The organism is Methylobacterium sp. AC315, assembly GCF_979253755.1.
In genome coordinates, this window is the sequence record NZ_CEEDEA010000004.1 from 442,032 (window position 1) to 498,371 (window position 56,340).

A 56,340-nucleotide genomic window follows, 5' to 3' on the forward strand; every position below is an offset into this window, starting at 1 on the left:
GACCGGGGCGCGTGCGGTCGCCGACGTGTTGCAGGCGGCCCCCGCGGCCTGGAAGGCTTGGCTCGAATCGGGTTCGCGCGAGGATCTGTGCCGCCGGATCGGTGTCCTGCGCACCCCGGCGCTGATCCTGGCCGGATCCGAAGATGCCGATCTCGGCGCCGATGCGCAGCGGGCGCTGATGGCGCCGCATCTCGCCCACCATCGCGTCGTCACCGTGGACGGCGTCGGCCATCTTCTGCCGCTGGAGCGTCCCGGGGAGATGGCGGATCGCCTGCGCGATCACTGGCGCGACCGCCCGAACGCCGAGGCGACGCGGGCTGCTCCGGTACCGTCGGCCTACGCAGCGCTGATCGCGTCCGAGCGGGTCAACAGCCGCCTGCGCGGCGCCCTGGAAACACGTGGGGAGCGCGACGACCCCGCCTATGCCCCTCAGGCCCTCGACCCGGTGGAACTCGCGATCCTGCGCGCCGCCTGCGGTCGTGTGTTGCCGGAGATCACCGTCGACCTCGCCGCCCGGCTCGATGCGCGTCTGGCGTCCGGGGCGGGCGACGGCTGGCGGTTCGTGGCCCTGCCGCCGGATCCGGAGGCGTATCGCGCCGCTCTGCGCACCCTCGACGCCGCCTCGCGCGCCGCCCACGGCCGTCCGTTCGTCGCCCTGGAGGCGCGAGACCAGGACGCGTTGCTGACGTTGGCCGAGCGCGCCGATCTGGCGGTGCCGGACTCCCTCGGCGGCCGGCTGGACGGCGACCGGATGCGTTTCTGGTTCGAGGACCTGCGCGCCGACGCGGTGCGCCTGTGGCTCGCCCATCCGGCGGCCCTGGCCCGTGTCGGCTTTTCGGGAATCGGTGCCGGCGGCGACCGGCCGGGCCCGATCGCAGACGGGTTGCCGGGCTTCCACGAGGTCGGGCTCGATCGGGCGGAATCCTGGGAAATCCGGCCCGCGCAAGGGGAGATGGTCCGATGAACCTCGACGGGATGCGGACCTACCGCACGGATGAGACCGTCGATGCGGTCATCGTCGGGACCGGTGCGGGCGGCGCGCCGCTCCTCGCCCGGCTGGCTGCGGCAGGCCTCAAGGTCGTGGCCCTGGAGGCCGGACCCAACTTCACCCCCGAGCAGTTCGCCTTCGACGAGACGCTGGCCGACGAGATCTACTGGACCGAGGAGCGTCTCAGCGGCGGTTCCACGCCGGAGGCGTTCGGGGCCAACAACAGCGGCACCGGCGTTGGCGGCTCGACGCTCCATTGGGGCGCCTTCGTGCCCCGGGCCGATGCCCGCGACCTCCGGCTTCACACCGAGAGCGGCGAGGGCGTCGACTGGCCGCTCGACTACGACGAGCTGGTGCCGTTCTACGAACGGGTCGAGCGCTTCATCGGCGTCTCGGGGCCGCAATCGTATCCCTGGGATCCCGACCGGCGCTATCCGCTGCCCCCGGTGCCGCGCAACGGCCCGGCACAGATCATGGCCGGAGCCTGCGATACGCTGGGGATCCGCTGGGCCGACGCGCCCGCGGCGGTGGTCTCGCGCGATTTCGAATCCGAGGGCGGACCCCGGCGCAACGCCTGCATCAATTGCGGCTTCTGCCACCAGGGCTGCCGCAACGGCGCCAAGACCAGCATGGACGTCACCTACCTGCCCCTGGCCGTCACGCACGGGGCGGAGATCAGGGCGGGCGCCTTCGTGCATGGACTCGAGCGCGGCGTCGATGGCCGGGTCACCGCAGTGGTCTACACACAGGACGGTCAGGAACGGCGCCAAAGCTGCGGGGCGGTGTTCCTCTGTGCCGGTGCCGTCGAGACGCCGCGGCTGCTGCTGCATCTCGGGCTTGCCAACTCCAGCGATCAGGTCGGCCGCAACTACATGGGCCACGTCGCCACCCAGGTCTGGGGCACCTTCGCCAACGAGGTGCGGATGAACCGCGGCTACCCCTCGTCGCTGATCACGGAGGACTTCATCCGGGCCGGTGCCGACTTCGCCGGCGGCTACCTGATCCAGAGCCTCGGTGTGGTGCCGCTGACCTTCGGCAACGCGGTGGCGCGCGGCCGCGGATTGTGGGGCAAGCCGCTGCTCGATTACCTCGACCGCTACAATCACCTTGCCGGCATCGGCATCAACGGCGAGACGCTGCCCTGCGACGCGAACGTGCTCACCCTGTCCGACGAGACCGACGCGCGCGGGATGCGCAAGGCGCAGATCAGCTTCGGCTACAGTCGCAACGAGGAACGCCTCAACGCGCACGCCACCAAGGTGATGCGCGACCTCTGGGCGGCGGCGGGCGCCGAGGACATCTGGGTGATGGAGCGCGTCGCCCACACGATCGGCACCTGCCGGATGGGGCGCGACGGGTCGAGCGCCGTGGTCGATCCGGTCGGCCGCAGCTTTGACATCGACAACCTCTGGATCTGCGACGGCTCGACCTTCCCGAGTTCCCTCGCCGCGAACCCGGCCTTGACCATCATGGCGCTGAGCTTGCGCACCGCGGAGGCGTTCTTGGCCGCCGGACGCTGAGATCAACCGGCCTCGCCGCGCAGCTCCGCCAGCCCGCGGCGCTGCCGGCCGTCGGCGTCGAAGTTCGCCGGGTCGAGCCACGCCGCGAAGCCGGCGCGGATGCGCGGCCACTCGGCATCGGTGATCGAGAACCACGCCGTGTCGCGGGAGCGGCCCTTCACGACGACCGCGTTGCGGAAGAGGCCCTCGAAGGTGAAGCCCAGGCGGAGCGCAGCCGCCCGGGACGGGACGTTGAGGCTGTCGCATTTCCACTCGTATCGGCGGTAGCCGAGGTCGTCGAAGGCCCGGGCCATCATCAGCGCCATCGCCTCGGTGGACGCGGGAGAACGCTGAAGGCTCGGGCCGAAATGCAGATGGCCGACCTCGATGACGCCGTTGCCCGGATCGATCCGCAGGTAGGCGGTGATCCCCAGCGGCGCTCCGGTCGCCCGGTCGAGGACGGCGTGGAACAGCGGGTCCTCGCTCGCCGCTCTCGCATCGAGCCGTGCGCGAAACGCCACTTCACTCTCGGGCATCTCGTCGGGCAGGTAGGTCCAACCGCGGACGTCCGGGGCCGCGCTGTAGGCGGCGAACAACCCCGCGGCATGCGCTTCGGCATCCAGCGGCACGACACGGCAAGTCCGGCCCTCCATGGGCGTCCGCGGCGGGCGCGGACGCGGGGTCCAGTCCGGAAGGTCGGGGCCGATCGGCTGGTCGAAGGCGTTGAGGCGGTGGTCGGTCATGATCCGCTCCGCTCGGCGACGATCTCCGCCAGGGCGGCCTCGCCATCCGCGCGCATCCCGGCGATCACCCCGGCCCGATCGGCCTCCGGTCTGTTCTGGCTCATCTTCCACTTCCCCTCGATGCGGGCGATCGGGATCTCGATGCCGACGATGGCCCTCATCTGGGCCGCTACGAACGGCGCGGGCGCGTCGTCCACCGCCCAGGGTGCGGCGCGCGGCGTCTCGCGCAGGGCGGTGAGGTCGGCGATCTGGCGCCGGAGCCAGTCCGCATCCTCAATCACCCGCGCCCGCCCCCAGACGTGGACCGTGGCGTAATTCCAGGTCGGCACCACCCGCCCGTGTTCCCGCTTGCTCGCGTACCAGGCCGGGGTGACGTAGCCCTGTGGTCCCTGGAACACGACGAGGCAGTCCTGCGCCTCGGCGAGCGCCTGCCATTGCGGGTTGGCGCGGGCGAGATGGGCGCGCAAGGTGCCGTGCGTGCCCGTCTCGTCCAGCAGGAATGGGATCGGGTTGGCGATCAGGCCGTCCGCGCCGCCGGTGATCAGAAGGCCCAACGGATAGGTCCGGATCAGCCCGTGCTGCGCCGTGCGCGTGTCATCCCGGAAGTGTGGCGGCTGGTACATCGAGCCCGGTCCTTGTTGCGGCCTCCTGCTTGACCGTACGGCGGACCAGGCGAAAGGTCCGGTTTCCGAAATACGACTGGACCGCTTGTCGCCATGGCCCGGGACCCGCTGCCGCTGCCCGTCAGCCTCGATCCAGCGTCGCCGACACCCCTGCACGTCCAGCTGCGCGAGGGGTTGCGCGGGGCGATCCTCGACCGCCGCCTGCCGCGTGGAACCCGGCTGCCCGCGTCGCGCATGATGGCCGCCGATCTCGGCTGCGCCCGCGGCACCGTGGTCCTCGCTCTGGAGCAGCTGATCGCCGAGGGTTACCTCACAGCGCGGACCGGGTCGGCCACCCGGGTCGCCGCGACCCTCCCGGACGACACCCTGCCGCGGCCGGATGGGACAGCACGGCCGGCTCTTGCGGCCGCTCCGAACCTGTCGCGGCGGGGCGGCCGTCTGATCGCGGCGCCGGCCCGCCGGTTCATGGCCGGTCCCGGCGTGCCCGACGCCTTCGCGCTGGGCCGGCCCGCGCTGGATGCGTTCCCGTACGCGGTCTGGGCGCGGCTGCTCCAGGCCGAGTGGCGTCACGGACCGGCCGAGCGGCCCGATCCCCGCGGCTCACCGGCGCTCCGGGCTTCCATCGCGGCCTATCTGGCGCAGGCGCGGGGCGTGGCCTGCGAGGCCCACGACGTGATCGTCACGGCAGGCATCCGCCAGAGCCTGCGCCTGCTGGCCGAGCTGCTGCTCGATCCCGGGGAGCGGGCCCTCGTGGAAGAGCCGGGCTTCCCCGGTATCGCCCTGGCCCTCGCGAGCGGCGGCCTGGTTCCGGTGCCGATCCCGGTCGGACCGGGTGGGCTATCGGTGAGCGCCGCCGGGCCGCACCTGCAGGGTGCACGCCTCGCCGTGGTGACGCCGGCGCAGCATTACCCGCTGGGCCACGCCATGAGCTTGGAGAACCGCCTCGACCTCCTGGCCTGGGCAGAATCCGTATCGGGCTGGATCGTCGAGGACGATTACGACGGCGCCTACCGGTATGCGGGGCGGCCGTTGGCGCCGCTGCGGGCGCTCGATCGTGGCGGACGGGTGATCTACGTCGGCAGCTTTTCCAAGCTGCTGCTGCCCGCGCTCGGCCTCAGCTACCTGGTCCTGCCGCGGGGGCTCGTGGCGCCGGTGAATCAGGCGCTCGCCGAGACCGGCCCGGCACCCCCGGGTATCGGCCAATGGGCGCTGGCGCGCTTCATCGAGGAAGGGCATCTCGCCGGCCACCTGCGGCGGACTCGGCGGCTCTATGCCCTGCGCCAGGAAGCCCTGGTCGAGGCGGCCCACCGCCATGCCGCCGACGTGGTCTCGGTCGTCGCCATGGAGGGCGGGATGCACCTCATCGCGCGGCCCGGTCCGGGCTGGCCGGCGGCACTCGGCGATGCCGAAGCCGCCGCGCGGCTCGACGGAGCCGGGATCTCGACGGTCGCGCTCTCGGCCTACCATGTCGGCAAGTCCGAGACCGGGCTGCTGCTCGGATACGCGGCTGTGCCGGAACGGGCGATCGAGCCGGCGTTGCGGCGCTTGGCCGAGACCTTGCGGGCCGCCCGGTGAGACGGGCGCGTGGCCCGTCCCGTCACTCGCCCCGCGGCGTCAGCGTCACGGTGATCGGGCCGCGGCCGGCGCGCAGCTCCAGGCTCCGGAGGGTCTTGGGTCGGACGGTCGCGCCGCTCGTTGGGCTGACGCGTTGCACGCGCTCGCCGTCGAGCCGCAGGCTGAACGCGCCGTCCGCGGTCAGGCGCAGCAGCGGGACGGCCCGGAACGACTTCAGCGCCACACTGGTCCAGGCCGAGCCGACCTCGATCCGTGTCGGAGCCGGGACGACGTCGCGGCGCGCCAGCGCGAGGGCCGCGAGACCGATGATCGCCGCGAGTGCCAGGACGACCTGGCGGAGGCGGACGAGTCTCCCGGGCCGACGCGGGGCCCGGCGTACCGTCCAGACCGGTTTCGAAGGCGCCGGGTCCGGCTTGGCCGGCGGCTGAGACGATTCCTCCGGCGGCGCAGGTTCCGGGGGGATCTTCGCCAGCGGCGCCTCGTGCACCGCTGGCGGCGGCGGTGGCGGCGGTGGCGAAGGGGGGATCGGCGATTGGGCCTTCGGGCGGCGCTGCTCGGCGCCGCAGAACGGGCAGAACCGCACCGGAACGTACAGGCCCCGGTCGCAAGCGGAGCAGCGCGCGGGCGCAGTCGGAAGGTCGGCGGTCACGGCGGGGCGCGGGTCAGTGCACGAGCGCGCCCGTTTCCATGAACCGGGCTAGGCGCTCCACCAGCGGCGCCACCATCACCCGGTCGAGCTGCCGGAGCAGCCCGTGGCGCGCATGCGCGACGTTCGTCTCGGCTTGCTCGCGTGCCCGGCGATGCCAGGCGGCGCGGTCGCGCGTGCACGCGTCCCAGGCCGCCGTGATCGACTGGAACACCTGGGGCAGCCGCTCGATCGGGTCGGCGATCACGTCGTAATGGTGGTCGATCAGGCCGCCGAAGGTCTGGAAGCCGAGTTCCGACAGGAGCGCGACGGCCCGCGGTGCGCCCACCGTCACGAACGGCACGCCCATCGCGGCGGCCTTCAGCGATTTCTCCGTGATGCGCTCGACGCCCAGCTCGAAGAAATCCGTTTCGGAGATGATTGTGAGGTCGCTGGCGGCGTAGGCCCGGGTATCGAGGGTCAGGACCATGTCGCCACCGGGGGCCGGGGTGTCGATCCGCCGGGCCTGCCGGGGGATCCAGGTGCCGACATCGGCCAGCAGCGGCCCGAAGGCCGCGGCGATCTCCAGCGGCGCGTGGAAGACGTCGATGCCGCCCGCCTTCGGGTTGTCGGCGCCGATCCCGTGGAACGAGATCAGGCCGTCGCGGTCCAGGCCGTTGAGCTGGAACCAGCGGTAGAGCAGCACCCGGTGCCAGCGCAGGGCCGCGTTCTGGCACAGGAACCGGGCGGGGCCGGTGTCCTGGGTGAGCGGTGCGTAGCCGGCCCGGTCGAGCGGATGCTGCGGGAAGAGTCTCGGGCCTGCCTCCGCGTCTAGCCAGAGCGCGACCTGGAGCGGGAAGAAATCGAAGGTCCAGAACCGCAGGCCCTCGCCGTAGAGCCGCTCGTAATCCAGCCGCAGCAGCCGGTTCTGGGTGACCAGGGTGACCCGCTCCCGGGGGATCCCGAGGCGCTCGAGGTTGCGGTGGAGCGCCTCGAAGGTGGGCGCGTGCAGCCCCGGCCCCTCGTTCGACAGGTCGAGGAGCAGGGCCGCCCGGCCGGACCGCAGGTTCTCGGCATCGCCCGGCTCCAGCAGATCGAGCCGCCCGTTCAGGTCCGGGAAGCCGAGGCGGACGAAATCGAGCACCGGCAGGCAGAGCACGTGGTTGGCCGCGCCCGGATGGGCCGTGACGCTGATCCGCTTCCCCAGCCAGCCCAAAGCCGCCGGCAGGAAATGGCCGGCCTCCCCGCGGGGGACCAGGACGATCTCGGAGGGGGATGGGCTCATCGCGATGCTCGGGCGGCCGGTCGCACGGTGATCCGCCGCCTGAAAGCCGCGCGATGCCGGATAAAGGCTTCGCGCGGATGCGTCGATCCCCGGGGGTCAGGCCGGGACCAGCTCGGCCGCACGCACGGGCGTCGGTCCCGCCCGGTAGGCCGCCGCGGCCTCGTCGGTCCGCCAGCAGGCCACCTTGTGACCGGGGGCGATCTCGGCGACCGGGGGCATCTCCCGGCGGCACTGCTCCGCGGCTAGGAAGCAGCGCGGCGCGAACGGGCAGCCCGGCGGCCGGTTGGCGAGGTCCGGCGGGCTCCCCGGGATGGTCTGCAGCCGGGAGCCCTTCGCCAGCGCACCCTCCGCCCGGCTGCGCAGCAGGCCGATCGTGTAGGGATGATGCGGATCGAGCACGACCTGATGCGCGGTCCCGGTCTCGACGATCTTGCCCGCGTACATCACGGCGATCCGGTCGGCGACCTCGACGGCCGCGCCGAGATCGTGGGTCACGATGATGATCGACAGGCCGAGGTCACGCTGCAATTCGCGCAGGAGCAGCAGCACCTGGATCTGCACGGTGGCGTCGAGCGCGGTGGTCGGCTCGTCGGCCAGCAGCACCTGCGGCCGGCACGCGAGCGCGAGCGCGATCATGGCGCGCTGGCGCATGCCGCCCGACATCTCGTGCGGGTAGTTGTCCAGCCGCCGCTCCGGGCTCGGGATCCGCACGCGCTCGAACAGGGCGAGCGCGCGCTTGCGGGCATCGTCCTTCGTGATCGTCTCGTGGCGCCGGATCGCCTCGGTGATCTGCCGGCCCACCGTGTAGACCGGGTCGAAGGCGAGCAGCGGCTCCTGGAAGATCATCGAGACGTCGCCGCCGCGGAAGTCGGCGAGCTGGCGCTTGCTGAGCGCCTGCACGTCCCGGCCGGCTGCCAGGATCTTGCCCTCGATCCGGCTGCGCCCCTCGTGGAACAGGCGCAGGATCGCCCGCAGGGTCACGCTCTTGCCCGAGCCGGACTCGCCGATCAGCGCCATCGCCTGACCGCGCTCCACGGTGAGGTCGACGCCGTCCACGACCTGCACCTTGCCGAAGGCGACGCGCAGGTTCTCGAGGGTGACGGCGGGTTCGGGGTTCGACATCGGGGCGCTCATGCCGCCAGCGCCCGGGCCGGGGCGGCGGAATGGCCGGAGCCGGGCTGGCGGGCGAGACACGAGACCCGATGCAGCGGGCCGACCTTATCGAGGGGCGGCTCCTTCTCGCTGCAGATCGGCTCGGCCAAACTGCAACGGGGGTGGAACCGGCAGCCGAGGGGCGGATCGATCGGGTTCGGCGGATCGCCCTGCAGGAGTGCCGTCTGCGTGCGGTTGTCCGGGTCCAGCGACGGCATCGAGGCCAGCAGCGCCTCGGTGTAGGGGTGGGCCGGGGCGTCGAGCACCGTGTCGGACGGGCCGATCTCGGAGACCCGGCCGAGATACATCACCATCACCCGATCGGAGATGAAGCGGACGACGTTCAGGTCGTGGCTGATGAAGATGTAGGTGAGGCCGAACTCGGATTTCAGGTCGAGGAGGAGGTTCAGCACCTGCGCCTCCACGGACTTGTCGAGCGCGGAGACCGCCTCGTCCAGCAGAACCAGCCGCGGCTCCAGGGCGAGCGAGCGTGCGATGTTGACCCGCTGCCGCTGGCCGCCCGAGATCTCGTGCGGATAGCGGCCGGCAAAGCGCTTCGGCTCGAGGCCGACCCGGGCCAGCAGGGCCCGGGCGCGCTCCACCGCCTCGCGACCGGGCACGCCGTTGACCTTCGGGCCGAAGGCGATCGACTGCTCGACCGTCATGCGCGGGTTGAGCGAGGCGTAGCTGTCCTGGAACACCATCTGGACCTGGCGGCGGTAGGAGCGCCACGGCATCGCCCGCTCGCCGACCGCCTGGCCGTCATACAGGAGGCTGCCGGAATCGCGCTCGATCAAGCCCATCAGCAGCTTGGCGGTGGTGGACTTGCCGCAGCCGGACTCCCCGACGATCCCTAAGGTCTCGCCCTTCAGGACGTCGAAGTCGACGCCGTCGACGGCCCGCACGACCTGCTTCTTTCCGCCGGCCTTGCGGACCGGGAAGTGCTTGTACAGGCCCGAGACCGACAGGAGCGGCTGGGCGGGTCCGCCGCGGTCGCGGGCGAACGGATCGGGGGCATCCGGGATGACGCTCACGGGCGAATCTCCGTCATTGGCGGATTTCCATGGCGGCGCGCAGGCCGTCCGAGAACAGGTTGAAGGCGATCGAGACGACGAAGATGCACACGCCCGGCAGGGCCGCGACGACCGGGTTGGCGTAGATCGCGGTGCGCAGGGTGTTGAGCATCAGGCCCCATTCCGGCTCCGGCGGGCGCACGCCGAGACCCAGGAACGACAGGCCCGAGGCCAGGATCATCGAGACCGAGATCAGGCTGGTGGCGTAGACGAAGATCGGCCCGACCACGTTGCCGAGCACCTGCACCCGCATGATCGTCAGCGCCGAGGCCCCCGAGAGCTTCGCCGCGTCGATGTAGTCGCGCTTGCGGATGCCCGTCGTGACACTCTCGGCGACCCGGGCGATCTGGGGCACGAACACACAGGTCAGCGACACGATCGAGTTGAAGATGCCGGCCCCGAGCGCCCCGGACAGCGCGATCGCCAGCAGGACGGACGGGAACGCGAAGAACACGTCGATGGTGCGCATCAGGATCGTGTTGGTCCAGCCGCCGACATAGCCGGCCAGGATGCCGATGCTCGAGCCGATCACGAAGGCGATCAGCACCGGGGTGACGCCGATGAACAGCGACAGCCGCGAGCCCAGCATCAGCCGGCTGATCATGTCGCGCCCGAGTTCGTCCGAGCCGAGCCAGTAGGTGGCGTCGCCGACATGCTTCAGGCGGCGCAGCATGGAGCCCTTGTACGGGTCCATCGGGGTGATCCAGGGCGCCAGGACGGCGATGGCCACCACCAGGAGGATCAAGGCGCCCGCCCCCATGGCCACGGGATCGCGCACCAGTCGGTGGCCGACATGGCCCCAGAAGCCGCGGGACGGAACGAACGCGGCCTCCGGGGCGGCCTCGCCGGCGGAGAGCACGCCGCCGTCGAGGGCCATCGAGGCGGCGGTGATCGGTGCGGTCATGATCGGCCTCCGGGTCAGGCGCGTTCGATGCGCGGGTCGAGGGCGGTCTGCATCACGTCGACCAGCAGGTTGAGGACGACGAAGAACATCGCCAGCACCAGGATCGAGCCCTGGAGCAGGGGCAGGTCGCGCTGGAAGATCGCGGCGTTGAGAAGGAAGCCGGTGCCGGGCCACGCGAACACGGTCTCGACCAGGATCGAGCCGCCGAGCAGGTAGCCGAGCTGCAGGCCCATGATCGCCAGCGCGGTCGGGGCGGCGTTGCGCACGACGTGTTTGAACACGCCGAACTCATCCATGCCCTTGGCGCGCAGGGCCTCGACGAAGTCCTGGGACAGGATGTCGGCCACCAGCGCGCGCACGGTGCGGGCGATGATGCCGGTGGGGATCACCGACATCGTCACCGCCGGGAGGATCAGGTAGCGCAGGTGGTCGAAATCGGGCCGCCAGTTGCCCGAGCCGTCCGGTCCGGCGCCGGTGGGCGGCAGCCAGCCAAGGGTCGCCGAGAACACGATCACCAGGACCATGCCGAGCCAGTAATGCGGCACGCTCACGCCGAAGACCGAGAGCGCGGACGCCGCCCGGTCGGCCAGCGAGTTGCGGTGGTAGCCGGCGACGAAGCCGAACAGCGTGCCGAACGTGAAGCCCAGCAGGGTCGCCACGGAGGCGAGGATCAGCGAGTTGATCACCGCCCGGGTGACTTCGCCCAGCACCGGCCGACCGGTGGCGATGGACGTGCCGAGATCACCGTGCAGCACGTGCCACAGCCAGATCAGGTACTGCATCGGCAGCGGCTTATCGAACCCGTAGGCGGCCCGCATGCTGTCGATGGTCTCCTGGGTGGCATCCGCCGGCAGGACCGCGCTCAGGGCGTCGCCGGGCGCCAGATGGACCAGCAGGAAGCAGACCAGGCTGACCCCGAACGCCACGGGCGTCACGTAGACCAGACGTTTGAGAATGTAGATCAGCATCGGATGCCTTGCCGTGGCCGATGAAAGTCCCCTCCCCCTGTGCGGGGGAGGATGGCTCCTGCGTCAGCAGGGGGCGGGAAAGGGCAGCGACGCATCCGGAGAAGTCATGCCGGGAGCCGAAACCCGCACCGTCGCGCTGCCCCGTTCGCGCTTCGCTCCGCTCGGCCCCCTCCCCCGTAGAGGGAGGGAGCCGGGTGTCACCGCCCCGCCGTCGCGATGGTGATCTTGGAAAAATCCTGGAACCAGTTCTGGGCCTGGACGAAGCCCTTCACCTTCGGGCTCATCGCCCGCGGGTTCACGTCGTGCGTGATCATGACGAACAGCGCGTCGTCCACGTACTTCTCGTGGACCTTCTCCAGGACCTGGGTCTGTGCGGCCTTGTCGAAGGTGGTCCGCACCTGGTCGAACAGCTTGTCCATCGCCGGATCGCTGTAATACCCCCAGTTGGTACCGTTCGGCGGGGCGAAGTTGCTCTGGAGGTGGCGGATGAACCCGGTGAACGGGTCCTGGATGAAGTACGAATAGTTGATCGCCGACACGCCGCGGGAGATGTCGGCCTTGGCGCCAGCCCGCCAGATATTGATCAGCGTGTTCCACTCGACCACCTCGTAGTCGACCTGGATGCCTACCTCGGAGAGGTTCTGCTGGACGAACTCGTTCATCGGCAGCGGCTGCATCTGGCCCGAGCCCGAGGCCGAAATTGCGACCTTCAGCTTCAGGGGCTTGGCCGGGCTGTAGCCGGCCTCGGCCATCAGCTTCTTGGCGGCCTCCGGATCGTACTTAACGTCGAAGGTCGGGTGGCCGAACCACTGGTGGCCGGGCGGCATGAAGCCCTTGGCCGGGATCGCGAGGCCGCCGAGCAGCTCCTTCAGGCCGTCGCGGTCGATGGCGAGGTTGGCCGCCTTGCGGACCCGGATGTCGTTCCAGGGCGAGCCCTCGACCCGGGACAGGTGCCAGGTCCAGTTGTGCGGATAGGCGTTGGTGACGATGGTGAAGCCGGCACCCTTGAGCGAGGCCACGGCGTCCGGCGCGGGCGCCTCGATCCAGTCGACCTGGCCGGAGCGGAGCGCCGCGACCCGGGCGTTGGCCTCCGGCAGCGGAACCAGCACGAGCTTGTCGAGCTTCGGGACCCTGTCCTTGTCCCAGTATTCCTTGAACGGCACCATCTCGGCGCGCTCGCGGGGGGCGAACAGCGTGAGCTTCCACGGACCGGTCCCGGAGGGCTGCTTGGCGAAGGCGTCCCAGGACTTGCCGACCTTCTCCCACTGTGCCGGGGAGGACATCATGATCCAGGCGATCTGGTAGGGCAGCGTCGCGTCCGGGGCCTTGGTGACGATCTCGACCGTCAGCGGGTCCACCACCTTGTAGGAGGCGACCGCCGGAATTCGGGTCTTGCCCTGCGCGGATTGGCGCGGATCGTATTGCGGCGCGTCGGCCTTCAGGAGCTTGTCGAGGTTCCACACCACGGCGTCGGCGTTGAAGTCGGAGCCGTCGTGGAATTTCACCCCCGGCCGCAGCTTGAAGGTCCACTTGGTCTTGTCGGTGGCGTCGACCGCCCAGCTGGTCGCGAGGCCTGGCACAAGGTCGGAGGCGAGTTCGGCGCTCGACAGATCCCAGTTAATCAGGCCGTCATAGACCGTGTAGCCCAGGAACCGCATGCCCTCGCCGCCATTGTCGGTCTGGCCGGTGGTCAGCGGGATGTCCGATGCGGTCATCCCGATCCGCAGCGTTCCCTGTGCGAGGGCGGCGGTGCTGGCGGTGAGTGCCAGGGCGCCGGCGAGCGCCGCACGGGCGCCGAAGGTTTTCAGACGAGACAGCATGTCGGATCGGACACTCACGTTGGTCCGGGAGGGCGGGCCCGGAATACGTCCGACCGTATGCAAGCCCGCGGCCACTCGCCCCCGGACCCTGCGCCGGCTCGTCGATCCTATGGGGTTTCGATGAGGCTCACGTGGGCGGCGACCACCCGCCATCCCTCCGGAAACCGCACCCAGGTCTGGCTCTGGCGGCCGGTCCTCCCGGGGGCGTTGTCCCGGGTGAACAGGGTCATGGCGGTGGCGAAGTCGCGGCCGTAGGTCGTGATCACCGTCTCGGCGAGCACCCGCTCGAGGCCCGATGGCGAGCGTGCCCGCCGGAACGCCCGGATCGCGTCCATCCCGTAGAGGTTCTCCCCGGCGCCGTAGCGGATCGTGCGAGGATCGTCCCGGAAGAGCGCCTCCAGGGTGGCGACGTCGTTGGTGGTCAGCGCCGTCTCGTAGATCCGGAACGCGGCCTCGACTTCGGCTTTCACGGCGGGATCGTCGATAATCATCAGGCGATCTCCGCCACCGGGGCCGTGCAGATCCCATCCCGTTCGAGCTGGCGCGCGACCCGGAGGGCCAAGTCCTCGCGCCAGGGGGCTGCGATCACCTGGACCCCGAGCGGCAGCCCGGCATCGATCCTGACCGGAACGGCCACCACGGGCAGGCCGATGAAAGAGATCGGCTGCGTGAACACGCCGATGTTGGCCCGGATCGGCAGGGTCACGCCGTCGAGCACGAAGTGGGTCAGGCCGCCCTTCGGAGCCCGGCAGGGGGTGGCCGGCGCCAGGATCACGTCGACGCCGCCGAACAGGTCCAGCACGGCATCGCGGTACCAGCGGCGGAAGCGCTGCGCCCGCTCGACGAAGGGCGCCGGGATCATCGCACCCGCGATCAGGCGGTCGCGCACGGCCGGGTCGAAATCCTGCGGCCGGGTGCGCAGGCGGTCGAGGTGGAGGGTTGCGCCCTCGGCCGCCGTGATCAGGTAGGCCGCCGCCCGGGCGCGCTGGGCCTCCGGGAGCTCGACCGTGCGGCTCGCCCCCAGGGCCTCCGCGACGCGGGCGACGGCCGCGAACGCCTCCGGATGCCCGTTGCGGGCGAAGTAGCCGCCGGCCACCGCGATGCGCAGGCCGCCGATGCCGGTTTCCAGGCCGGGATACGCAGGCTCGGGCGCCCGGGTCGTGGCCACCGGATCGTCCGGGTCGGGCCCCTGCATCGCGTCGTAGGCCAGGGCGAGGTCCGCGACGCTCCGGGCCATCGGGCCGAGATGGTCGAGGCTGCCCACGAACGGGAAGCTGCCGGCCCGGCTGATCCGCCCGTAGGTCGGCTTCATCCCGAAGCAGCCGCAGAACGCGGCGGGCACCCGGATCGAGCCGTTGGTGTCCGAGCCCAGCGTCAGCGGCACCAGCCCGGCCGCCACGGCCGCGCCCGACCCACCGGAGGAACCGCCGGTCATGTGGTCGAGGGCGTGGGGATTGTGGGCGTCGCCGTCGTGGACGTTCTCGCCGGTGAAGTCGTAGGCGTATTCGCCCATGTTGAGCGCGCCGACCAGGATCGCCCCGGCCGCCTCCAGGCGCCGCACCACCGCGCCGTCGCGCGCGGCCGGCGGGCGATCCCGGTTGATCTTCGAGCCGGCGCGGGTCGGTAGACCGGTGACGTCGATCAGGTTCTTCACCGCGAAGGGCACGCCGGCGAGCGGACCCGCAGGCTCGCCGCGCGCAAGGGCGGCATCGAGCGCCTCGGCCCGTGCCAGCGCCCGCTCGGGCAGCACATCCGTGAAGGCCCCGACGCGCCCATCGATCCCGGCAATCCGCTCCAATGTGGCCGCCACAGTGGCGCGGGCGGTCGAACGGCCCTGCGTGATCGCGGCGGCGATGGTCGCGGCATCGGACGGCGTCGGCGCGCTCATGCCTCGAACCTCGGCGCAGCCTCAACCTCGTCGGGGAGCGGAAAGCCCGCCACCAGTTCGGCGGCGGAGGCCAGGACGCGCAGGTTCAACGTGATCGGCAGCACCCAGGCCGGATCGATCGCGAGGCCGAGAAGCGGCGCAGCCACCGCAGCGTATGTGTCCGGGTCGAACGGAGGGAGTGTCTCAGGCATCGCGTTCCTCACACCGGTATTCAGGCGCCGGCTTCCCGGCGGTGCAGGCATCGTGCCGGGTCGCCGGCCAAGCCCCGATCTGCGCGCGATGCACAATTATCGGGCATCTGTCGTCGTTACCCCGGAGTGGTTCCAGGACTCGACGATCGGTGCATAATTTCTGGGCAGGTTAGCGAAGCGAGATCGTCATGGGCGCGATCGTGGCGAAGCTGCAATCGGCTTCGGTACCGTCCTCGTGGACCAGCATGGCGAAACGGCCGGGCTCGTCGAGTGTCATCATGTGTGCGTGCCAGGTTCCCGCGCGGTAATTGATCCCGACATGGCCCGGCACACGGAAGCCGAGGATCCCGGATTCGTCGGGGCGGCCGTCGCGATCGGGGGCCACGATGACGGCGTAGGAGTCCACCGAGAGCGGCAGGAAGGCCTGGTTGGAATGCAGATGCCGCTCGAGGCGACGCAGCGGCATCAGGCCGGATATCGGCTCGCTCCGCACCAGCGCGAGGTTGGCGCGCGCCGCTTGCCGGGTGTTCTGCATCTGCCCGGCCTGGTCCTGCCGGGGCGGGGTGGCGGGGTCATCCAGGATCTCGCCGTAGGGCGCGAACGCCCCGGCCGTGATGTCGGACAGGATCAGGGTACGCATCGCGACTCCTCGTGCCCACGCGTCCGCGTGTCCGTCCCCGGACGCGGCGCCGCCGGACGCAACCATCCGAGCGGGCCAAAACCCAGGATGCGCCACGGGGAAGCCTGTGGCGAGTCGCGGTAGGCCCCGCCTTCCGGGAGACGGGAGGCGCTGCCCCGCCGGTCTGCGGCAATCGTGCCGGGCCCCCGGTCTTGCCGGATCGGCGGGCGCGACCTACCTCGTTCGCATTAGATTGAGCCTCTGGCTCGTCCCACCCGGCGACCGACGAAACTCCGCTCGCGATCGTTGGGTCGGTTTGAGGCTTTTGGGCATCGCCCGGACAAACTTTTACTAAGTTCACTTGGATTGTCGTCTAGCCGGCGACCTCAGCACGCAGACGCGATTGCGTCCTCGGGGGAGCACGGTCTAAGGGCTGTCCCGCTTTTTCAGACATGGTCCGACCCGAGCGCTCCTGCGTGAGCCGAGCGCTCGGGTCGGACCATCGGCAGCGCCGATGGATCGGTGCGGTTCCGGGGCCCGGGGACGGTTCTGGAACCCGTAGTCTCAGTACGTGGCCGGTTCAGCCGGTCGTCCCCGCGAAACGCGTGACGTACCCAACCGAGAAAGGTCAGATGAGCGCATTCGACTACCGGAATTTCGACGACCGTCGCCAGCATTCGCAGAGCGCCAAGGCCGCACTGCTGGCCAAGTTCAAGGCCCGTCCGCCGGCCGACGACCCCGAGGTCATCGCCAAGGCGAAGGCCCGGGCCGAGATCGCCCAGGCTCGTGAGGAGCGCGCGCGCGAGCGCGAGACCGCCCGGATCGCCGCCGAGCGGAAGGCTGCCGAAGAGAAGCGTCTGCGCGAGGAGGCCGAGCTCTCTGCCCGGCTCGCCCGCGAAGCCGCCGAACTCGCTGCCGCGCAAGAGCGCAAGTCTGCCGAACTCGCATTGAAGAAGGCGCAGCGCGACGCCCGCTACGCCGCCCGCAAGGCCAAAGCCAAGCGCTGACCCGCGTCGCCGAGCGCGGCACGCACCCGTATTAAAGCGCTCGAACGCCGTCCGCCCCCAGGCGGGCGGCGTTGCCGTATCCGGGAATGAGATCTGCCGGACCGCTCGCCCCGGCTGCGCAACGCGCGCGGAGCCCGACCGGGCGTCGGTTCAGCCGTCGGCCCGGTGGCGCGATCGCTGGTACGGCCGGCGTCGGTCGGATGCCCGGCAACCTTCACGCGCCGATCCGTGTTGAAAGCCGCCGTCGTCACGCGCGTGCGCGAGATGACCGGATGCCCCTGAGCATGACGCGAATGGCGAGGAAGCGATGCGGTCTCGAACCCTGTTGGCGGCGCTGCCGTTCGTCCTCTTGGGATCGGATTATGCCGCCGCGCAGGATCCATCCACGGTCACGGCCTGCGATACGCTGATCGCCACACGCCGGATCGATGCCGCCAGCGGGCCGGCCCGTGAGGCGCCGGAGCCGGGATGCCGCCGGATCCCACGCGGGGAAATCGGCCCTGTGGAGCAGCGGGCGCTGATCGGTGGCGCACCCTACGAGTGCATGACGATTACGGGATCCAGCCGCTGCCTGTGGGTCGTGCCCTGACACGTCGGGCGCAGACTGCGCCCGACGCACAGGCGGTGCTGCCTGACGGCCATCTCGCCGGAACCAGCAGTCTGACGAAGCTTCACGGGAGGACGATCCGCACTATCTCGGCGTTTCTGTCCAGCGAGGAACACGCTCCGGTATGTTGAGTATTCAAGCCAGGATGCGGATTCCCGTATGGGTTTCGGCTGTGGTTCTGACGACGATCCTCGGTGGTGAGGCAGCCCGGGCCGAGCCGCCGATCCGCAGCCCGGAAGACGCGGCCTGCCGCAACGAGGCGCGTGCGAAGGTTTTCTCCGCACCCAATCCCCAGGGACTGGAGTTGGAGGATATCGGCCGGCAGATCTACTTTGCCTGCATGGCCCGCACGACCCAGGCTGCCGTCCAGCCGCCGAAGCGCACGGGCAAACGCAAGCATCATCACAGGCGGCGCTGACGCGCCGCCGGGGACGCGCCGGGTTCAGGCGTCGAGCGGTGCTCCGATCCGCGCCCGGAGTTCATGACGCAGGGCTTCGTCGCCGCCTTCCGCGTTGAGTGCCGACATCAGGCGCAGCAGATGGCTGAGCGGGGTCGACCGACAGGCGATCGCCTCGGCGATCTGCTCCGGCAGGGGCTTGGCCACCGGCACGAAGCGCGGTGCGGGGCTTGACTGGTGAGTCTGGGGCATGCGCGGGGCTCGTGCGTGGAGACGTTCCAGATGGCGGCCGGGTGGCTACGCCTTCCCGCCCCACCGCGCCAGCCCCATTCGCACTTTTACGTAGCCGGCATCACGCTCCGTTACTGCACTGCAACACCGGATGCGGGAAACCGTGGAGGGCTTGGGCCGCCCCGACGATTTCCCTTGCTTCCGTCGCAGTTCATCCCATCGCGAGCGGGGAGGAATCGAAACCGTCGAGGAGATCCTGCGGGTCGCGATAGATCGCGATACAGCCCGCAGCCGACAGGTCGGCCTCCGGAAAACCACCGCACAGCAGGCCTACGGTGCGTAGGCCGGCCTTCGACGCCGCCTCCGCGTCATAGGGTGTGTCGCCGATCACGATCATCTCGTCTTTGCCGAGACCGTCGAGCTTCTTCACCGCGGCCTCGAAGATATCGGGATGCGGCTTCGAGCGATCCGCGTCGTCGGAGCTGGTGGCGACGTCGACGAGGTCGGCGATGCCGAGGATCTCCTGATAGCGCTCGACTTCGGGCCCCTTGCCCGAAGAGGCCAGCGCGATCTTCAGACCGGCCTCACGAAGCCGCTCGAACAGCGGCCGGACTGCCGGAAACGGCCGGACCTCCGGAAGATACTTTTTCTTGAAGAGATCCGACCGGAAGCCCTCAATCTCCTCGCCCTCGCGCGCGATCCGCTCGGCCGGCAGGAATTCCGGCATGAGCTCGTCGCCGCCCTTGCCGATCTGACTGCGAACCTTCGCCTCGTCGGTCTCGACGCCGAAATGGGCGAACGCCTCGACCCAGGCGCGGGCATGCAGGTCGACGCTGTCGAGCAGGGTCCCGTCGATATCGAAGATCACGGCGCGCATCGCGGCCCCTCCTTACGGCGCACGGCGTATGCGTCAGGCCGGACAACGATGCCGGAGCCGGCCTGTTCCGGAGGGCGGAAACGGCAGGAGCCCGCCCCTCGGTGGAGGGGCGGGCTCCTGAAAAGCCGGAGCGCACGGGTGGTGTGCGACACGTGGTTCGATGGCGCCGCAACGCGCCGTCGGCTCAGTGCATCGAGGCCGGAGCGCGGGCCGGCTTGGCCTTCGCGGCGAGTCCGGCGGTCACGGCAGCCTTCGAAGCCTTGGCGGTCTTCGCGGCGACCGGCTTGGCCAGGGCGACCTTGGGCGTCGCGGTCTTGGCGGCGGCCTTCGCCGGAGCCTTCGGAGCGGCGGCCTTGGCGGCGGCAGGTTTAGCGGACGCGGCCTTCGGCGCGGCGACCTTGGCGGTCTGGGCCTTCACGGCGACCGGGGCGGCCGCGCGGGCCTTGCCGTCCGCCAGCACCACGCCGGCGCGCAGCTCGGCTTCGGCGCGCATCCAATGGGCGACGGCATGACCGTGAATCCGGCCTTCCCTCTCCCAGATGTAATAGGCGCATTCGCGCACGTGCTGCTCGCTGATCTGCATGCGTTCGATCTCCTGTCCGTCCCGGGATCGACGATGCGAGCGTGTGGTTAAAGCGCGGTTAACCCTGCCGGGTGGGCGGTCGGCTGCCCGAGATCCGTTTTCGATCGCGAACTCGGCGACGACGATCGGCTCGCGGCGGCGCTTGCTCCGAACCGGTGACCCCTTCCGCGGCGCGCGCTAGCCTGGGATGCCCAGAACCCGCCGCGCCTCGGTCAGCAGCACGGCGTGCCGGGCCGCCCCGGGGCCGTCGGTCGGCGCCTCGCGCCCGGCCCGCGCGATGATCTCCTGGAAGCGGCGTCGGTCGAGGGCACGGCTGCCGATGCTGTCGAGCACGGCGCCCAGCACCGTGCGGACGGCCTCGGTGCGCTCGTCCGCCTCGGCCGCGGAGGCTGCGCCGGCCTGACCCTCGGCGCGCTCGGTCTCAAGGTCGCTCGACCGGGTGCGGGCGTTCTCAAGCTCGGCCGTGAGGCGTTGCGCCTCCTGCCAGGCCAGGTCGTGCTGGTGCGTCCGCAGGGCGAGCAGAACCTTGAGCGAGGCTGCATCCTCGCGCGCGGCCTCCAGCTTGGCCTGCGCCGCACGCAGGTCGTTCAGCAACTCCTGCGCGAGCATCGCATCCCCCGTTACATCCACCGCCGGCTCCGTCAGCATCCCGTTCGCGCCTGTCCTGAAGGGGCGTCGCGCGAATGTCCACTCTCCAGGCGCCCGGGCCCGGTTGAGAAAATCCACCCGCCGGTCCACATGGAAGGCGGTGCCTCACGGTGCCTGTCCCGGCCGGCCTTGAACCGGCGCAGCGGAGTTCGCCGACAATGTTCATCCAGACCGAAGCCACGCCGAACCCGGCGACCCTCAAGTTCCTCCCCGGCCGCGTCGTCCTGCCCGAATCCACGTTCGAGGCCCGGGACGCCGAGACCGCCGGCCGTTCGCCCCTCGCCTCCGCGCTGTTCGACGTTCCCGGCGTCGCGGGCGTCTACTTCGGCCACGACTTCGTCTCCGTCACCAAGGCGGAGGACGGCTCGGAATGGGCCCAGGTGAAGCCCGCCGTGCTCGGCGCGATCATGGAGCACTTCCAGTCCGGCGTCCCCGTGATGGCCGAAGGCGGCCTCGACAACCAGGACGGCGAGGAAGAGTTCTACGACGCCGCCGACCACGATACGGTCGTGACGATCAAGGATTTGCTCGAGACGCGTGTCCGCCCGGCGGTGGCCGGCGACGGCGGCGACATCACCTTCCGCGGCTACAAGGAGGGTGTCGTCTACCTGGAGATGAAGGGCGCCTGCTCGGGCTGCCCCTCCTCCACCGCCACCCTGCGCCACGGCGTGCAAAACCTGTTCCGGCACTTCCTGCCGGAGATCCGCGAGGTTCAGGCGATCTGATCTCACGCCGACGTTCACGCCGCGACCAGCGCCGGCGGCCGCGAGCCGCCGGCGTTTTCTTTGGCATCCCTCGGTCTGGCCGGCCCGCGTCGGTGTCAGAGCCGTCGGCTCGTCCAAGCGTATCCTACGCCGATCGACAGATCGTAACGTGCTGGATGTCGGTACGGTAAATCGTTTGATGATAATACTGGCGGCATCTTTCTGGCTTGATGCCCCGCATAGATTCAATATCTATATTCCATAACCCGCTTTGTGGTTTAATGTTTAATCGAAGACGATCTGTGCAATTGTTATGAGCGTCGCTTCAGATCTCTATCGAAGATCTTGACGCAAGGTTTCATCCTATCTCTCGTGTCCCACGGTTTTCCGGGGATTCGCATGAACCTTCTCAGCCGCACGAACATCGCCACCAAGCTGCTCGCAATCAATCTGATCATCGCGGTGATCGTGGGCGGCTGCATCTGGTTCGCAGAGTCCCGGATGACGATGATCGACGAGGTCTACACGAGCCTGATTGCCCGGGAGGCGAAGGCGGTGTCGAACGTGCGGCGGACCAATCGCCTGCACAACACCATGAACTACCTCCTGTACCGGACGATCGCCGAGACCGATCCCGAGCAGATCCGCCAGGCGGGCACGCAGTTCGAGAGCATCATCGGGCAGGCCGACAAGACCTTGTCCGTTCTCGCGCAGCAGGTGCCGGCCTTCAACGACTTGATCCAGGCCCAGCGTGATCGCACCGCGCGGTTCGTGGCCGAGGCGTCGGAGGCGCGGCGCCTCGCCATCTCGGGCGAGGTCAGCGCCGCGCTGAAGCAGGCCCACGAGAAGAGCGAGCCGATCTTCGTGTCCCTCGGGGTCGAAGGGACCAAGCTCGGCGACGCGATCGAGGACTACATGCGCAAGCGCTCCCGCGACCTTACCGACGAGACCAACGCCACGCGCTGGAAACTGATCGGCTTCGGCGCGCTCGGCATGCTGGTCGGCATCCTCTGCTCCCTGCTGGTCTCGACGATCGGCATCACGCGGCCCCTCGGTCGCCTGGTCGCGGTGCTCCAGCGCATGGCGAAGGGCGAGATCGAGGCGGAGATCGTGGAAGCCCGCCGGGGTGACGAGATCGGTACGGTCGGACGGGCCGTCGAGGCTATCAAGGCCATGGTCGTGCAGAAGGCCGCCGCGGAGGCCGAGTTCAAGCGGACGGCGGACGCAGCCACGGCCGCGGAGCGGCGGCGCGCGATGGTCGATCTGGCCGACCATTTCGAGGAGGCGGTCGGCGGTATCGTCGGCCAGGTCTCGTCCTCGGCCACGGAGCTTCAGGCCACCGCGCAGACCATGACCTCCACCGCAACCCGGACTGCCGGCCAGACCACCCATGTGGCGTCCGCGGCCGAGGAGGCTGCCGCCAACGTCAACACCGTGGCTGCGGCCGCCGAGGAACTCGGCGTCTCGATCTCCGAGATCGGCCGGCAGGTCGAAGGGTCGGCCGATCTGGCCCAGCGCGCGGTGGGTGAGGCCGACCAGACCGGTGCGCTGATGCAGGACCTGAGCGGTGCCGTCGCGCGGATCGGCGACGTGGTCGGGCTGATCGCGTCGATCGCCAGCCAGACCAACCTGCTGGCGCTCAACGCCACCATCGAGGCGGCCCGCGCCGGCGAGGCGGGACGCGGCTTCGCGGTGGTCGCTGCCGAGGTGAAGGAACTGGCCGAGCAGACCGCCAAGGCCACCGACGAGATCGCCGCACAGATCGACCGGGTCCAGGGAGCCACCGGCCAGGCGGCCTCGGCGATCGGCTCGATCACGGGCCTGATCCGGGAGATCAGCGGCGTGGCGACGAGCATCGCCGCCGCGGTGGAGGAGCAGGGCGCCGCGACCCAAGAGATCGTGCGCAACGTCGCCCAGGCCGCCACCGGCACCGGCGCGGTCACGCACAACATCGTCGATGTGGCACGGGCCTCGGAGGCGACCGGGTCGGCGGCCAACCTGGTGCTGGCCTCCGCCTCGGTGCTGACCGGGCAGTCCGAGCAGCTCAACGTCGAGGTGCGAAGCTTCCTCTCCGCCGTCCGCGCCGGATGAGGTTCTCACCGGGGGGCCGACCGGCGCAAGCCGGCAACACTCCACCGTCAACGCGGTTCTGGCCGGCGACCCGCGCTGACGAGCCGGTGGTTTTGTTCTAACGCTGAAGCTTCGTCCCGAAAGGTGGTTGCCGGCTTTCGGGACACGACGATGCACACCAGAATGCTAGGACCTCGTCGAGGATATCGGTATCCTGGACGAGGTCCTGGGGTGTTCGCGCTCTTCGGGACCGAATGGGCGCGGTCGTCGGTCCGATCCGGCATTCGGGAGTGGGCGTGCGTATCCTAGCCATCGACACAGCGCTGGACCTGTGCGCCGCCTGCGTCGCCTCGGACGATGCCGACGCGCCGCTCTCGGCCGAGTCGCTGCCCATGCTGCGCGGCCACGCGGAAGCCCTGCTGCCGCTGGTCGAGCGGGTGATCGCCCGCGTCGAGGGCGGCTTCGAGGCGATCGACCGGATCGCCGTCACGGTTGGGCCCGGCAGCTACACCGGTCTGCGGGTCGGCCTCTCGGCGGCCCGGGCGATCGGGCTCGCCACCGGCAAGCCCGTGGTCGGCGTCGGCACGCTCTCGGCCCTGCTGGCGCCGCTGCTGGCGGAGTCCGTCGAGGGCACGATCGCCGCTGTGGTCGATGCCCGGCACGGTGCCGTCTACGTCCAAGCCCTCGGTCCGAACGACGGGCTGGCCCCGGCCCATCTGTCGGTGGAGGTGGCCGCGGAACGGCTGGGCGCCGGCCCCGTGGTGCTCACCGGCTCCGGGGCGCCCCTGGTGGCGGCGGCCCTGGCCGCCCGCGGCGTGAGCGCGCGGGTCGCCGGTCTCGGTGCCCCCGACATCACCGCCGTGGCGTCGCTCGGTCTCGTGGCCGACCCGGCCCAGGCCCTGCCGCGGCCGCTCTACCTCCGCGGGGCCGATGCGCGGCCTCAGGATCACGCGAGGATCGCGCGGCAATGACGCGTCCCATCCCGTTCTGGCCGCTCGACTGGTGGGCCGCGTGGTGGGATGCCCTCACGCCGCAGCCCTACGTCACTCCGCTGGCCGACGCCGCGCAGGCCCCAACCCTGGCCCGGCTCCACGCCACGGCGTTCGCCCGGCCCTGGGAGGCCCACGAATTCGAGCGCATGCTGTGCGAGCGCTCCACGCAGGCGCATGCCCTGTGGCGGACCGGGACGCTCCAGGGGTTCGTCCTGTCGCGCCGCGCGGCCGACGAGGCCGAGATCCTCACCGTCGTGCTGTCCCCGACGCTGCGCGGCGGCGGCCATAGCCGCCGGCTCCTGCGCGATCACCTGTCGAGCCTGGCGCATTCCGGGGTCGCCCGGGTGCATCTGGAGGTCGACGAGGGCAACGTGCCGGCGCTCAAGCTCTACGCCCGCCACGGGTTCCGGAAGGTCGGCGAGCGCACCGGCTACTACCTCAAGGCCGACGGCAGCCGGGCGACCGCGCTGACCATGAGCGCCGACCTGTGACGGCGTGAGCCGCGCCGGCCTCACCATACGGGTCGCGGTCCTCGCCCTCGCCTTCCTGGTGCTGGGCCCGCCGCACTGGGTCGCGATGCGGCTGCTCGGCCGACGCTCGACCGTGGCGCCGCTGCTGTTCCACCGCACCTTCCTGTGGCTGTTCTCCGTCCGGGTGACGCAGTCGGGGACGCCACCGGATTCCGGCGAGGCCGCCCTGGTCCTGGCCAACCACGTGTCGTGGCTCGATATCGTGGTGATCGGGTCGCTGCGCCCACTCTCGTTCGTCGCGAAGTCTGAGATCGCCGGCTGGCCGGTGATCAGCCTGCTCGCGGCCCTGCAGCGCACGATCTACATCGACCGGCAGCGGCGGGGCGCGACCGCCACGGTGAGCGCCACGATGGGCCACCGCTTGGCCGGGGGCGAGCTGGTCGTGCTGTTCGCCGAGGGCACCACCGGCGACGGCAACCGGCTCCTGCCGTTCCGCTCCGCGCTGGTCGGGGCGGCGCGGGCGGCCCTGCGGGGGGAGGCCGGACGCGGCCGCGTGCGCCTCCAGCCGATGGCCATCGCCTATCCCCGACGCAACGGCCTCCCGGTGGTGCGCTCCGAACGTTCCGAGATCGCTTGGTACGGCGACATGGAGCTGGCGCCGCATCTCGCGGCCTTCGTCAACGGCGGGCCGATCGACGTCCATGTGGCCTGGGGCCAGCCGATCGCCTTCGAGGCGACGACCGATCGCAAGGCCGCGACCGCGGCCGCGGAGGCCGAGGTCCGGGCCGCGCTTCAGGGGATCGCCACCGGTCGGGGCGAAATCAGGCCGGCGCCCGGGCCTCGGCCGGCCTCGCCGGGGCTCGACCTCGGCGGCCCCGAGATCGCGGCGGTGTAAGGTCTTTCGGAACCCCGGACCGGGCCATCACGATGCGGTTTCCCGTGATCGCACGGGCGGCGAAGCAGCCCGCGGAGGCGCCACGTCCCTCCGTCGCCTACAGGTCCTGAGTTGCTCCGCCGCGCGCGATCACCGCTTGGATAGATCCGACCCGCGAACGCCATATCCCGGTAGAACCACCCAATGAATACATGATGCATATCTGTTGAGGGTCTGGTGAGCCTCTGATAGGTGGGCCGAAACCCCTGAAGTTGGGGTATCGGAGGACGCCCCTTGCAACCCTGGAACCAAGTCTACGATCCGTTCGGGAGCCCCTGGCTCTCGACGCTGGCGGCCTCCGTGCCGGTCATCGCCCTCCTCGCCATGATCGCCAGCGGGCGCGTGAAGGCCCACATCGCGGCAGTCATCGCCCTGGGCCTCGCCCTGCTGGTCGCAATCGTGGGCTTCGGCATGCCGGCCGGGCTCGCGTCCCGGGCCGCGATCCTCGGCATGGTCACGGGCTTCTTCCCGATCGGGTGGATCATCCTCAACGTCATCTTCCTCTACCGGCTGACGGTGGAGAAGGGCTGGTTCTCGGTGCTGCAGCAATCGGTGGCCGGCATCACGGCCGACCGGCGGTTGCAGCTGCTCCTGGTGGCCTTCGCGTTCGGCGCCTTCTTCGAGGGCGCGGGCGGCTTCGGCACGCCGGTGGCGGTTACCGGGGCGATCCTGATCGGCCTGGGCTTCTCGCCGCTGGCGGCTTCGGGCCTGTCGCTGATCGCCAACACGGCGCCCGTGGCCTTCGGGGCGCTCGGCGCGCCGATCCAGGGCCTGGCCTCGGTCACCGGCTACCCTCCCGAGATCCTCGGCGCCATGATCGGGCGGCAGCTTCCGCTGTTCTCGCTGATCGTGCCGTTCTGGCTGATCTTGGTGTTCGCGGGCTTCCGCGGCATGGTCCGGGTCTGGCCGCCGATCCTGGTCTGCGCCGGATCGTTCGCGACCGCGCAGTTCCTGATCTCGAACTACGTCAATCCGTGGATCGTCGACATCGGCGCCTCGATCGCCTCGATGCTCGCCCTCGTGCTCTTCCTCAAGGTCTGGCAGCCGCGGGAGATCTGGACCTCCCCGGCCCTGCGCGGTCACGACCCGTCCCTGGCGCTGGCCACCCCGCGTCCGTCGCCGCTGGGCGCCGGCGTTCCGGGCACGCCTCCGGTCCACACCGGCACGCGCACGGCCTCGCAGCGCGAGATCCTGCTGGCCTGGCTGCCGTGGATCATTCTCTCGGTGGTGGTGGCGATCTGGGGCACGGGCTGGTTCAAGGGCATCGTGAACCCGCTCTTCACCTGGAAATACGAGGTGCCCGGCCTGCACAACGCGATCATGAAGGTGCCGCCGGTGGTGTCCAAGCCGGTGCCCGAGGGCGCGGTCTTCCTGTTCACCTACATGTCCTACACCGGGACCGGGGTGCTGATCGCGGCGCTCATCTCCGGTCTGATCATGCGGTTCTCGCCGGTCCGCCTGGTCACGGCCTATGTCGAGACCATCTGGGCGCTGCGGTTCTCGCTGATCACCATCGCGGCGATGCTGGCGCTGGGCGTGCTCACCCGCTACGCCGGCGTCGACGCCACGCTAGGGCTCGCCTTCGCGGGCACCGGCATCCTGTACCCGTTCTTCGGCACCCTGCTCGGCTGGCTGGGCGTCGCGCTGACCGGGTCGGACACGGCCTCGAACGTCCTGTTCGGCGGATTGCAGCGGATCACCGCCGAGCAACTCGGCCTCTCGGGCGTGCTGATGGCGGCGGCGAACTCGTCGGGCGGCGTGATGGGCAAGATGATCGACGCCCAGTCGATCGTCGTCGCCTCCACGGCCACCGGCTATTTCGGCCAGGAGGGCAAGATCCTGCGCTTCGTGTTCTGGCACTCGATCGCGCTCGCCTGCCTGGTCGGCCTGTTCGTGATGCTCCAGGCCTACGTGCCGTTCTTCCAGCAGATGGTCATCGACGTCCCGGCCGCGGCCGCAGCCCACTGACAACGAGGCGGCGGGCACGCCCCGCCGCCTCCCCTGCCCTACGCGCCAGAACCTGGATCTTGAAAGGTCCGTGACCTTTTGCGGGTCCAGGGCACGGCCCTGGTGCCTCGAGGACCTTGGGCCCGAACCCCGCCAAAGGGCGCGCCTTTCGGCAACCCCGTCCTGCCGTGGGTGTCGCGACGGCCCGTGCGATCCGTGCTACAGGCTCCCGCCCGCCGGTCCGCGCAGGATCGGCCCGGGACGATGGACGAGCGGACGGTTTTTGGGGCGGCACGCGTTGAAGAAGGCCTTCGTCAAATCCTACGGTTGCCAGATGAACGCCTACGACGCGGCCCGCATGGCCGACGTGCTGGGCGCTGAAGGATATGCGCCGACCGATTCGGTGGAGGAGGCCGACGTCGTCGTCCTCAACACCTGCCACATCCGCGAGAAGGCTGCCGAGAAGGTCTATTCCGAACTCGGCCGCCTGCGCGTCCTGAAGGGCGAGCGGCAGGCCCGCGGCCTCGATACCCGCATCGTCGTCGCCGGCTGCGTCGCCCAGGCCGAGGGCGCCGAGATCCAGACGCGCCAGCCCGCGGTGGACGTGGTGGTCGGCCCGCAGAGCTACCATCGCCTGCCGGACCTCCTGGCCCGCTCCCGCGAGCGCCGGGTGGTCGACACCGAATTCCCGGTCGAGCACAAGTTCGCGCACTTGCCCCGGCGCCGCAGCTCCGCGCCGACGGCCTTCCTCACCGTGCAGGAAGGCTGCGACAAGTTCTGCGCCTTCTGCGTGGTGCCCTACACCCGCGGCGCCGAGGTCTCGCGTCCCGTCGCTGCGGTGCTGGCCGAAGCGGAGACTTTGGCGCAGGGGGGCGCCCGCGAGGTCACGCTGATCGGCCAGAACGTCAACGGCTATCACGGCCTGGGCCCGGACGGTGCCCCGGTCGGGCTCGCCGACCTCATCCGGGCCGTCGCAAAGATCCCGGGCCTCGCCCGGGTCCGCTACACGACGAGCCACCCGAACGATTTCGACGACGCGCTCGTGCGGGCCCATGGCGAGGTGCCGGCGCTGATGCCGTACCTGCACCTCCCGGTTCAGTCGGGCTCGGACCGGATCCTTGCGGCCATGAACCGCAAGCACACCGGCGACCAGTACCGGCGCCTGATCGGCCGGGTGCGCGCCGCCCGGCCGGACGTCGCCCTGTCTTCCGATTTCATCGTCGGCTTCCCGGGCGAGACCGACGCCGACTTCGCCGACACCCTGCGGTTGGTGCGCGAGATCGGGTTCGAGAGCGCGTTCTCGTTCAAGTACAGCCCCCGCCCCGGCACGCCGGCCGCCGAGCGCGACGATGGGGTGCCCGAACCCGTGATGGCGGCGCGGCTCGCCGAGCTTCAGGCGCTCCTCGACGAGCAGCGCTACGCCTACCAACGGGCGGCGGTCGGACAGGTGTTCGACGTCCTGGTCGAGAAGGCCGGCCGGCTTCCGGGGCAGCTCGCGGGCAAGACGCCGCACCTGCTGGCTGTGCAGTTCGACGCCCCGCTCCACCATATCGGGTCGATCGTGCCGGTCCGGATCGTCCGGGCCGGGACGAACAGCCTGTTCGGGCAACTGGCTTCCGAGGCTGTGGCGGCGTGAGGATCGAAGCGATGGGGATGGCGGTGAGGATCACAGGTTGAGCGCGTCGGACGGGTCTGGCGTGCGCGGCCCCCTGCGGGGTCGCGGGCCGGCGGCGCGGCCGGCCGAATCGGAGGAAGCGGTGGAGGTGCCGCTGACCTTCGACGACAACCGCCTCGCGAGCCTCGTCTTCGGTCAATACGATCAGAACGTCGCCCATATCGAGCGCCGGCTCGACGTCACCGCCACGGCGCTCGGCAACCACCTCGTCATCAAGGGGTCGCCCGACGCCGCCGAGAAGGCGCGGCGGGTGTTCCTCAAGCTCTACGCCCGGGTGCGGACCGGCGGCAGCACCCTGACGCTGGGCGATGTCGACGGTGCGATCCGCGAGGCCACCGCGCAGGCGAGCCTGTTCCCCGCCGAGGCGATCGCCGCCGAGGCCGACACGCCGCATTTCGAGCAGATCGCCACCCGCCGCCGCGGCGCGGTACGGGCGCGCAACCAGGCGCAGGACCAGTACATCAAGCTGCTGCGGACCAACGAGCTGGTCTTCGCGGAAGGTCCGGCCGGAACCGGCAAGACCTGGCTCGCCGTCGGCCACGCCGTGTCGCTGCTCGAGCAGGGCCACGCCGAGCGGCTGATCCTGTCGCGCCCGGCGGTCGAGGCCGGCGAGCGCCTGGGCTTCCTGCCCGGCGACATGCGCGACAAGGTCGATCCGTACCTGCGCCCGATCTACGACGCCCTCTACGACTTCATGGAGGCGCGCCACGTGGACCGCGGCCTCCAAACCGGCATCATCGAGATTGCACCGCTGGCCTTCATGCGCGGGCGGACGCTCACCAACGCCGTGGTGCTCCTCGACGAGGCGCAGAACACCACCTCCATGCAGATGAAGATGTTCCTGACCCGCCTCGGCGAGGGCTCGCGCATGATCATCACCGGCGACCCCAGCCAGGTCGACCTGCCGCCGGGCCAGAAGTCCGGGCTCGTGGAGGCGGTGAACGTGCTCGACGGCGTGGAGGGCATCGGCCGGGTGACCTTCAAGGACGTGGACGTGGTCCGCCACGACCTCGTGCGCCGGATCGTCACCGCCTACGAGCGCGCCACCTACGGCGACGGCGATGCCGACCGCAATCCCAACCCCCGGCGCCGGCCCCTGGCGTGAGTACGCCGCACGACATCGACGTCGCGATCGAGGACGATCGCTGGGAAGCCGCGATCCCGGAGCTCGAATCGCTCGTCACCCGCGCCGTCGAGGCGGGGCTGGCGGCTGCGCCCGCGCCGCCGGACGGACCCGTGGAAGTCAGCGTCATGCTGACCGACGACGTCACCGTCCAGGAGCTCAACCGCACCTGGCGCGGAAAGGACAAGCCCACCAACGTGCTGTCCTTCCCGGCGGCTCCGCAGCCCCGGCATGCGGGCGCAGCGCTGCCGCTCGGCGACGTGGTCCTTGCCTACGAGACCCTTGTGCGCGAGAGTGCCGAGCAGTCGAAGCCGCTCCAGAATCACCTCGCGCACCTCCTCGTCCATGGCACCCTGCATTGTCTCGGTCAGGACCACGAGAACGGCGAGGCCGAGGCCGAGGCCATGGAGGCGCTCGAAGTCGCGGCCCTCGCGACGTTGGGCATCCCAGATCCCTATGCCTGAGCGGCCGATTCCCCACCGCCCCCAGATCCGAGAGACATGAGCAACGATCGAAGTCGCGGCGCGGCCCTGGCCGCGCCCAGTTCCACCGAGGGCGAATCCCAGACCCGGGAGCCTTGGTACGACCGCCTGCTTCAGGCGCTCCACCTCAAGCCGCGCGATTCGCTGCGTGAGGGCCTTGAGGAGGCGCTCGCCGAGCCCGATGCCGGCGAGAGCGGTCTCACCCCCCTCGAGCGGGTGATGCTCAAGAACGTGCTCGGCCTGCACAAGGTGCGGGTCGACGACGTGATGGTCCCCCGGGCCGACATCGTCGCGGTCTCGAACGACACCAACATCGGCGATCTGCTCAAGCTGTTCCGCAACGCCGGCCATTCCCGCCTGCCAGTCTACGGCGAGACGCTGGACGACCCCCGCGGCATGGTTCACATCCGCGACCTCGTCGATCACATCGCCGCCAAGGCCGAGCCGACCCGGCGCAGCGTCGCCGCGGCTGCGGCCCGGCCTCCCCTGGCCGCCGAGGGCGAGGTCGTGGCCGATCCGACTGTTGTGGTCCCGCGGCCGGCCCGACGGCCGCCGGTTCGGCTGCCCCGGGCGCTGGATCTCGGCAAGGTCGATCTCAGCACGACGCTGGCTGCCGCCCGCATCCAGCGGCCCGTTCTGTTCGTGCCGCCCTCCATGCCGGCCATCGACCTGCTGGTGCGGATGCAGGCGACACGCACCCACATGGCGCTCGTCATCGACGAGTATGGCGGCACCGACGGGCTGATCTCCATCGAGGATCTGATCGAGGTCGTGGTCGGCGATATCGAGGACGAGCACGACGTCGCCGAGGCCAAGCAGGTCCAGCGGGTCGACGGCGAGGACGACGTGTTCGTGGCCGACGCCCGCACGCCCCTGGCCGAGGTCTCCGAGGCCACCGGGGTCGACCTCGTCGCAGCGGTCGGAGACATGGCCGAGGAGATCGACACCCTGGGCGGCATGATCGTCACCCTGGCCGGCCGGGTCCCGTCCCGTGGCGAGCTGATCGTCGGTCCGGGCGACCTCGAATTCGAGGTGCTCGACGCCGACCCCCGGCGCCTGAAGCGCCTGCGCTTCCACAAGGGTCCGGCGCGGATCAGCACCGTGGTGCCGCTCGCCCTGCCGCCACCGACCCCGACGCCGGCTCCCGAGACGCCGCATCCATGAGGATCTTCGCGTGACGGGTGCTGCGTGGCGGTCCTGACCGCGCGGCATGCCCGGGACTCGGCCGCTCCGAGGGGTCCCATGGGCCGTCCGTCCCCGGGCTTCCTGCTGGCGATCACCCGGCTGACCGGTTGGCGGCGGCTCGGGCTGGCCTGGCTCGCCGGTGCGGTGGGCGCCCTGGCGATGCCGCCCTATGGGTTCCTGCCAGCCCTGGCCGTGTCCCTCTCGGTGGCGGTCTGGCTCATCGACGGTGCGGCTGCGGAGCGGACTGCGCTGCGGCGACTCTGGCCCTGCTTCCTGATCGGCTGGGCCTGGGGCTTCGGCTACCTCACCGCCGGCCTGTGGTGGCTCGGCCAGGCCTTCCTGGTGGAAGCCGACGAGTTCCTGTGGGCGATGCCGCTCGGCGTCATCGGCCTACCCTTCGCTCTGGGCCTGTTCTACGGCGCCGGGTTCGGCACCGCCGGCCTGCTCTGGGCTCGCGGCCCGGCCCGGATCGCCGCCCTGGCGTTCGGGGTCGGCGCGGCCGAGTGGCTGCGCGGCCACCTGTTCACGGGTTTCCCCTGGAACACCCTCGGGATGGCGCTCGCCCAGAACGTCTGGACGCTGCAATGGGGCGCCGCGATCGGCCTCTATGGCCTGACCATCCTGGCGGTCCTGATCTGCGCCGCGCCCGCGACCCTGGCCACGGGCTCGCACCCGCGCAGCCGGTTCGGCCCGAGCGCGGCCGCCGCGATCGTCCTCGTCGGGATGGCGCTCTACGGGGCCGTGCAACTCGGCCCGCCCGACCCGGTGGTGACGGGCGTCCGCCTGCGCCTCGTCCAGCCGAACCTGCCGCAGGACGCCAAGTTCAGGCCCGAGAACCGTGCCGACATCGTCGACCGCTACATCGAGCTGAGTCAGCGCCCGACCGAGGGGGGCGAGCCCGAGCCGACCCATATCGTCTGGCCGGAATCGGCCTTCCCGTTCCTGATCCAGCGCGATCCCGACGCCCTGGCGAAGGTCGCGGCCGGCCTCAAGCCCGGGCAGCACCTGATCACCGGGGCGGCCCGGGCGGAGGAACCGCTACCCGGCGAACGCCTGCGCTACTTCAACGCCGTGATGGTGATCGGGCCGGACGGCAAGATGTCCGACAGCTACGACAAGGTCCATCTCGTCCCGTTCGGCGAGTACCTGCCGGCGCCCCTCGATGCGGCGCTCCGGGCGTTGGGACTGCGCCAGTTCGTGGCGATTCCCGGGGGCTTCTCCGCCGGCACCCTCGCGGCCCAGCGGATCCTGACGGTGCCGGGCCTGCCCCCGGTGGCGGCGACGATCTGCTACGAGGCGATCTTCCCGCACGCGATCCTGCCGGCGACGGCCGCCTCGGTACCGCGTCCGCCCGGGCTGATCCTGAACGTCACGAACGATGCTTGGTTCGGCGATACGCCCGGGCCCCGCCAGCATCTGGCCCAGGCTCGGCTGCGTGCCGTGGAGGAAGGACTGCCGCTGGTGCGCGATGCCAACACCGGAATCTCCGCTGTGATCGACCCGCACGGCCGCGTCGTCGCGCAGACGACACTCGACACGGAAACCTGGCTCGATGCCGATCTGCCCGCCCGCATCGTGGGCGGTACCCTGTATGGCCGGTTCGGGGACGCCGCCTTCGCGTTGATGCTCGCCGCCTGCCTGAGTGGCGCCCTCACCGCCCGGCTGCGGGCATGAGCCCCGAGCGCACGGCTCCGGGCCGGATCCTCCTCGGCCTCGCGCTGATGCTGGTGGCGTTCAACCTGCGCCCGGCGCTCAGCACGATCGGGCCGCTGCTGGCGACGATCCGGGAGAGCACCGGGCTCAGCGCCGGCGGCGCGGCAATCCTCACCACCCTGCCGGTCCTGTGCCTCGGCATCGCCTGCGCGCTGGCGGCGCCGCTGATCCGCCGGATCGGGCCCGACCTCGCCGTGCTGGTAGGCGCCACGATCCTGGCCGCGGGCCTGACGCTTCGGGGCCTCGGCGGCCTCGTGCCGTTGTTCGCCGGGACGGCGCTCGCCGCCATCGGGATCGGCCTCGACAACGTGCTGCTGCCGGCCCTGGTCAAGCGCGACTTCTCCGGCAGCGGCGGGCTGATGACCGGCCTCTACACCATGACCCTGTGCCTCGGCGCTGCGGCCGGCGCGGGCGCGGCGGTCCCCGTGGAGCACGCCCTCGGCGGCGGCTGGCCCTCGGCGCTCGCGGTCTGGGCGCTGCCGGCCCTGGTGGCGGCCTTCCTGTGGATTCCCTTCGCCCGCCGCACGGCCTCGACCCGGGCGCCCTCTGCCGGGCGGCTTCTGCGCGACCCGCTGGCCTGGTGGGTCACGGGCTTCATGGGCCTGCAATCCTCCCTGGCCTACACGCTGTTCGGCTGGCTGCCGCTGCTGCTCCAGGCGCGCGGCCTCTCAGCCCTGGATGCCGGCCTCTACGCATCGCTGATGACCTTGGTTCAGGCGCCCGGTGCGCTGATCACCGCCATGCTGGCAGCCCGCGCGCGGGACCAGCGCGCCTGGATCGTCGCGATCCCGGGGCTCACCGCGGCGGCGTTCCTAGCGCTGGCCTTCGGACCCGAGACCCTGCGGATCCCGGCGGCCTGCGTCCTCGGCTTCGGCATCGGCGGCTGCTTCGGCCTGGGGCTGACCCTGATCGTCCTGCGCTCCGCCGATGCCGCCAGCGCGGCCGGCCTCTCCGCCATGGCGCAGGGCATCGGCTATACCGGCGCCTGCCTCGGGCCCCTCGCGTTCGGGCTCGCCCACGAGGCGACCGGCGGTTGGGGTCTCGCCGGAGGGCTGTTCGTCACGATCGCGGTCGCCGCGATTCTGGTCGGCCAGGCCGCCGGCCGCGATCGCAAGGTCAGCGCCGCCGCGCCGGAGGCCGCACGCACGCCACTCCAACCGGTGACCGTGCTCAACAGCTCGGATCCCGCGCGCAGCGCCTGAGCGCATCCGCCGGAACCTCCTTGACGGACGGGTCCGTCGCCGCTCGATTACGCAGAGTATTGCGACTCGGGCGCCCGTCCTTTCGGCCGGCGTCACGCGCTGGGTGGACGGCATGCCAGGTATCGAACGCTCCGGGATTCGGCTGGCTGCTGCCGCCATGACGGTGCTCGCCGTGTTGGCGACAGCTGCGGAGGCGCGCGGGTTCGGTGGCGGCTACCGGGGTGGCGCGATCGGGCCGCGGACCGGAGCGTTGGGGCGACCACTCGGACCGGTGCGGCCGGGCCCCGGATTCGGCGGGCGCGGCCCCGGCTCGGCTATCCGGCATCCCGGATTTCGCCGGCACTGGCGCGGCGGCTACGGGGGCGCTTACGGTTACGGACTCGGCGGCCTGGGGCTGGGCCTGGGCCTCGGCTTCGGGCTCGGTGGCCTGTGGGGCGGCTACGGCGACCCGCTCTTCGACGGCGGCTATGTCGACACGCCTCCGATCTATGCGCCCCCGGCCTACGCGGCTCCGGTCGACGAGGCGCCCGCCGATGTCCCGCCCGTCGTCGAGGCGGACGACCCGGCCGACCTCTCCGCGGCCGTCGCGGCCTGTGCCCGCCGCTTCACGACCTACGATCCGATCACGCAGACCTATATCGGCAAGGGCTACGTCCGGCGCGCCTGCCCTTGAGCGCGGATCGCGCTTTGGGTCGAGGCCAAGAGAAAGGCCCCGCGGGTTCTCGCCCGCGGGGCCTTCATTCGCTCAGGGTCGGCTCGATGCGACCTGCAAAACTACTCGGCGGCGACCCGGTGGGCCTGCGAGCCGTCCGTGTAGGTCTCGGACTGCAGGCGCTTGCCCGGGGCGGCGCGACCCGGCAGCGGCGGCAGGGCCTTGGCCTTCTCCAGATCGATGCCCGCACCCTCGGCGACGCGGCGGCCGTAATCTTCGTCGGCGTGCCAGAAGTGCCAGACCATCCGCAACTGGATGGCTTCCGGGCACTGCTTCATGTCGCCCACGAGATTGGCGATCAGGTCCTCACGCTCCCAGTCCTGGAACGAGCGGTACCGGACTCCGGCCTGGGTGTAGTCGTCCTCGGTGCGCGAGGTCTGATAGCGGCCGAGCTTGCCGTCCACCGGCTGGTGATAGTCCTTGGCCGGCTTCGGGGCCTCGCGCAGGCCCTCGGAGAGCGTCGAGGGCTCGTAGTTGATGTGCTTGTTCGGTCCGGTCCCGTCGACCCCATAGGTCATCTGGCCGTCCCGCTGGTTCGAGTAGACCTTCACGCCCGGCTGCGGCGCGTTGATCGGCAGCTGGAGGTAGTTGGCGCCGACGCGGTAGCGCTGCGTGTCCGAGTAGGACAGCGTCCGGCCCTGCAGCATCTTGTCGTCCGAGAAGTCGATGCCGTCGACCAGGACGCCGGTGCCGAACGCCGACTGCTCGACCTCGGCGAAGAAGTTGTCCGGCACCCGATCCAGCACCATGCGGCCCACCGGCAGCAGCGGGAACTGGTCCACCGGCCACAGCTTCGTGTCGTCCAGCGGATCGAACGACAGGTGGTCGTTCGGGCCGTCCGGCATGATCTGCACGCAGAACTCCCACTCCGGGAAGTTGCCAGCCTTGATGTTGTCGTAGAGGTCGCGGGTCGCGTGGCCGACGTCCTTGCCCTGGATCTCCGCGGCCTGCGCGGAGGTCAGGTTGCGCACGCCCTGCTTCGGCTCCCAATGGAACTTGCAGAGCACGGCCTCACCCTGGTCGTTGACCAGCTTGTAGGTGTTGACGCCGGAGCCCTCCATCTCGCGATAGTTGGCCGGGATGCCCCAGGGCGACTTGAGGTGCGTCACCATGTGGATCGCTTCGGGGTGCTGGGCCACGAAGTCGAAGAAGCGCCACGCTTCCTGGCGGTTGGTCACCGGGTCCGGCTTGAAGGCGTGGATCATGTCGGGGAACTTGATCGCGTCCCGGATGAAGAACACCTTCAGGTTGTTGCCGACCAGGTCCCAATTGCCGTCGACGGTCTTGAACTTCACCGCGAAACCGCGCGGGTCGCGCTCGGTCTCCGGGCTCTCCTTGGCGCCGGCCACCGTCGAGAAGCGCACGAACATCGGCGTCTTCACGCCGGTCTCGTTCAGCACGCGGGCGCGGGTGTACTTGGAGGCCGGCTCGTTGCCGATCTTGCCGTAGGCCTCGAAGTAGCCGTGGGCGCCGGCGCCGCGGGCATGGACCACGCGCTCCGGGATCCGCTCACGGTCGAAATGCGTGATCTTCTCGATGAACTGGTAGTTCTCGAGCGTCGCCGGGCCGCGCTCGCCGACCGTCCGGGTGCTCTGGTTGTCGCGGACCGGATGGCCCTGGCGTGTAGTCAGGATCGGGCGTTGATCGCTCATGCGTCTCATCTCTCCGTGATGCCTGTCATCGGCATATGGGGCCGCCGCAGCAGACTGGAACCGTTCCGACGAGGTTATGGACCTCCGATGTGGCGTTGGCTAATGCATCGTCCCAAACGCCGTGATAGACGCCGCCTATGAACCTGTCGGGCCTGTCGCTGCGCGATCTGGAATATGTGGTGGCCATCGCCGACGAGGGCCATTTCGGCCGGGCGGCTGAGCGCTGCAACGTCAGCCAGCCGACCTTGAGCGTCCAGGTCCGCAAGCTCGAGGCCTCCCTGGGCGTGACCCTGTTCGAGCGCTCGAACCGCCGTGTCCTCCTCACGGAGGCCGGACAGGGGATTGTCCGGCAATCGCGCGTCGTCCTGGCCGAGGCCCAGAGGCTCCTGGCGCTGGCGACCGAGGGGCGCGGCTCGCCGCTCACCGGGCGGCTGGTGCTGGCGGCGATCCAGACGCTGGGACCCTACTTCTTCCCGCTCGTGCTGCGGCCGCTGCGCCAGCAATACCCGCTGCTGACACTGTCGCTGTCGGAATCCCGCACCGCCGAGATCGTCGAGGGCCTGCGCGACGGGCGCATCGACGCCGCCCTGGTCTCCCTGCCCCTGCCTCCGGTCGGGCTGGCGGTGGCGCCGCTCTTCGTCGAGCCGTTCTGGCTGGCCTGCCCGGCCGAGCATGCACTGGCCCGCGGCGGCGCCCTGTCGGCCACGGAGATCGCCGGGCCGGACCTGCTGCTGCTCGACGAGGGCAACTGCCTGCGCGACCAGGCGATCGCGGCCTGCGGCGCCGGTTCCTCCATGGGGCGCCACGCCACCAGCCTGGAGACCCTCCGCTCGATGGTGGCGGCGGGGACCGGGTACACCCTGCTGCCGGCGCTGGCCGTGCCCGCCGGCCCCGATCCGACCGGCTTGACCGTCACGCGCGCCTTCGACGTCGACGGGCCCGGCCGCACCATCGCGTTGGCTTGGCGGGCGAGCGATCCCCGCGCGCCTGGGCTGGCAAACCTGGCGGCGTTCTTCCGCGCGCATGCGCCGGCCGGCACGGCTGCGTGCCGGGATGGGGCGGCATAGGTTTCGAGGATCTGGGTTCTGAGGCACGGCCGTTCGTTGACCCGCCCCGTCATCCCGGGGCGCCGTAGGCGAGCCCGGGATCCAGATCCGCCGACGGCGCATGGTCTTGTCGCAACTCAGTTTTTCGATGCCACACTCCCGAAATGCCGGGGTGATTCATATCGCAGAGGGCTGCTCCGCCGGACCGTATCGCCAGCGCGCGGAGGAACGTCCAATCCGCACCGGCTCCACACACGATCCGCAATGTGATGTGTGAAGACCCGCCGGATCGGACAGAATGCTTCGGCCGGCGCGAGACGGCGACCCCCTGGAGCACGTGCATGCGGCGCAGACTGATCGCGACCCTCTTCGCCCTCCTCGCCCCCGCGGCGGCCCGCGCCGAGCCGCACGACAGCTTCGCCCGCATCGACGCCATCGACCGCGCCTCCCTGGTAATGACTGTAGAGGCCGGCATCGTGCCGCGCGATCTCGGCGCGCGGATCGCCCGCGCGCTCGATCAGGTCGCGGCGGATGCCGCCAGGCCGGGGGCCGAGCGGCCCGACGACTACCTGCGGATCGAGCCGCTGATCACCGCCATCGCCGGACCGGACGCCACCCGGATGCATTCCGGCCGCAGCCGTCAGGACATCATCCCGACCGTGCTGAAGCTCGACCAGCGCGACCGGCTGCTCGACCTCGCCGAAGCCCTGGACAAGACCCGCGCCGCCCTCCTGGATGTCGCCGGGCGGGAAGCCGATACGATCGTCCCGGCCTACACCAACGGCGTGCAGGCCCAGCCGACGACGCTGGGTCATTACCTGCTCGGCTATGCGGGAGCGCTGGCCCGCGACGGCGATCGCCTGCGCGAGACCTGGGCGCGCGTGAACCTCTCGCCATTGGGGGCCGCGGCGCTCGGCACGTCGAGTTTCCCGGTCGATCGCGTTCGCCTCGCCGGGCTGCTGGGCTTCGATGCGGCGGTGGAGAACAGCTACGATGCCGGACAGCTGGCGCCCATGGATCTCGGCCTGGAGCTGACCGGCCTGTCGGCCAACCTCGCCACCACGGCCGGCAGCTTCGCGCAGGACCTCTACGCCCAGTACCACCAAACACGGCCGTGGATCCTGCTGCGTGAGGGTGCGCTGACGGGGCCGAGCAGCATCATGCCGCAGAAGCGCAACCCAGTGGCGCTGTACAGCCTGCGCATGAAGGCAAGCGACGTGGTCGGCGCCGCGCAGGCCTTCGTCATCATGGCCCACAACGTCGATTCCGGCATGCCGGACTACAAGCGCAACCAGGCCGAGCCCCCAGGTCGGACCGTCTCCGAGGCGGCCGAGACCTGCCGGCGCTGGACCCGGGTCCTCGATGGGCTGGTAATCGACCGGGAACGGGCCGCCGACGAGGTCGCGGCCGATTATTCCACCACCACGGAGCTTGCCGACACGCTCCAGCGCGAGGCCGACGTGCCGTTCCGGCTCGGGCACCATTTCGCCTCCGAACTGGTGAGCTACGGCCGCAGCCACGACCTGCGCCCAGCCGACCTGCCGTTCACCGAGGTGAAGCGGATCTACGCGGAGGCCGCGGCCGGCTCGGGCCTTAAGCCCGACCTGCCCCTGGACGAGGCCCGGTTCCGGGCCGCCCTGTCGGCCCGCGGCATGATCGACGCCGCGAAGGGGATCGGCGGACCGCAAGCCCCGGAGGTTCGACGCATGCTGGCGGCCGCCCGGACGCGGCTCGATGCCGACCGGACCTGGCTGGCGGATCGGCGCACCGCGCTCAAGGAGGCGCGCACCCGGCTCGACGCGGCCTTCGCGGATCTCAGCCGGGGGCCGTAGGATCGGCCCCGACGATCGCCGGTCCGGGCCGCCCATCCCGAGGAGCCTGCCGCGCGATCCCCGACGATTCCGGGGGCCTCCGCTTCGCTCCGGTGCCTCAGGATGTGGGCGGGGGCGGAAGAGGCCCCGGGGCGAGCCTGCGCTCGCGAGATGCCTCCGCTTCAGAAAAACGCGCCACCACGATCCCTGTGAAGACCGTAGCTCGCCAGCCCCGACATCGGCATTGCAAAAATCTTTGCCGTGACAGGGCCCATATTGCAGTGTAGCGGGCCTCCGCCCTGCAATCCGTACGGGTGAACCCGCCCCCGGTCGCCTTGCCCTCCTCCCGCAGCCTCGGCCTTTGGGCCGCCCTCGCCGTCGCGTCGGCGGCCGTCTCGCTCGGCCTGCTGCACGCGGGGTTCCCCGCCGCGCTCCTGCTCGGGCCGATGATCGCGGCGATCGCCTTCGGGGTCGGTGGCTCCCGCCTGCACGTGCCGCGCTTCGCCTTCAACGCCGCGCAGGCGATGATCGGCTGTCTGGTGGCCCATGCCGTGACCGGGCAGATCGCCCAGACCTTGTTCGAGGACGGGCCGCTGATCGTCGCCGTGGTGCTGGTGACGGTGGCGGCGAGCGGCCTCGTCGGCTGGATCCTCACGCGGTTGCGGGTGCTGCCCGGGACCACGGCGGCCTGGGGTTCCTCCCCCGGCGGCGCCTCCGCCATGGTGGCGATGGCCGAGGATTTCGGCGCCGATCCGCGGCTCGTGGCCTTCATGCAGTATGTACGGGTCGCCGCCGTGGTGTTCTCGGCCTCGCTGGCCGCCCGGTTCCTGATGGAGGCGCCGGTCCCGGGCGCCGCCGCCGGGGCGGCCGAGGTGACCGGAGCGCTCTCGCTGCTGGCGACGCTGGCGGTCGCGGTGGTCGGGGCCGGCGTCGCCCTGTCCCTCCGGGTCCCGGCCGGCGCGCAGATCGGCCCGATGGTGCTCGGCAGCCTGCTCCATGCCAGCGGCCTGGTGCGGATGTCCCTGCCGGCACCGATCCTCGAACTCGCCTATGCCTGCATCGGCATCTATGTCGGCCTGCGCTTTACCCGCGAAACCCTGCGGCTGACCTTTTCCGCCCTGCCCGGCATCCTGGCCGCGACCTTCTCGGTGATCGCCCTGTGCGGCGCCTGGGGCTGGGGCCTGACCTTCCTGTTGCCGATCGACCTGCTCACCGCCGTGTTGGCCACCAGCCCGGGCGGGCTCGATTCCGTGGCGATCATCGCGGTCGGCTCGAAGGCGGACGTGTCCTTCGTGCTGGCCGTGCAGACGCTGCGCCTGTTCGTGGTGCTGCTGACCGGGCCGCTTCTGGCCAAGTGGATCAGCCGGTCGGTGCCGGAGGGCGCCGCCCGATGAACGCCCTCGTCCTCGCCTTCCTCAATTCCTGGCGCGGCCTGCGCCACGGCGCCCGCACCGAGCGCGCGGTGCGGCAGGAGCTGGTGCTGCTGGCGCTCGGCGTGCCGGTGGCCCTGCTGCTGGGCGCGACCCTCTGGGTCCGGGTCGCCCTGATGGTGAGCCTGCTGCTGATGCTGGCCGCCGAATTTCTCAACACCGCCGTGGAGAAGCTCTGCGACCACGTCCACCCCGGCCACCACCCGATGATCGGCACCGTGAAGGATCTGGCCTCGGCCGGGACCTTCATGGCCCAGATGGCGGCGCTGCTGGTGTGGGTGGCGGCGCTCGTGGAGCGGGTGGGGTGACCTGACCGGGATGTCCCGCGCGCAGCTGCTGCGTGCGAACTGGTAAGACCGTCAGATCTTTGACCGGCTGGGTGTTGGTGGTGTCTGGTTCCGCCACCTTCGGCCGCGACCAAGCCGAGCGGTCTTACGCTGGGCTGACGGCGCTGTTCGCCAAGAACCCCGCTGCTGGCCTTCTTCCGGGATGACCTCGTGCCTCCGGTGCGGCTGTATCCGTACCGCGCGCATGTCGTCGGGTATGTCGAGCACGCGGCCGGCATCTTGATCGTCCGCGTCCTTTACGGCCACCAGGACTGGGCCCGGCCTCTGACCTGAGCGAGCCTCCGCTCGCATCTCGCCGCGCGAGGGTCTATCTCGGCCCATCCGCGCCGCGCGCCGAAGTCCCAAAAACATGACCGACTACATCCGCAAGATCCTGACCGCCCGCGTCTACGACGTGGCGATCGAGAGCCCGCTCGATCCGATGCCCCGGATGACGAAGCGGCTCGGCCGGCCCGTGCTGCTCAAGCGCGAGGACCTGCAGCCGGTCTTCTCGTTCAAGCTGCGCGGCGCCTACAACAAGATGTCGGGCCTGAGCCCGGACCAGATCGCCCGGGGCGTGGTCTGCGCCTCCGCGGGCAACCATGCGCAGGGCGTGGCGCTGGCGTCGGCCAAGCTCGGGGCCCGGGCGGTGATCGTGATGCCGCGCACCACCCCGTCGATCAAGGTCGATGCCTGCCGGGCCCGCGGCGCCGAGGTGGTGCTGCACGGTGACGCGTTCGACGAGGCCCTGGCCCACGCCAAGATCCTGGAGGCCGAGCAGGGGCTGACCTTCCTGCACCCGTTCGACGATCCCGAGGTCATCGCCGGCCAGGGGACCATCGGCAAGGAGATCCTGGAGCAGCATACCGGGCCGATCGAGGCGATCTTCGTGCCGGTGGGCGGCGGCGGGCTGGCCGCCGGGATCGCGACCTTCGTGAAGTACCTGCGGCCCGGCACCAAGGTGATCGGCGTCGAGCCCGAGGATGCCGCCTGCATGGCGGCTGCGCTCGCCGCCGGCACCCGGGTCAGCCTGCCCTCGGTCGGGCTGTTCGCCGACGGCGTCGCCGTGCGCCAAGCCGGCGAGGAGACCTTCCGGCTCTGCCGGGAGCATCTCGACGAAGTCATCACGGTGGACACCGACGCCATGTGCGCGGCGGTGAAGGACATCTTCGACGACACCCGGGCGGTGTCGGAGCCGTCCGGGGCGCTGAGCCTCGCCGGGGCCAAGCTCTACGCCGAGCGCGAGGGCGGCGACGGCACCCTGATCGCGATCTCGTCGGGGGCGAACCTCAACTTCGACCGCCTGCGCCATATCGCCGAGCGGGCGGAGATCGGCGAGCAGCGCGAGGTCCTGCTCGGCGTCTCCATCCCGGAGCAGCCCGGCGCCTACCGGGCGTTCATCAGGGCGCTCGGGCCGCGGGCGATCACCGAGTTCAACTACCGCCACGCCCCGGGCTCCGAGGCGCAGATCTTCGTGGGCATCAACATCGCCGGTGGCAAGCGCGAGAAGCAGGGGCTGATCGGCGACCTGCGCGAGGCCGGCTACCGCGTGCTCGACATGAGCGACAACGAGATGGCGAAGGTCCATGTCCGCTACATGGTCGGCGGCCGGGCCGTTGGGGTCGCGCATGAGCGGCTGTTCCGCTTCCAGTTCCCGGAGCGGCCGGGCGCGCTGATGAAGTTCCTGGACGCGCTGGGGCCCGGCTTCGACATCACCCTGTTTCACTACCGCAACCACGGCGCCGATTACGGCCGGGTCCTCGCCGGCATCGCGGTGCCGCCGGCCGAGCGCACACGGTTCGATGCGGCGATCGAGGCGTTGGGCTACCCGGCCACCGACGAGACCGAGAATCCGGCCTATCGCCTCTTCCTGGACGGCGAGGCGGCCTGAGACGTCAGCTGTCGACGGTATCGACCGAGACCACCTCGGCGGTCTCGCGCAGCTTGGCGGCGATCGCTTCGAAGCTCGTGCGCGACAGCCGGACGAAGGTGACGGTGACCTCGTCGAGGTTCGGGTCTGAAGCCGGCCGGGTGCTGAACTGGCGCACCCGCGAGGCGCGCTCGCCGGTCACCGCATGGAGGGTGTCGATCGACATCCCGCCCTTGCGGACGGTCATGCGCAGGGTCTGGGACCGCATCCGCTCGCGCCAGCGTTCCTCGAACGGCTTGATCCCCGCCAGGATGCCGACCACCAGGACCGTCGTCGCCAAAGCCGGCACATAAAGCCCGCTGCCGATCGCGAGCCCGATCGCCGCCACGCCCCACAGGCTTGCCGCCGTGGTGAGCCCCTTCACGACCTCGCCGCGCAGCAGGATCGTGCCCGCGCCGAGGAACCCGATTCCCGAGACGACCTGCGCGGCGATGCGCGAGGGATCGAGCACGACGTTCTTGGTGCCGAGCACGTCGCTGAAGCCGAAGGCCGAGACGATCATGATCAGGCAGGAGCCGACGCAGACGAGCATGTGCGTCCGCAGGCCCGCCGCCCAGAGCAGCCGCTCGCGCTCCAGCCCGATGACGCTGCCGGCCAGCGCCGCCAAGGCGAGCCGCATCACCATCTCCGCGTTGCTGATCAGGATCGCCTCCATCGCTGCGCGTCAGACGGATCGTTTCTGGCGGGACCGGGAAGGCGGATCAAGGCGGATCCGGGATTCGATCGCCGTTCCGCTCGGCGTGCCTCACGGGGCCACAGGCGAACCCGGAATGCCGAGGCGGTCCGTCCCGACGACAGCGAGGCTGCCGACCGCAAGTCCGTTCAGGCGGCGACGCGCGTTCAGGCCGCCCCCAGCGCCGCCTTCTCCACCTCGTAGGCCGCCCGCACGGCGACCGGACCGTAGGCCCGCTCGAGCCGCCGGACCGTGAAATGCGCCCGGGCGGTCGATTGGAAATGGCTCATGAAGGCGGTGTTCACCGCAGCCCCCCCGAAGGCGCCCAGCACGGGGACGGCCTGCGCGGCGACCTTCTGCGAGACGACCAAGCCGAATCGGGCCGCGATCTGCGCCGTGAACCGGATCAGGGCCGGAGCCGACTGGTCGAGCAGGGTCTTGCTGCCGGCGTAGCGTGCGGCCTCCGCCAGGGTCTTGGCCAGGGCCGCCCGGACCGCGAAATAGCCGCTCTCGGTCAATGCCGAGCCGGCCTCCGTCTCGGCCGCGGTGCGTCCGCCCAGGGCGAAGACCTGAACGCAGGCCAAGGCACCCTCTGGCGTTTCTAGGTCCTCGCCTTCGTCGCGGGCGATTTCGGCGATCGAGCGGAGCATCAGCGTGGTCGAAACCGGCAGCTCGACGGCCAGCGTCGCCAGCCCGAACGCGCCGCCCAGCGCCCCGGACAGCGCCGCGAACGCCTTGTGCTTGGTGTCGCCCGAGCCGAGCAGACGGGTCAGCCGGCTGTCCGCCTTGGCGGCGACTGCCTCGATCTCGGTACCCGCGGTGGGAACGACGTCCCTGCGCGGCAGCGTCGCCAGGGCGACCCGCAGCGCGCCGCGCATCGCCGCCTCGGTGGAGCGGCCGACGGCCTCCGTCACCGGGGCGGGCAGCGAGCGGCCGATGATGTCGAGCGGGGCGCCGGCCGCCGACGACAGGCGGGCGGCCAGGCTCGGCCGCTCCAGCACCGCCACGGCCCGGCGCAGGGCGGCGAGGTCCGCCTCGCTCAAGGCGATTTCGGGGATCGGCGCCGGCATCGTCGCGTCGGCGCGAGTGAGATCGCTCGTGCTCATCCGTGAATTCCTGGATCTGATCGCATCACGCGGTGCCGGAAGCCCGCGCCGTGGAAGGAAGCTCGGGCGCCGGGATGCGGTTCCCCGCCTCGTCCGCCGCCCGCGCCGCAGCCTCGTCCTGACGCTGCCCGCGCCGCCCGACCGCGAGGCAGAGGATCAGCACCGGGATCCCGACCAGGGAGGTCATCACGAAGAAGGCCGGATAGCCGATCGCCGCCACGACGAAGCCGGACGACCCCGCGACCAGCTTGCCCGGCAGGGCGTAGAGCGAGGAGAACAGTGCGTACTGCGTCGCCGCGTAGGCCGGGCTGGTGAGGCTCGACATGTAGGCGATCAGCACGATGCCGGCGAAGGAGCCGCAGAAGTTCTCGATCGAGATCGCCACCGTCAGGCGCCAGATCTCGGGAGCGCCGGCCGACAGCCAGGCGAAGGACAGGTGCGAGGAGGCGGCCAGGAAGGCGCCGAGCAGCAACGTCGGGAACAGGCCGAGCCGCGCCAGGGCCCAACCGCCCGCGAAGCCCCCCGCGATGCCGACCCAGATGCCGTACAGCTTGGTGACGGTTGCGATCTCTTTGAGGTCGAAGCCCAGCGTCCGATAGAGCGGGCTCGCCATCACGCCCGAGAGGAAATCCGGCAGACGGTAGAGCGCCACCAGCAGCAGGATGCCCCAGAGCGCGCCGCCGAAGCGGCCGTGCAGCTCGGTCAGCGGCTCCAGCACGGCCCGGCGCATGGACCAGAACCGGGAATGCCCGGCCGCGTCGGCCTGCACCCGCGCGGGTGCGTCGAAGGCCGGCGCCAGCAGCGCGGCGATCATCCCGACCAGCATCAGGGCCGCCATGATCAGGTAGGCCAGCGTCCAGCCCCCGGACGAGGCGATGAACAGGGCCCCGGCGCCGGCCGCGATCAGCCCGAGCCGGTAGCCGAGGTTCGAGGTCGCCGCCAGGATGCCCTGGAAGTCGCTGCCGGCGGCGTCGATGCGCCAGCCGTCCACGACCACATCCTGGCTCGCCGCGCAGAAGGCCACCAGGAAGGCCCCGAAGCCGAGCAGCGCCAGGTTGGTCTTCGGGTCCGAGAAGGCCATCAGGATCAGGCACAGGGCGACGGCGGCCTGCGTGGTCACCATCCAGGCCCGCCGCCGGCCGAGCAGCCTGCTCAGCACCGGCACGTTCAGCCGGTCGATCGCCGGGGCCCACAGGAACTTCAGCGAGTACGGCAGCGCGACGTAGCTGAACAGGCCGATCGCCCGCACGTCGATATCCGAGAAGGCGAGCCGGAGCGTGAAGGTCCCGAGCACCAGCAGGAGCGGCAGCCCGGAGGAGAATCCGAGCGCCAGCATCAGCAGGATTCGGCGATCCTCGACGATGTCGCGCAGGTGAAAGCGGCGCGCAGCCTGTGGCGGGTTGGCCATGGCATGGAACTCCTGAGCCTTAATGGCCTTGATCCCGCGAAATCGTGGCAGCCTTGCGCCGTTCGGGTCTTGGCTGAATCGGGGGGCCGTGCGCCTAAATCATGGTCGATGCCTGCTTAACGTGGTCTCCACGTCCTGCATGCGCGGGGCGTGATCGGCGTTGCCGTATCCTAAAGCCGGGTCGATCGAGTGTGGAATGATGCGTTGAGTGCCCGCCCCGAGCCCAGTCCGCCAAACGCGATGCTGGTCGATGCCTTTGCCCGTTCGCCGTCCCCGATGGTGATCACCGACGCGCGTGCGCCCGACAACCCGATCTCCTGGGTCAACGACGCGTTCCTGGCATTGAGCGGCTTCGCCGTCCATGAACTGGTCGGACGCAACTGCCGCATGCTCCAGGGGCCTGGAACCGACAAGGCCGAGGTGGCCCGGATCCGGGCCGCCGTCCAAGCCGGTGATTCGATCAGCTCCGAGCTGCTGAACTATCGCAAGGACGGCTCTCCCTACTGGAGCGCCATGACGATCACGCCGGTCCACGACGCGGCCGGCCTCGCGTATTTCTACGCGGCGCAATCCGACATGACCCACACCCGCGAACGCGAGTTCACCATGCGGGTGAACAACGACGAGTTGGAGCGCCTGGTCGCGGCCCGCACCCATGACCTCAGTGCGGCTCTGGAGCAGAAGACCGCTCTGCTTCACGAGGTCGACCACCGGGTGAAGAACAATCTTCAGGTCATCTCCTCACTGATGCTGCTGAAGGCCCGGCGCACGCCGGAGGGCGAGGCCCGGGACGCGCTCCAGGGCATGGCCGAGCGGATCGGAGCGCTCTCGACCGCGCACCGGATGCTCTATTCCGAGGGTGACTGCACCCACTTCAACCTCGGCGATTTCGCGGCCGAGTTCCTATCCGACGTGAATGCCGGCCTCGATCACGAGACGCGACGCGTCGAGGCGGAGGTCGAGCCGATCTCGGTGGCGGCCGCCATGGCGGCACCGCTCGCCCTGCTCATCCACGAGCTGACCGCGAACGCCCTGCGTCACGCCTTCCCGGATGCGCGCGAGGGCCGCGTCTCGATCACTGCCCGTCGCACCGAGTCCGGGATGCGCCTGACGATCCGCGACGACGGCGTCGGCATCGCGGCGGCGGCCCCGAACCCCGCCGGTTTCGGTCGTAATCTCGTAGAGATGGTGGTGCGCCAGCTGCGAGGCACCATCGCCTGGGTCGATGCCGGACCCGGCACCCATGTCCAGATCGATATCCCGCTCCTGGCGCCGGCTTGAGTCTTCGGCCCAAAGGCCTCAAGCTCAGTGCCCCTGAACACCATCCCGAAGGCCGGATGCTGGCTCTCGGACCGCGTCGATGCTCGATGAAGAACCTGGAGCCTCCCCGGATCCGCGATCCGCTGGTGGGCCCTGCAACGGGATGGGGACAGCGCATGAGGGGCGGGAATGCCGGCACGGACGCTGCGCTCCGCATCCTCGTGGTCGAGGATGAGGTGCTGATCGCCCTCGAACTCGAATGCCTGCTCGACGATCTCGGGCACGTCACCGTCGGCATCGCGGGGAGTTCGACCGAGGCGATCGCGCTGGGGCGCTCCGCCACTCCGGACGTCGCCTTCGTGGACATCCACCTGGTCGACGGCCCCACCGGCGTCGAGGTCGCCCGGGCGCTCTCGGCGGATCCGCGGATCACCGTGGTGTTCATGACCGCCAACGCGAAGCGCATCCCGGACGACTTCGCGGGTGCCATCGGGGTGATCGCCAAGCCCTATAGCGAGCGCGTCGTCGCCAGCATCCTGGACTGGGTCGGCGACCGCCGGGCCGGCCGTGCGCCGGAGCATGGCGCGCCGGACGGCTTTCATTTTGCTCCGGCGCCGTAAATCTGCAGACCCAACGCTCCTATGAAATCCCCTCATGTCGAGGCGACGGAGCGAGGCTGCTGCGCAGCACCCCTGGATGAGGGGGTGCGGGAACCAAGATCAATCCGCGATCACCGCTTCTCCGCCCGCTCGCGTTTGAGCCGATAGAGCGCGTCCAGCGCCTCCCGGGGCGTCAGCGCGTCCGGATCGATGGTGTCGAGCAGCGTGCCGATCGGATCCTCGGCCGGCGGTTCCGGCGGCGGTGGCGGGGCGAGGGCTGCGAACAGCGGCAGGTCGTCGATCCTGGCCCGGGCCGGACGCCCGCGCTCCGCCTTCTCCAGGCTCTTCAGGATCGCCCCGGCGCGGGTGACCACGCTGGCCGGCAGCCCGGCCAGACGCGCCACCTGGAGGCCGTAACTGCGCTCGGCGATGCCCGGCACCACCTCATGCAGGAAGACCACGCCGTCGCGGTGCTCGGCCACCTTCAGGGTCGCGTTGTCGAGCCGCGCCAGCCGGTCGCCGAGCGCCGTCAACTCGTGGAAGTGCGTGGCGAACAGTGCCCGGCAGGCATTGGCCTCGTGGAGGTGCTCGAGGCACGCCCAGGCGATCGACAGCCCGTCGAAGGTCGCGGTGCCGCGCCCGATCTCGTCCAGGATCACCAGGGAGCGCCGGCTCGCCTGATTGAGGATCGCGGCGGTCTCGACCATCTCGACCATGAAGGTCGATTGCCCGCGCGCCAGGTCGTCGGCGGCGCCCACTCTGGAGAACAAGCGGTCGACCCGCCCGATCTGCGCCGACGCCGCCGGAACGAACGCGCCCATCTGGGCCAGCACGGCGATCAGGGCGTTCTGGCGCAGGAAGGTCGACTTGCCGCCCATGTTCGGGCCGGTGATCAGTCGGATCCGGCCACGCGTCTCGCCCGACAGGTCGCAATCGTTGGCAATGAACGGCTCGCCCGCCCGGCGCAACGCGGCCTCAACCACCGGGTGACGACCGCCGATGATCGCGAAGGCCAGGGTATCGTTCACCTCGGGCCGCCGCCAGTCCAGCTCGACCGCGAGTTCGGCGTTGCTGGCCGCGACGTCGAGCGACGCCAGGGCTTCGGCGACGCGCGCAGTCTGCGAAGACTGTTCGACGATACGGCGGGCCATTTCTTCGAAGATCGCGGATTCGAGCGCCAGCGCGCGGTCCGAAGCGCCGGAGATCCTTCGCTCCAGGTCGCCCAATTCGACGCTCGTGAAGCGCATCGCATCGACCATGGTCTGGCGATGCACGAAGTCCCGCTGAAGGCCCTTGAGGCAGGCCTCACCCACCGATTGCGGAACCTCGATGAAATATCCGAGCAGGTTGTTGTGCTTGATCCGCAGCGTCCGGCAGCCGGTCTCCTCGGCGTAGCGGGCCTGGAGTGCCGCGACGACCTTGCGCGAATCCTGGCCGAGCAGCCGGGCCTCGTCCACCGCCGCGGAAAACCCCGCTTTGACGAAGCCGCCGTCCCGCCGGGACAGGGGCAGCTCGTCGGCCAACGCGGCTTGCAGCGACGTCGCCAGGGCCGGATCGGCCGCCCCCAGGGCCTCGGCGACCTCCGCAAGCTCCGGTGTGCCTACGCCGGCCTGCGTCAGGACCGCCCCGAGGCCGGCGGCGGCCGACAGCCCGTCCCGGATCGCGGCCAGGTCCCGGGGGCCGCTGCGCCCCAACCCGACCCGGGAGAGCGCCCGCGCCAGATCGGGGGCCCGGGCCAGCGTCTCGCGGATCGCTTTCCGGAGGCCGTGGTCCTCGACGAGATACGCGACGGTCTCGTGCCGGCGGGCGATCCGCTCCAGGTCGGTGAGCGGCCCCGCCAGGCGCTCGGCCAGCAGGCGGGCGCCGTTGGCGGTGACGGTCCGGTCGATCGTGTCGAGCAGGCTGCCGGTGCGCTCGCCCGAGAGCGTGCGGGTCAGCTCCAGGTTGGCGCGAGTGGCGGCGTCGATGGCGAGCGTCGACCCCGCCGCCTCGCGGCTCGGCACCGAGAGGGGCGCCCGGGCGGCGAGCTGCGTGCGGGCGATGTAGAGGAGCCCGGTCCCGGCGGCCTGGATCTCGGCGCGGGTGAAATTGCCGAAGCCGTCGAGGGTCGAGACCCCGTATTGCTCGCGCACCCGCCGCTCGGCCGCGGCGGGCTCCAGTTCGGCTTGGGCCAGGGGGACGATCGCGGCCCGGCTCTCCTGCCAGATCCGCGCCAGCGCCGGATCGGCGTGGATCGCCTCCGACAGGACGATCTCCCGGGGATCGTGTCGGGCGATGGCGCCGGCGAGATCGCCACCCGAGACCTCGCTCAGGGAGAAGCGGCCGGTGGAGATGTCGATGGCGGCGAGGCCGTACGCCGTGGCCCCCTCCCCGGTCTTGCGGCGGCCGATCGCCAGCAGGAGATTGGCGCTGGCCGGATCGAGCAGGCGATCCTCCGTGATCGTGCCCGGCGTGACGAGGCGGACCACCTCGCGTCGCACCACCGATTTCGGGCCGCGCCGCTTGGCTTCGGCGGGATCCTCGGTCTGCTCGCAGACAGCGACCCGGTTGCCCAGCGCGATCAGGCGGCTGAGGTAGTCGTCGGCGCGGTCGACCGGCACGCCGCACATCGGGATTTCGGCGCCACCGTGCCGGCCGCGCTTGGTCAGCACGATCCCGAGAGCCCGCGACGCGATCTCGGCGTCGCCGAAGAACAGCTCGTAGAAATCCCCCATCCGGTAGAACAGAAGGCAGTCGGGGTTGGCCGCCTTGATCTCGATGTACTGCGCCATCATCGGCGTTGCGCCGGCCGGATCCAGGCTGGCGGCGGGCGGTGTGTCGGCGATGCGGACGGCGGTTCGGGCCATGGCGCCTCTTAGCAGAGTGCGTCTGCCGAATCAGGCCGTCCCGGGCTACGCGCCTGGGGAGAAGCCGTCATCGTCGGTGGATGCCGTCGCTCCGACATAGAAAAACCCGGCGCTTGCGGCGCCGGGCTGTCATTCGAACTGGGAGGGACGGCTCAGTAACGCGGGCCGCCGGTGGTGCTGCCCAGGTTCTGCTGGTAGCCCGGCCGCGACGGGTTCTTCGAGTTCGGGTTGCCGTGGTGCATCGTATTCATGCGGCGCATCCGGCGCTGATGGCGCGTGGAATGATGGCGGTGCATCCGGTGATCGTGGCGGTGATGCATCGCGACCTGATCGATCATGTCGTGACCCGTCAGGCCCGATTGCGGCAGCGCCGGGGCCGCCTGAACCGCCGCCGTTCCGGCGACGAGACCGCCCAAGACCAAGCTAGCGGTCAGCAGTGAACGAAAAGACATTTTTAAAATACTCCATCCGACTTCGAGAAGGCGATCCACAATGATCTGCAGCTGGCGAAGTTCCCAAGACTCTGCTGGAAAAGATTCAGTCCCATCGATGGAAAAATCGGATTGTCCCAAGGTCCAGAGCGTGTTTCGTCGATAGACCTACCTTGAGCAAAATCGAGGTCATGATAATACAACTTCTGAGATGAATTAAGCGCTCGACTGCCGAAACCGTGAGACTTTCGTCGGCTCGACACGCACGAGACCGAGCCGGATGCAGGCTTTCCGGGATCGGCACTGAACGCAGACAGCCCGTCGAAGAGATGAGCGGGGTCGGCCCGGGATCGTGATTCAGACCAGAAACGCTTGCAACGCGCTGTTGACGGCCACCGGCTCCTCGTGAGCGAGCCAGTGGCTCGCGCTTGGGAACCACGCGATCCGCCCGTCCTCGCAGAGATCCAGGCTCGCCTCCGCGAGGCCGGATTGCAGGGCGGTGTCCTGCTTGCCCCAGAGGATCAGGGTCGGCACGCGGACCCGCGGCGGCGCCGTCCGCGGCAACTGCGCCAAGGCACGGTACCAGTTCAGCATGGCGGTCATCGCGCCCGGCTGCAGCCAGGCCTCGACATAGCGATCGAGGTCCGAAGCCGCGAAGGCCCCGGGCCGGCTCGTGCGGGTCAGCGCCCGCCGCAAGGCCCGGCACCGATCCGCCGTCAGCAGCCGCTCGGGCAGCACGGGGATCTGGAACAGGCCGACATAGGAGCTCCGCAGCCACTGCCCCGGGTGGCGGCGGATGTAGGATCCGACAATGCCCGGATGCGGCGCGTTGAGGATCGCGAGCCGGTCGATGCGGTCGGGATACAGGCTCGCGACCCACCACGCGACCAGCCCACCCCAATCGTGGCCGACGAGGCGGATCGTCCGGAAGCCGCAGGCGTCGGCCAGGGCGATCACGTCACCGGCCAGCCGGTCGAGATGGTAGGCGGCGATGCCGTGCGGCTTGTCGCTGAGGCCGTAACCGCGCTGATCGGGCACGACCAGCCGCAAGCCTGCCTCCGAGAGCGCTCCGATCTGATGGCGCCAGCCGTACCAGGATTCGGGAAAGCCGTGCAGGAGGATGGTCGGCGGACCCGCCTGCGGACCGGCCTCGGCCACGTGCAGGGTCACCCCCGGCAGGACGACCCGGCGCATCGCAACGCCCGCTACATCGTTCATCCGATCCCGTGCTCCGTCAGGCCCGACGGCTCACGTGGGCCGCCGGCCGTGCATCCATCCCGTCAGAAGCCAAGGGCGGAACAGGCGCCCGCCTCGGCCGCGAGTTGGTCCCTGAGCCGATCCGGAGATGTCCGCGTCCAGAGACAGAGCAGGACGAAGGCGGCACCGTGCAGCAGGGCTCCCGAGGCGGGGACATAGGGTGCGCCATCGCCATCCCGTAGGCTTGATGCCCGCGCGCTATCGGTCCGGTTGCGTGGTCCTGAAGAATTCGTAGTCATCGTCTTCGAGCTCAGCGTGTCTTCGTCTCAGGGAAGATCGTTGACCGGGGCATCTGGTTACCCCCTGCTCGTCGCCACGGTGTGCTGGCACACGCGCGACCGCCCTGCGCGATCCGGCGATCGGTCAGCGCATCGGATCGAGCCACTGCGCCAGATGTCCGGCCTCGATGTTCGCGCGGGTGTCCCGGTAACCGAGCTCGGCCGATTCCCGGAAGCTCGACCACGCGCGCAGATCGATGCCGGCGAGCGGCGGTCTGAGCAGGGCCGTGGCGTGGGCCGCGGCCATCATGGTTTGCGCGTCGCTCGACACGGTGGCCGCGCGCAACAAGAGCGGCGCCAGGCCCGGCATCGCGGCCGGCGAGCCGATCAACCTGCGCAGGAGCCGGCCGCGCCAGCCCCGGATGGGCATGTCCTGGAACGCGCGGTCGCTGCCGACATCGACGGCCAGGACCGGACCACGCTCCAGTTCGGCGGCGACGTCCGCGGGCACGTTGTTCATCATGCCCCCGTCGACCAGCACGCCCGCCTCGCACAGGACTGGGGGCAGCAGTCCCGGGATCGCGATGCTCGCCCGCAAGGCCTTGGGCAGGTCCCCGGCGCGGTGGATCATCGCCCGCCCGGTCGTCAGGTTCGACGACACGCAGAAATACGGCAGCCACAGGTCCTCGATCCGCGCGCCGCCGTAGCGTTCGGCGAGACCTGCGTCGACCTTGGAACCCCGCGTCAGGGCGTGGATGGGCAAAGTGTAATCGTTGATCAGGCTGCGGCCGGCGAACGAGGCCTCGGTCTGCGCCTGGATCTCGGCGAGGCTCCAGCCCATGGCGAGGCTGGCGGCGATGATCGCTCCCATGCTGGTGCCGCCCACGAAGTCCGGCGAGCAGCCGGCCTCGTCCAGGGCCTGGAGCACGCCGAGATGGGCAAAGGCGCGCGCGCCGCCGCCGCCGAGCACCAGTCCCCGCCCGACCCCGCTGGCCAGCCGTGCAAGCCGACGGACGTCGAGGTGCCGGCCGGGGCGGACCTGGACCCGCATCGCAACGGGCAGGCCGGCGACCTGCGGGTGCAGGGCCTTCGGGCGCGATGCCGCGGGGTCCTGGCGCACCACCAGGTCCATGCGGATCCAGTCGGACCGCACCCGCTCCAGATAGGCGGTCACGCCGGGGCGCGGCGGCGCGCCGGGCTCGGCAAGCAACAGAACATGGTCGCCGAGGCGCTGACTCAGCCGCGACCACGCGTCGCCGATGTCCCGCGCAACGAACACCGTCCGCGCATGCCGGGCCTCGAAGGCGTGAACCCAGTCCTCGTCGGCCCCATCCGGCCACCGGCTCAGGCAAGCCGTTTTCCCCGGCAGGATCGCGTCGAGGGCGGCGGCGAAATCGTGGGCGAGCGGCTCCGGGTCCGGGCCATCCGTCACCGCCAGAACCACGAAGGTGCGCGGCGCGTGATGCACCGAATGGCCGTCGTAGAGCGTGCGCAGGCGCTCGGCGAGCATGCGGGCGAAGTAGAGGAGCGTGTGCGGATGCTCCGTGATCACGGTCTCGAAGGCGGCGCGGGTCAGGCACAGGAACTGCGAATCCCGCAGTGCCATGACGGTCGCGGCGCGCGGCGCCTCGGACAGGAGCGCCATCTCGCCGAAGGTCTCGGGTGGGCGCAGCCGGGCGATCCGGGTGAAGATCCCGTGGCGATCGCGCGTCGAGACGCCGACCGCGCCGGAAACCAGCGTGTAGAGCGCGTCGCCGACATCGCCCTGCTCGAACAGGGTCCGGCCGGCTGGCACCGCCATCGAGACCATGCGGGCACGGACGGCCGAGACCGCCGCCGCGTCGAGTCCGGCCAGGAACGGGATCTCGGGTGCGCTCATCTGCGCTCCGCTGCGGCCGCGATCGCACCTGTTTCCCGAAAGGCCCGCATCCCGCCGCTCCCGATCCCGCGTACCGTCATCTCCACCATAGCGTGTTGCCGGTCGCTACGGTCCCCATGCATCTGAAACGGATCGCCCTTCGCGCCGCCACGGCGGTCCGGTACAGCCGGGGCAACGTCATGGAACAGGGAGGCGGCGATGTCGGTGGCTGGTCGGATCGCGATCGTGACCGGAGCGGGGACGGGGGTCGGCAAGGCTTCGGCCCTGGCGCTCGCCGGGGCCGGATGGACCGTCGTGCTGTCCGGGCGGCGGCAGGCGCCGCTCGACGAGGTCGCGGCGCGGATCGAGCCCGGCCGCGCCCTCGTGGTGCCCACCGATGTGACCGACCCGGAGTCGATCGCCAACCTGTTCGCGCAGACCAAAGGCCGGTTCGGCCGTCTCGACCTGCTGTTCAACAATGCCGGGATCGGTGCCCCGGCTGTCCCGCTGGAGGATCTGCCGCTCGAGACCTGGCGCCAGGTGATCGACACCAACCTGACGGCGCTGTTCCTGTGCACCCAGCACGCCTTCCGGATCATGCGCGACCAGGATCCCCGCGGCGGCCGGATCATCAACAATGGTTCGATCTCGGCCCATGCCCCGCGGCCGAATTCGATCGCCTACACGGCGACGAAGCACGCCGTGACCGGCCTGACCAAGGCGACTTCGCTGGATGGGCGCGCCTACGACATCGCCTGCGGCCAGATCGATATCGGCAACGCCGACACCCCGATGGGCGGCAAGATGAAGGCCGGCGTCGCGCAGCCCGATGGCTCGACGCGGCCTGAGGCGGTGATGGACCCGGACCATGTCGGCGACGCGGTGCTGATGATGGCGAACCTTCCCCTGGAGGCGAACGTCCAGTTCATGACCGTGATGGCGACCAAGATGCCGTTCGTCGGACGCGGCTGAAATCC

52 protein-coding genes (1 of these 52 cut by a window edge) are annotated in these 56,340 nt (G+C 70.5%); 27 read left to right on the forward strand and 25 right to left on the reverse strand.

What is annotated here, in order from left to right:
• Positions 1-964: the 3' portion of an alpha/beta hydrolase gene (locus AC0IY0_RS09880; protein ID WP_471763706.1), read on the forward strand. The gene continues 461 nt to the left of window position 1, outside the view; only the last 964 of its 1,425 coding nucleotides appear in the window; the start codon falls outside the window, past its left edge; the stop codon is at positions 962-964.
• Positions 961-2,508: a GMC family oxidoreductase gene (locus AC0IY0_RS09885; protein ID WP_461231064.1), complete on the forward strand. Its 1,548-nt coding sequence runs from the start codon at positions 961-963 to the stop codon at positions 2,506-2,508. The genes AC0IY0_RS09880 and AC0IY0_RS09885 overlap by 4 nt, the downstream gene beginning before the upstream one ends.
• A 2-nt stretch (positions 2,509-2,510) precedes the next feature.
• Here the strand turns inward: AC0IY0_RS09885 and AC0IY0_RS09890 are convergent, their stop codons facing one another.
• Together AC0IY0_RS09890 and AC0IY0_RS09895 are read right to left on the reverse strand one after the other, a co-directional pair.
• The gene (locus tag AC0IY0_RS09890) at positions 2,511-3,230 is read right to left on the reverse strand and encodes a GNAT family N-acetyltransferase (RefSeq protein WP_471763707.1); all 720 of its coding nucleotides are present in this window, start codon (positions 3,228-3,230) and stop codon (positions 2,511-2,513) included.
• Positions 3,227-3,853: an FMN-binding negative transcriptional regulator gene (locus AC0IY0_RS09895; RefSeq protein ID WP_419829532.1), complete on the reverse strand. Its 627-nt coding sequence runs from the start codon at positions 3,851-3,853 to the stop codon at positions 3,227-3,229. The genes AC0IY0_RS09890 and AC0IY0_RS09895 overlap by 4 nt, the downstream gene beginning before the upstream one ends.
• Positions 3,854-3,946: 93 nt before the next feature.
• Between AC0IY0_RS09895 and pdxR the strand changes: the two genes are divergently transcribed.
• Positions 3,947-5,428, forward strand: a complete 1,482-nt coding sequence (pdxR, locus tag AC0IY0_RS09900) for a MocR-like pyridoxine biosynthesis transcription factor PdxR (protein ID WP_419829531.1) — start codon at positions 3,947-3,949, stop codon at positions 5,426-5,428.
• A gap of 22 nt (positions 5,429-5,450) precedes the next feature.
• Here pdxR and AC0IY0_RS09905 read toward each other — a convergent pair whose 3' ends face one another.
• The 11 genes from AC0IY0_RS09905 to AC0IY0_RS09955 form a co-directional block, all read right to left on the reverse strand.
• The gene (locus tag AC0IY0_RS09905) at positions 5,451-6,077 is read right to left on the reverse strand and encodes a hypothetical protein (protein WP_419829530.1); all 627 of its coding nucleotides are present in this window, start codon (positions 6,075-6,077) and stop codon (positions 5,451-5,453) included.
• 13 nt (positions 6,078-6,090) lie between these two features.
• The gene (locus AC0IY0_RS09910; RefSeq protein ID WP_471763708.1) at positions 6,091-7,338 is read right to left on the reverse strand and encodes a hypothetical protein; all 1,248 of its coding nucleotides are present in this window, start codon (positions 7,336-7,338) and stop codon (positions 6,091-6,093) included.
• 96 nt (positions 7,339-7,434) lie between these two features.
• The gene (locus tag AC0IY0_RS09915) at positions 7,435-8,460 is read right to left on the reverse strand and encodes an ABC transporter ATP-binding protein (RefSeq protein WP_187193578.1); all 1,026 of its coding nucleotides are present in this window, start codon (positions 8,458-8,460) and stop codon (positions 7,435-7,437) included.
• Between the two features lie 8 nt (positions 8,461-8,468).
• The gene (locus AC0IY0_RS09920; protein ID WP_147938060.1) at positions 8,469-9,524 is read right to left on the reverse strand and encodes an ABC transporter ATP-binding protein; all 1,056 of its coding nucleotides are present in this window, start codon (positions 9,522-9,524) and stop codon (positions 8,469-8,471) included.
• A gap of 13 nt (positions 9,525-9,537) precedes the next feature.
• A complete protein-coding gene (locus tag AC0IY0_RS09925) occupies positions 9,538-10,467 on the reverse strand; it encodes an ABC transporter permease (RefSeq protein WP_471763709.1) in 930 nt (309 codons plus the stop codon).
• A 14-nt stretch (positions 10,468-10,481) separates the two neighbouring features.
• Positions 10,482-11,435 (reverse strand): ABC transporter permease, encoded by a 954-nt coding sequence (locus AC0IY0_RS09930; RefSeq protein ID WP_147854882.1) that lies wholly within the window; start codon positions 11,433-11,435, stop codon positions 10,482-10,484.
• Between the two features lie 197 nt (positions 11,436-11,632).
• Entirely contained in the window at positions 11,633-13,255 is a 1,623-nt protein-coding gene (locus AC0IY0_RS09935) for an ABC transporter substrate-binding protein (protein ID WP_147905709.1), read from the reverse strand.
• Between the two features lie 107 nt (positions 13,256-13,362).
• Positions 13,363-13,746 carry an oxalurate catabolism protein HpxZ gene (hpxZ, locus tag AC0IY0_RS09940; RefSeq protein ID WP_147938057.1) on the reverse strand — a complete coding sequence of 128 codons (384 nt, stop codon included), beginning with the start codon at positions 13,744-13,746 and terminating at the stop codon, positions 13,363-13,365.
• Positions 13,746-15,143 (reverse strand): AtzE family amidohydrolase, encoded by a 1,398-nt coding sequence (locus AC0IY0_RS09945; protein ID WP_471763710.1) that lies wholly within the window; start codon positions 15,141-15,143, stop codon positions 13,746-13,748. The genes hpxZ and AC0IY0_RS09945 overlap by 1 nt, the downstream gene beginning before the upstream one ends.
• Entirely contained in the window at positions 15,140-15,334 is a 195-nt protein-coding gene (locus tag AC0IY0_RS09950) for a DUF4089 domain-containing protein (RefSeq protein ID WP_147938055.1), read from the reverse strand. Before AC0IY0_RS09950 ends, AC0IY0_RS09945 begins: the two co-directional genes overlap by 4 nt.
• Before the next feature lie 169 nt (positions 15,335-15,503).
• Positions 15,504-15,974, reverse strand: coding sequence for an ureidoglycolate lyase (locus AC0IY0_RS09955; RefSeq protein ID WP_187193577.1), 471 nt, complete (start codon positions 15,972-15,974; stop codon positions 15,504-15,506).
• Between the two features lie 611 nt (positions 15,975-16,585).
• On the opposite strand from AC0IY0_RS09955, the gene AC0IY0_RS09960 reads away from it, so the two are divergent.
• From AC0IY0_RS09960 to AC0IY0_RS09970, 3 genes are all read left to right on the forward strand, one after another.
• Entirely contained in the window at positions 16,586-16,960 is a 375-nt protein-coding gene (locus tag AC0IY0_RS09960; RefSeq protein WP_147905704.1) for a DUF6481 family protein, read from the forward strand.
• A 307-nt stretch (positions 16,961-17,267) separates the two neighbouring features.
• Positions 17,268-17,549, forward strand: a complete 282-nt coding sequence (locus tag AC0IY0_RS09965) for a hypothetical protein (protein ID WP_147905703.1) — start codon at positions 17,268-17,270, stop codon at positions 17,547-17,549.
• 142 nt (positions 17,550-17,691) lie between these two features.
• Positions 17,692-17,985: a hypothetical protein gene (locus tag AC0IY0_RS09970; RefSeq protein ID WP_147905702.1), complete on the forward strand. Its 294-nt coding sequence runs from the start codon at positions 17,692-17,694 to the stop codon at positions 17,983-17,985.
• Positions 17,986-18,009: 24 nt separating this feature from the next.
• Here the strand turns inward: AC0IY0_RS09970 and AC0IY0_RS09975 are convergent, their stop codons facing one another.
• From AC0IY0_RS09975 to AC0IY0_RS09990, 4 genes are all read right to left on the reverse strand, one after another.
• On the reverse strand, positions 18,010-18,216 hold the full coding sequence (locus AC0IY0_RS09975) for a hypothetical protein (protein ID WP_147905701.1): 207 nt from the start codon (positions 18,214-18,216) through the stop codon (positions 18,010-18,012).
• 190 nt (positions 18,217-18,406) lie between these two features.
• Positions 18,407-19,072 (reverse strand): HAD family hydrolase, encoded by a 666-nt coding sequence (locus tag AC0IY0_RS09980; RefSeq protein ID WP_147905700.1) that lies wholly within the window; start codon positions 19,070-19,072, stop codon positions 18,407-18,409.
• Between the two features lie 184 nt (positions 19,073-19,256).
• A complete protein-coding gene (locus AC0IY0_RS09985; protein ID WP_147905699.1) occupies positions 19,257-19,655 on the reverse strand; it encodes a DUF2934 domain-containing protein in 399 nt (132 codons plus the stop codon).
• A 177-nt stretch (positions 19,656-19,832) separates the two neighbouring features.
• Complete coding sequence (locus AC0IY0_RS09990) at positions 19,833-20,303, reverse strand: atp-dependent helicase (RefSeq protein WP_471763711.1); 471 nt, start codon at positions 20,301-20,303, stop codon at positions 19,833-19,835.
• A 158-nt stretch (positions 20,304-20,461) separates the two neighbouring features.
• Here AC0IY0_RS09990 and AC0IY0_RS09995 point away from each other — a divergent pair, with 158 nt between their 5' ends.
• The 13 genes from AC0IY0_RS09995 (at position 20,462) to AC0IY0_RS10055 (ending at position 35,473) form a co-directional block, all read left to right on the forward strand.
• Positions 20,462-21,028, forward strand: coding sequence for a NifU family protein (locus tag AC0IY0_RS09995; RefSeq protein ID WP_147905697.1), 567 nt, complete (start codon positions 20,462-20,464; stop codon positions 21,026-21,028).
• A 378-nt stretch (positions 21,029-21,406) separates the two neighbouring features.
• The gene (locus AC0IY0_RS10000; RefSeq protein WP_471763712.1) at positions 21,407-23,098 is read left to right on the forward strand and encodes a methyl-accepting chemotaxis protein; all 1,692 of its coding nucleotides are present in this window, start codon (positions 21,407-21,409) and stop codon (positions 23,096-23,098) included.
• Between the two features lie 275 nt (positions 23,099-23,373).
• The gene (tsaB, locus tag AC0IY0_RS10005; RefSeq protein ID WP_147905695.1) at positions 23,374-24,048 is read left to right on the forward strand and encodes a tRNA (adenosine(37)-N6)-threonylcarbamoyltransferase complex dimerization subunit type 1 TsaB; all 675 of its coding nucleotides are present in this window, start codon (positions 23,374-23,376) and stop codon (positions 24,046-24,048) included.
• A complete protein-coding gene (locus tag AC0IY0_RS10010; RefSeq protein ID WP_147938047.1) occupies positions 24,045-24,560 on the forward strand; it encodes a GNAT family N-acetyltransferase in 516 nt (171 codons plus the stop codon). Before tsaB ends, AC0IY0_RS10010 begins: the two co-directional genes overlap by 4 nt.
• A gap of 4 nt (positions 24,561-24,564) precedes the next feature.
• On the forward strand, positions 24,565-25,434 hold the full coding sequence (locus AC0IY0_RS10015) for a lysophospholipid acyltransferase family protein (RefSeq protein ID WP_461231048.1): 870 nt from the start codon (positions 24,565-24,567) through the stop codon (positions 25,432-25,434).
• Positions 25,435-25,707: 273 nt separating this feature from the next.
• Positions 25,708-27,441, forward strand: a complete 1,734-nt coding sequence (locus AC0IY0_RS10020) for an L-lactate permease (protein WP_471763713.1) — start codon at positions 25,708-25,710, stop codon at positions 27,439-27,441.
• A gap of 277 nt (positions 27,442-27,718) precedes the next feature.
• Positions 27,719-29,056 carry a tRNA (N6-isopentenyl adenosine(37)-C2)-methylthiotransferase MiaB gene (gene miaB / locus AC0IY0_RS10025; RefSeq protein ID WP_419829522.1) on the forward strand — a complete coding sequence of 446 codons (1,338 nt, stop codon included), beginning with the start codon at positions 27,719-27,721 and terminating at the stop codon, positions 29,054-29,056.
• A gap of 37 nt (positions 29,057-29,093) precedes the next feature.
• The gene (locus tag AC0IY0_RS10030; protein WP_471763714.1) at positions 29,094-30,200 is read left to right on the forward strand and encodes a PhoH family protein; all 1,107 of its coding nucleotides are present in this window, start codon (positions 29,094-29,096) and stop codon (positions 30,198-30,200) included.
• A complete protein-coding gene (ybeY, locus tag AC0IY0_RS10035) occupies positions 30,197-30,682 on the forward strand; it encodes an rRNA maturation RNase YbeY (protein ID WP_147905689.1) in 486 nt (161 codons plus the stop codon). Before AC0IY0_RS10030 ends, ybeY begins: the two co-directional genes overlap by 4 nt.
• 36 nt (positions 30,683-30,718) lie before the next feature.
• Positions 30,719-31,864 (forward strand): hemolysin family protein, encoded by a 1,146-nt coding sequence (locus tag AC0IY0_RS10040; protein ID WP_147938043.1) that lies wholly within the window; start codon positions 30,719-30,721, stop codon positions 31,862-31,864.
• 78 nt (positions 31,865-31,942) lie between these two features.
• Positions 31,943-33,559, forward strand: a complete 1,617-nt coding sequence (gene lnt, locus AC0IY0_RS10045) for an apolipoprotein N-acyltransferase (RefSeq protein WP_471763715.1) — start codon at positions 31,943-31,945, stop codon at positions 33,557-33,559.
• Positions 33,556-34,800 carry a CynX/NimT family MFS transporter gene (locus tag AC0IY0_RS10050; RefSeq protein ID WP_471763716.1) on the forward strand — a complete coding sequence of 415 codons (1,245 nt, stop codon included), beginning with the start codon at positions 33,556-33,558 and terminating at the stop codon, positions 34,798-34,800. The genes lnt and AC0IY0_RS10050 overlap by 4 nt, the downstream gene beginning before the upstream one ends.
• Before the next feature lie 112 nt (positions 34,801-34,912).
• The gene (locus AC0IY0_RS10055) at positions 34,913-35,473 is read left to right on the forward strand and encodes a BA14K family protein (protein WP_471763717.1); all 561 of its coding nucleotides are present in this window, start codon (positions 34,913-34,915) and stop codon (positions 35,471-35,473) included.
• A 101-nt stretch (positions 35,474-35,574) separates the two neighbouring features.
• On the opposite strand, the gene AC0IY0_RS10060 is transcribed toward AC0IY0_RS10055, so the two are convergent.
• Positions 35,575-37,164, reverse strand: a complete 1,590-nt coding sequence (locus AC0IY0_RS10060; protein WP_461231044.1) for a catalase — start codon at positions 37,162-37,164, stop codon at positions 35,575-35,577.
• Between the two features lie 137 nt (positions 37,165-37,301).
• On the opposite strand from AC0IY0_RS10060, the gene AC0IY0_RS10065 reads away from it, so the two are divergent.
• From AC0IY0_RS10065 to ilvA, 5 genes are all read left to right on the forward strand, one after another.
• Positions 37,302-38,231 (forward strand): LysR substrate-binding domain-containing protein, encoded by a 930-nt coding sequence (locus AC0IY0_RS10065; protein WP_147905683.1) that lies wholly within the window; start codon positions 37,302-37,304, stop codon positions 38,229-38,231.
• A 320-nt stretch (positions 38,232-38,551) separates the two neighbouring features.
• Positions 38,552-40,042 (forward strand): argininosuccinate lyase, encoded by a 1,491-nt coding sequence (locus tag AC0IY0_RS10070; RefSeq protein ID WP_471763718.1) that lies wholly within the window; start codon positions 38,552-38,554, stop codon positions 40,040-40,042.
• Between the two features lie 314 nt (positions 40,043-40,356).
• Positions 40,357-41,415, forward strand: a complete 1,059-nt coding sequence (locus AC0IY0_RS10075) for an AbrB family transcriptional regulator (protein WP_147938122.1) — start codon at positions 40,357-40,359, stop codon at positions 41,413-41,415.
• The gene (locus AC0IY0_RS10080; protein WP_147854338.1) at positions 41,412-41,759 is read left to right on the forward strand and encodes a diacylglycerol kinase; all 348 of its coding nucleotides are present in this window, start codon (positions 41,412-41,414) and stop codon (positions 41,757-41,759) included. The genes AC0IY0_RS10075 and AC0IY0_RS10080 overlap by 4 nt, the downstream gene beginning before the upstream one ends.
• 328 nt (positions 41,760-42,087) lie before the next feature.
• Entirely contained in the window at positions 42,088-43,668 is a 1,581-nt protein-coding gene (gene ilvA, locus AC0IY0_RS10085; protein ID WP_471763727.1) for a threonine ammonia-lyase, biosynthetic, read from the forward strand.
• 4 nt (positions 43,669-43,672) lie between these two features.
• Here ilvA and AC0IY0_RS10090 read toward each other — a convergent pair whose 3' ends face one another.
• From AC0IY0_RS10090 to AC0IY0_RS10100, 3 genes are all read right to left on the reverse strand, one after another.
• Positions 43,673-44,332 carry an MgtC/SapB family protein gene (locus AC0IY0_RS10090; RefSeq protein WP_471763728.1) on the reverse strand — a complete coding sequence of 220 codons (660 nt, stop codon included), beginning with the start codon at positions 44,330-44,332 and terminating at the stop codon, positions 43,673-43,675.
• A gap of 215 nt (positions 44,333-44,547) precedes the next feature.
• Positions 44,548-45,486 (reverse strand): EcsC family protein, encoded by a 939-nt coding sequence (locus tag AC0IY0_RS10095; RefSeq protein ID WP_147905680.1) that lies wholly within the window; start codon positions 45,484-45,486, stop codon positions 44,548-44,550.
• A 25-nt stretch (positions 45,487-45,511) separates the two neighbouring features.
• Positions 45,512-46,894, reverse strand: a complete 1,383-nt coding sequence (locus AC0IY0_RS10100) for an AmpG family muropeptide MFS transporter (protein WP_147905679.1) — start codon at positions 46,892-46,894, stop codon at positions 45,512-45,514.
• Positions 46,895-47,134: 240 nt separating this feature from the next.
• On the opposite strand from AC0IY0_RS10100, the gene AC0IY0_RS10105 reads away from it, so the two are divergent.
• Complete coding sequence (locus AC0IY0_RS10105) at positions 47,135-48,175, forward strand: histidine kinase dimerization/phosphoacceptor domain -containing protein (protein WP_147938120.1); 1,041 nt, start codon at positions 47,135-47,137, stop codon at positions 48,173-48,175.
• A 155-nt stretch (positions 48,176-48,330) separates the two neighbouring features.
• On the forward strand, positions 48,331-48,774 hold the full coding sequence (locus AC0IY0_RS10110; RefSeq protein ID WP_147905678.1) for a response regulator: 444 nt from the start codon (positions 48,331-48,333) through the stop codon (positions 48,772-48,774).
• A gap of 110 nt (positions 48,775-48,884) precedes the next feature.
• On the opposite strand, the gene mutS is transcribed toward AC0IY0_RS10110, so the two are convergent.
• The 4 genes from mutS to AC0IY0_RS10130 form a co-directional block, all read right to left on the reverse strand.
• Positions 48,885-51,599: a DNA mismatch repair protein MutS gene (gene mutS, locus AC0IY0_RS10115; RefSeq protein ID WP_471763719.1), complete on the reverse strand. Its 2,715-nt coding sequence runs from the start codon at positions 51,597-51,599 to the stop codon at positions 48,885-48,887.
• Between the two features lie 152 nt (positions 51,600-51,751).
• Positions 51,752-52,171: a hypothetical protein gene (locus AC0IY0_RS10120; protein ID WP_471763720.1), complete on the reverse strand. Its 420-nt coding sequence runs from the start codon at positions 52,169-52,171 to the stop codon at positions 51,752-51,754.
• Positions 52,172-52,387: 216 nt separating this feature from the next.
• A complete protein-coding gene (locus AC0IY0_RS10125; protein WP_471763721.1) occupies positions 52,388-53,248 on the reverse strand; it encodes an alpha/beta fold hydrolase in 861 nt (286 codons plus the stop codon).
• Between the two features lie 402 nt (positions 53,249-53,650).
• Entirely contained in the window at positions 53,651-55,384 is a 1,734-nt protein-coding gene (locus AC0IY0_RS10130) for a patatin-like phospholipase family protein (protein WP_471763722.1), read from the reverse strand.
• 198 nt (positions 55,385-55,582) lie between these two features.
• On the opposite strand from AC0IY0_RS10130, the gene AC0IY0_RS10135 reads away from it, so the two are divergent.
• Positions 55,583-56,335: an SDR family oxidoreductase gene (locus AC0IY0_RS10135; RefSeq protein WP_147905673.1), complete on the forward strand. Its 753-nt coding sequence runs from the start codon at positions 55,583-55,585 to the stop codon at positions 56,333-56,335.
• Positions 56,336-56,340 lie beyond the last annotated feature (5 nt).

What these genes read in the sequence shown, in the direction of transcription:
- AC0IY0_RS10055 (WP_471763717.1), top strand. Translation starts at nt 34,913, where the DNA reads ATGCCAGGTATCGAACGCTCCGGGATTCGGCTGGCTGCTGCCGCCATG.
- AC0IY0_RS09980 (WP_147905700.1), bottom strand. Translation starts at nt 19,072, where the DNA reads ATGCGCGCCGTGATCTTCGATATCGACGGGACCCTGCTCGACAGCGTC.
- AC0IY0_RS10135 (WP_147905673.1), top strand. Translation starts at nt 55,583, where the DNA reads ATGTCGGTGGCTGGTCGGATCGCGATCGTGACCGGAGCGGGGACGGGG.
- AC0IY0_RS10070 (WP_471763718.1), top strand. Translation starts at nt 38,552, where the DNA reads ATGCGGCGCAGACTGATCGCGACCCTCTTCGCCCTCCTCGCCCCCGCG.
- AC0IY0_RS10095 (WP_147905680.1), bottom strand. Translation starts at nt 45,486, where the DNA reads ATGAGCACGAGCGATCTCACTCGCGCCGACGCGACGATGCCGGCGCCG.
- AC0IY0_RS10050 (WP_471763716.1), top strand. Translation starts at nt 33,556, where the DNA reads ATGAGCCCCGAGCGCACGGCTCCGGGCCGGATCCTCCTCGGCCTCGCG.
- AC0IY0_RS09985 (WP_147905699.1), bottom strand. Translation starts at nt 19,655, where the DNA reads ATGCAGATCAGCGAGCAGCACGTGCGCGAATGCGCCTATTACATCTGG.
- AC0IY0_RS10065 (WP_147905683.1), top strand. Translation starts at nt 37,302, where the DNA reads ATGAACCTGTCGGGCCTGTCGCTGCGCGATCTGGAATATGTGGTGGCC.
- AC0IY0_RS09930 (WP_147854882.1), bottom strand. Translation starts at nt 11,435, where the DNA reads ATGCTGATCTACATTCTCAAACGTCTGGTCTACGTGACGCCCGTGGCG.
- AC0IY0_RS10130 (WP_471763722.1), bottom strand. Translation starts at nt 55,384, where the DNA reads ATGAGCGCACCCGAGATCCCGTTCCTGGCCGGACTCGACGCGGCGGCG.
- lnt (WP_471763715.1), top strand. Translation starts at nt 31,943, where the DNA reads ATGGGCCGTCCGTCCCCGGGCTTCCTGCTGGCGATCACCCGGCTGACC.
- AC0IY0_RS09935 (WP_147905709.1), bottom strand. Translation starts at nt 13,255, where the DNA reads ATGCTGTCTCGTCTGAAAACCTTCGGCGCCCGTGCGGCGCTCGCCGGC.
- AC0IY0_RS09995 (WP_147905697.1), top strand. Translation starts at nt 20,462, where the DNA reads ATGTTCATCCAGACCGAAGCCACGCCGAACCCGGCGACCCTCAAGTTC.
- AC0IY0_RS09895 (WP_419829532.1), bottom strand. Translation starts at nt 3,853, where the DNA reads ATGTACCAGCCGCCACACTTCCGGGATGACACGCGCACGGCGCAGCAC.
- AC0IY0_RS09955 (WP_187193577.1), bottom strand. Translation starts at nt 15,974, where the DNA reads ATGCGTACCCTGATCCTGTCCGACATCACGGCCGGGGCGTTCGCGCCC.
- AC0IY0_RS09960 (WP_147905704.1), top strand. Translation starts at nt 16,586, where the DNA reads ATGAGCGCATTCGACTACCGGAATTTCGACGACCGTCGCCAGCATTCG.
- AC0IY0_RS09970 (WP_147905702.1), top strand. Translation starts at nt 17,692, where the DNA reads ATGTTGAGTATTCAAGCCAGGATGCGGATTCCCGTATGGGTTTCGGCT.
- AC0IY0_RS09885 (WP_461231064.1), top strand. Translation starts at nt 961, where the DNA reads ATGAACCTCGACGGGATGCGGACCTACCGCACGGATGAGACCGTCGAT.
- AC0IY0_RS09915 (WP_187193578.1), bottom strand. Translation starts at nt 8,460, where the DNA reads ATGTCGAACCCCGAACCCGCCGTCACCCTCGAGAACCTGCGCGTCGCC.
- AC0IY0_RS10100 (WP_147905679.1), bottom strand. Translation starts at nt 46,894, where the DNA reads ATGGCCAACCCGCCACAGGCTGCGCGCCGCTTTCACCTGCGCGACATC.
- AC0IY0_RS10040 (WP_147938043.1), top strand. Translation starts at nt 30,719, where the DNA reads ATGAGCAACGATCGAAGTCGCGGCGCGGCCCTGGCCGCGCCCAGTTCC.
- AC0IY0_RS09910 (WP_471763708.1), bottom strand. Translation starts at nt 7,338, where the DNA reads ATGAGCCCATCCCCCTCCGAGATCGTCCTGGTCCCCCGCGGGGAGGCC.
- AC0IY0_RS09945 (WP_471763710.1), bottom strand. Translation starts at nt 15,143, where the DNA reads ATGAGCGCGCCGACGCCGTCCGATGCCGCGACCATCGCCGCCGCGATC.
- AC0IY0_RS10110 (WP_147905678.1), top strand. Translation starts at nt 48,331, where the DNA reads ATGAGGGGCGGGAATGCCGGCACGGACGCTGCGCTCCGCATCCTCGTG.
- AC0IY0_RS09990 (WP_471763711.1), bottom strand. Translation starts at nt 20,303, where the DNA reads ATGCTGACGGAGCCGGCGGTGGATGTAACGGGGGATGCGATGCTCGCG.
- AC0IY0_RS10010 (WP_147938047.1), top strand. Translation starts at nt 24,045, where the DNA reads ATGACGCGTCCCATCCCGTTCTGGCCGCTCGACTGGTGGGCCGCGTGG.
- AC0IY0_RS10060 (WP_461231044.1), bottom strand. Translation starts at nt 37,164, where the DNA reads ATGAGCGATCAACGCCCGATCCTGACTACACGCCAGGGCCATCCGGTC.
- AC0IY0_RS09965 (WP_147905703.1), top strand. Translation starts at nt 17,268, where the DNA reads ATGCGGTCTCGAACCCTGTTGGCGGCGCTGCCGTTCGTCCTCTTGGGA.
- pdxR (WP_419829531.1), top strand. Translation starts at nt 3,947, where the DNA reads ATGGCCCGGGACCCGCTGCCGCTGCCCGTCAGCCTCGATCCAGCGTCG.
- AC0IY0_RS10125 (WP_471763721.1), bottom strand. Translation starts at nt 53,248, where the DNA reads ATGAACGATGTAGCGGGCGTTGCGATGCGCCGGGTCGTCCTGCCGGGG.
- AC0IY0_RS09975 (WP_147905701.1), bottom strand. Translation starts at nt 18,216, where the DNA reads ATGCCCCAGACTCACCAGTCAAGCCCCGCACCGCGCTTCGTGCCGGTG.
- AC0IY0_RS10000 (WP_471763712.1), top strand. Translation starts at nt 21,407, where the DNA reads ATGAACCTTCTCAGCCGCACGAACATCGCCACCAAGCTGCTCGCAATC.
- AC0IY0_RS09890 (WP_471763707.1), bottom strand. Translation starts at nt 3,230, where the DNA reads ATGACCGACCACCGCCTCAACGCCTTCGACCAGCCGATCGGCCCCGAC.
- AC0IY0_RS10080 (WP_147854338.1), top strand. Translation starts at nt 41,412, where the DNA reads ATGAACGCCCTCGTCCTCGCCTTCCTCAATTCCTGGCGCGGCCTGCGC.
- AC0IY0_RS09925 (WP_471763709.1), bottom strand. Translation starts at nt 10,467, where the DNA reads ATGACCGCACCGATCACCGCCGCCTCGATGGCCCTCGACGGCGGCGTG.
- hpxZ (WP_147938057.1), bottom strand. Translation starts at nt 13,746, where the DNA reads ATGATTATCGACGATCCCGCCGTGAAAGCCGAAGTCGAGGCCGCGTTC.
- AC0IY0_RS09950 (WP_147938055.1), bottom strand. Translation starts at nt 15,334, where the DNA reads ATGCCTGAGACACTCCCTCCGTTCGACCCGGACACATACGCTGCGGTG.
- mutS (WP_471763719.1), bottom strand. Translation starts at nt 51,599, where the DNA reads ATGGCCCGAACCGCCGTCCGCATCGCCGACACACCGCCCGCCGCCAGC.
- AC0IY0_RS10090 (WP_471763728.1), bottom strand. Translation starts at nt 44,332, where the DNA reads ATGGTGATGCGGCTCGCCTTGGCGGCGCTGGCCGGCAGCGTCATCGGG.
- AC0IY0_RS10105 (WP_147938120.1), top strand. Translation starts at nt 47,135, where the DNA reads ATGCTGGTCGATGCCTTTGCCCGTTCGCCGTCCCCGATGGTGATCACC.